This window comes from Micromonospora sp. MA102 (assembly GCF_025460765.1).
Taxonomy (GTDB): Bacteria; Actinomycetota; Actinomycetes; order Mycobacteriales; family Micromonosporaceae; genus Micromonospora; species Micromonospora halotolerans.
In genome coordinates this window covers 169056-225904 of the sequence record NZ_JAMWEG010000004.1, presented here as the reverse complement: position 1 = coordinate 225904, position 56849 = coordinate 169056, and the positions used below count along the sequence as shown (strand labels likewise).

At 73.0% G+C, this 56849-nt stretch carries 56 protein-coding genes (2 of these 56 cut by a window edge); 41 read left to right on the top strand and 15 right to left on the bottom strand.

What is annotated here, in order from left to right:
• Together NFX44_RS10860 and NFX44_RS10855 are read left to right on the top strand one after the other, a co-directional pair.
• Positions 1-836 carry the 3' portion of an iron ABC transporter permease gene (locus NFX44_RS10860; protein WP_262283374.1) on the top strand. Its footprint begins 352 nt before the window's first position, so 836 of the gene's 1188 nt are visible here — the last part of the coding sequence; its start codon lies beyond the left edge, outside the window; the stop codon is at positions 834-836.
• The gene (locus tag NFX44_RS10855; RefSeq protein WP_262283373.1) at positions 833-1612 is read left to right on the top strand and encodes an ABC transporter ATP-binding protein; all 780 of its coding nucleotides are present in this window, start codon (positions 833-835) and stop codon (positions 1610-1612) included. Before NFX44_RS10860 ends, NFX44_RS10855 begins: the two co-directional genes overlap by 4 nt.
• Before the next feature lie 25 nt (positions 1613-1637).
• Here the strand turns inward: NFX44_RS10855 and NFX44_RS10850 are convergent, their stop codons facing one another.
• The 3 genes from NFX44_RS10850 to NFX44_RS10840 all read right to left on the bottom strand — a co-directional run bounded on the left by NFX44_RS10850 (position 1638) and on the right by NFX44_RS10840 (position 4125).
• Complete coding sequence (locus tag NFX44_RS10850) at positions 1638-2396, bottom strand: VOC family protein (protein ID WP_262283372.1); 759 nt, start codon at positions 2394-2396, stop codon at positions 1638-1640.
• 94 nt (positions 2397-2490) lie between these two features.
• A complete protein-coding gene (locus tag NFX44_RS10845; protein WP_262283371.1) occupies positions 2491-3228 on the bottom strand; it encodes an ABC transporter permease in 738 nt (245 codons plus the stop codon).
• 9 nt (positions 3229-3237) lie between these two features.
• Complete coding sequence (locus tag NFX44_RS10840) at positions 3238-4125, bottom strand: ABC transporter ATP-binding protein (RefSeq protein ID WP_262283370.1); 888 nt, start codon at positions 4123-4125, stop codon at positions 3238-3240.
• A gap of 173 nt (positions 4126-4298) precedes the next feature.
• Here NFX44_RS10840 and NFX44_RS10835 point away from each other — a divergent pair, with 173 nt between their 5' ends.
• Genes NFX44_RS10835 through NFX44_RS10820 form a run of 4 tightly spaced genes read left to right on the top strand, consistent with a single transcriptional unit; the run spans position 4299 to position 6526 of the window.
• Entirely contained in the window at positions 4299-4619 is a 321-nt protein-coding gene (locus NFX44_RS10835) for a type VII secretion target (RefSeq protein WP_262283369.1), read from the top strand.
• Positions 4620-4629: 10 nt separating this feature from the next.
• On the top strand, positions 4630-5556 hold the full coding sequence (locus NFX44_RS10830; protein WP_262283368.1) for a WXG100 family type VII secretion target: 927 nt from the start codon (positions 4630-4632) through the stop codon (positions 5554-5556).
• 9 nt (positions 5557-5565) lie between these two features.
• Entirely contained in the window at positions 5566-5919 is a 354-nt protein-coding gene (locus NFX44_RS10825; protein ID WP_262283367.1) for a YbaB/EbfC family nucleoid-associated protein, read from the top strand.
• A 4-nt stretch (positions 5920-5923) separates the two neighbouring features.
• The gene (locus NFX44_RS10820; RefSeq protein ID WP_262283366.1) at positions 5924-6526 is read left to right on the top strand and encodes a hypothetical protein; all 603 of its coding nucleotides are present in this window, start codon (positions 5924-5926) and stop codon (positions 6524-6526) included.
• 25 nt (positions 6527-6551) lie between these two features.
• Here NFX44_RS10820 and NFX44_RS10815 read toward each other — a convergent pair whose 3' ends face one another.
• A complete protein-coding gene (locus tag NFX44_RS10815) occupies positions 6552-8591 on the bottom strand; it encodes an AAA family ATPase (protein WP_262283365.1) in 2040 nt (679 codons plus the stop codon).
• A 182-nt stretch (positions 8592-8773) separates the two neighbouring features.
• Between NFX44_RS10815 and NFX44_RS10810 the strand changes: the two genes are divergently transcribed.
• Genes NFX44_RS10810 through NFX44_RS10800 form a run of 3 tightly spaced genes read left to right on the top strand, consistent with a single transcriptional unit; the run spans position 8774 to position 11560 of the window.
• A complete protein-coding gene (locus NFX44_RS10810) occupies positions 8774-9355 on the top strand; it encodes a winged helix-turn-helix domain-containing protein (protein ID WP_262283364.1) in 582 nt (193 codons plus the stop codon).
• A gap of 42 nt (positions 9356-9397) precedes the next feature.
• The gene (locus NFX44_RS10805) at positions 9398-10675 is read left to right on the top strand and encodes an MFS transporter (protein WP_262283363.1); all 1278 of its coding nucleotides are present in this window, start codon (positions 9398-9400) and stop codon (positions 10673-10675) included.
• Between the two features lie 33 nt (positions 10676-10708).
• Entirely contained in the window at positions 10709-11560 is an 852-nt protein-coding gene (locus NFX44_RS10800) for a menaquinone biosynthetic enzyme MqnA/MqnD family protein (RefSeq protein WP_262283362.1), read from the top strand.
• Positions 11561-11629: 69 nt separating this feature from the next.
• On the opposite strand, the gene NFX44_RS10795 is transcribed toward NFX44_RS10800, so the two are convergent.
• Together NFX44_RS10795 and NFX44_RS10790 are read right to left on the bottom strand one after the other, a co-directional pair.
• Positions 11630-12568 carry a hypothetical protein gene (locus NFX44_RS10795; protein WP_262283361.1) on the bottom strand — a complete coding sequence of 313 codons (939 nt, stop codon included), beginning with the start codon at positions 12566-12568 and terminating at the stop codon, positions 11630-11632.
• Positions 12568-13524: a hypothetical protein gene (locus NFX44_RS10790; RefSeq protein WP_262283360.1), complete on the bottom strand. Its 957-nt coding sequence runs from the start codon at positions 13522-13524 to the stop codon at positions 12568-12570. The genes NFX44_RS10795 and NFX44_RS10790 overlap by 1 nt, the downstream gene beginning before the upstream one ends.
• Before the next feature lie 370 nt (positions 13525-13894).
• On the opposite strand from NFX44_RS10790, the gene paaA reads away from it, so the two are divergent.
• Genes paaA through paaE form a run of 5 tightly spaced genes read left to right on the top strand, consistent with a single transcriptional unit; the run spans position 13895 to position 17589 of the window.
• Positions 13895-14959, top strand: a complete 1065-nt coding sequence (gene paaA, locus NFX44_RS10785) for a 1,2-phenylacetyl-CoA epoxidase subunit PaaA (RefSeq protein ID WP_262283359.1) — start codon at positions 13895-13897, stop codon at positions 14957-14959.
• Positions 14956-15276, top strand: coding sequence for a 1,2-phenylacetyl-CoA epoxidase subunit PaaB (paaB, locus tag NFX44_RS10780; RefSeq protein WP_262283358.1), 321 nt, complete (start codon positions 14956-14958; stop codon positions 15274-15276). Before paaA ends, paaB begins: the two co-directional genes overlap by 4 nt.
• The gene (gene paaC / locus NFX44_RS10775) at positions 15273-16007 is read left to right on the top strand and encodes a 1,2-phenylacetyl-CoA epoxidase subunit PaaC (RefSeq protein ID WP_262283357.1); all 735 of its coding nucleotides are present in this window, start codon (positions 15273-15275) and stop codon (positions 16005-16007) included. Before paaB ends, paaC begins: the two co-directional genes overlap by 4 nt.
• On the top strand, positions 16004-16483 hold the full coding sequence (gene paaD, locus NFX44_RS10770; RefSeq protein ID WP_262283356.1) for a 1,2-phenylacetyl-CoA epoxidase subunit PaaD: 480 nt from the start codon (positions 16004-16006) through the stop codon (positions 16481-16483). Before paaC ends, paaD begins: the two co-directional genes overlap by 4 nt.
• Complete coding sequence (paaE, locus tag NFX44_RS10765) at positions 16480-17589, top strand: 1,2-phenylacetyl-CoA epoxidase subunit PaaE (RefSeq protein WP_262283355.1); 1110 nt, start codon at positions 16480-16482, stop codon at positions 17587-17589. Before paaD ends, paaE begins: the two co-directional genes overlap by 4 nt.
• A gap of 57 nt (positions 17590-17646) precedes the next feature.
• On the opposite strand, the gene NFX44_RS10760 is transcribed toward paaE, so the two are convergent.
• Positions 17647-18324, bottom strand: a complete 678-nt coding sequence (locus tag NFX44_RS10760) for a hypothetical protein (protein ID WP_262283354.1) — start codon at positions 18322-18324, stop codon at positions 17647-17649.
• Between the two features lie 246 nt (positions 18325-18570).
• Between NFX44_RS10760 and mqnC the strand changes: the two genes are divergently transcribed.
• From mqnC to NFX44_RS10660, 20 genes are all read left to right on the top strand, one after another.
• Positions 18571-19761, top strand: a complete 1191-nt coding sequence (gene mqnC / locus NFX44_RS10755) for a cyclic dehypoxanthinyl futalosine synthase (protein WP_262283353.1) — start codon at positions 18571-18573, stop codon at positions 19759-19761.
• 321 nt (positions 19762-20082) lie between these two features.
• A complete protein-coding gene (locus NFX44_RS10750; protein WP_262283352.1) occupies positions 20083-21327 on the top strand; it encodes a cell wall anchor protein in 1245 nt (414 codons plus the stop codon).
• Positions 21328-21422: 95 nt separating this feature from the next.
• Complete coding sequence (locus NFX44_RS10745) at positions 21423-22133, top strand: demethylmenaquinone methyltransferase (protein ID WP_262283351.1); 711 nt, start codon at positions 21423-21425, stop codon at positions 22131-22133.
• A 76-nt stretch (positions 22134-22209) separates the two neighbouring features.
• Positions 22210-22428: a hypothetical protein gene (locus tag NFX44_RS10740; protein WP_262283350.1), complete on the top strand. Its 219-nt coding sequence runs from the start codon at positions 22210-22212 to the stop codon at positions 22426-22428.
• 133 nt (positions 22429-22561) lie between these two features.
• A complete protein-coding gene (locus tag NFX44_RS10735; RefSeq protein WP_262283349.1) occupies positions 22562-23836 on the top strand; it encodes a geranylgeranyl reductase family protein in 1275 nt (424 codons plus the stop codon).
• Positions 23837-23958: 122 nt separating this feature from the next.
• Positions 23959-24324 carry an NADH-quinone oxidoreductase subunit A gene (locus NFX44_RS10730; protein ID WP_073834101.1) on the top strand — a complete coding sequence of 122 codons (366 nt, stop codon included), beginning with the start codon at positions 23959-23961 and terminating at the stop codon, positions 24322-24324.
• Between the two features lie 14 nt (positions 24325-24338).
• Positions 24339-25016: an NADH-quinone oxidoreductase subunit B family protein gene (locus NFX44_RS10725; protein ID WP_091261240.1), complete on the top strand. Its 678-nt coding sequence runs from the start codon at positions 24339-24341 to the stop codon at positions 25014-25016.
• 55 nt (positions 25017-25071) lie between these two features.
• Positions 25072-25809, top strand: a complete 738-nt coding sequence (locus NFX44_RS10720; RefSeq protein ID WP_262283348.1) for an NADH-quinone oxidoreductase subunit C — start codon at positions 25072-25074, stop codon at positions 25807-25809.
• Positions 25806-27131 carry an NADH-quinone oxidoreductase subunit D gene (locus tag NFX44_RS10715; protein WP_262283347.1) on the top strand — a complete coding sequence of 442 codons (1326 nt, stop codon included), beginning with the start codon at positions 25806-25808 and terminating at the stop codon, positions 27129-27131. Before NFX44_RS10720 ends, NFX44_RS10715 begins: the two co-directional genes overlap by 4 nt.
• Positions 27128-28240: an NADH-quinone oxidoreductase subunit NuoE gene (gene nuoE, locus NFX44_RS10710; protein WP_262283346.1), complete on the top strand. Its 1113-nt coding sequence runs from the start codon at positions 27128-27130 to the stop codon at positions 28238-28240. Before NFX44_RS10715 ends, nuoE begins: the two co-directional genes overlap by 4 nt.
• Positions 28237-29553: an NADH-quinone oxidoreductase subunit NuoF gene (nuoF, locus tag NFX44_RS10705; protein ID WP_262283345.1), complete on the top strand. Its 1317-nt coding sequence runs from the start codon at positions 28237-28239 to the stop codon at positions 29551-29553. The genes nuoE and nuoF overlap by 4 nt, the downstream gene beginning before the upstream one ends.
• Positions 29553-32033, top strand: coding sequence for an NADH-quinone oxidoreductase subunit G (locus tag NFX44_RS10700; protein WP_262283344.1), 2481 nt, complete (start codon positions 29553-29555; stop codon positions 32031-32033). The genes nuoF and NFX44_RS10700 overlap by 1 nt, the downstream gene beginning before the upstream one ends.
• Positions 32030-33382, top strand: a complete 1353-nt coding sequence (gene nuoH, locus NFX44_RS10695) for an NADH-quinone oxidoreductase subunit NuoH (protein ID WP_262283343.1) — start codon at positions 32030-32032, stop codon at positions 33380-33382. The genes NFX44_RS10700 and nuoH overlap by 4 nt, the downstream gene beginning before the upstream one ends.
• 1 nt (position 33383) lies before the next feature.
• Complete coding sequence (nuoI, locus tag NFX44_RS10690) at positions 33384-34025, top strand: NADH-quinone oxidoreductase subunit NuoI (RefSeq protein ID WP_151461335.1); 642 nt, start codon at positions 33384-33386, stop codon at positions 34023-34025.
• Positions 34022-34792 carry an NADH-quinone oxidoreductase subunit J gene (locus tag NFX44_RS10685; protein WP_262283342.1) on the top strand — a complete coding sequence of 257 codons (771 nt, stop codon included), beginning with the start codon at positions 34022-34024 and terminating at the stop codon, positions 34790-34792. The genes nuoI and NFX44_RS10685 overlap by 4 nt, the downstream gene beginning before the upstream one ends.
• Complete coding sequence (gene nuoK, locus NFX44_RS10680) at positions 34789-35088, top strand: NADH-quinone oxidoreductase subunit NuoK (protein WP_088959269.1); 300 nt, start codon at positions 34789-34791, stop codon at positions 35086-35088. The genes NFX44_RS10685 and nuoK overlap by 4 nt, the downstream gene beginning before the upstream one ends.
• 10 nt (positions 35089-35098) lie before the next feature.
• A complete protein-coding gene (gene nuoL / locus NFX44_RS10675; RefSeq protein ID WP_262283341.1) occupies positions 35099-37024 on the top strand; it encodes an NADH-quinone oxidoreductase subunit L in 1926 nt (641 codons plus the stop codon).
• 64 nt (positions 37025-37088) lie between these two features.
• Positions 37089-38621: an NADH-quinone oxidoreductase subunit M gene (locus tag NFX44_RS10670; RefSeq protein WP_262283340.1), complete on the top strand. Its 1533-nt coding sequence runs from the start codon at positions 37089-37091 to the stop codon at positions 38619-38621.
• Positions 38618-40171, top strand: coding sequence for an NADH-quinone oxidoreductase subunit NuoN (nuoN, locus tag NFX44_RS10665; RefSeq protein ID WP_262283339.1), 1554 nt, complete (start codon positions 38618-38620; stop codon positions 40169-40171). Before NFX44_RS10670 ends, nuoN begins: the two co-directional genes overlap by 4 nt.
• A gap of 88 nt (positions 40172-40259) precedes the next feature.
• Complete coding sequence (locus NFX44_RS10660; RefSeq protein WP_262283338.1) at positions 40260-41342, top strand: polyprenyl synthetase family protein; 1083 nt, start codon at positions 40260-40262, stop codon at positions 41340-41342.
• A 108-nt stretch (positions 41343-41450) separates the two neighbouring features.
• On the opposite strand, the gene NFX44_RS10655 is transcribed toward NFX44_RS10660, so the two are convergent.
• Complete coding sequence (locus NFX44_RS10655; protein WP_262283337.1) at positions 41451-42644, bottom strand: MFS transporter; 1194 nt, start codon at positions 42642-42644, stop codon at positions 41451-41453.
• Between the two features lie 154 nt (positions 42645-42798).
• On the opposite strand from NFX44_RS10655, the gene NFX44_RS10650 reads away from it, so the two are divergent.
• From NFX44_RS10650 to NFX44_RS10640, 3 genes are all read left to right on the top strand, one after another.
• Complete coding sequence (locus tag NFX44_RS10650; RefSeq protein ID WP_262283336.1) at positions 42799-43581, top strand: IclR family transcriptional regulator; 783 nt, start codon at positions 42799-42801, stop codon at positions 43579-43581.
• Between the two features lie 163 nt (positions 43582-43744).
• Positions 43745-44260 carry a sigma-70 family RNA polymerase sigma factor gene (locus NFX44_RS10645; protein ID WP_151461344.1) on the top strand — a complete coding sequence of 172 codons (516 nt, stop codon included), beginning with the start codon at positions 43745-43747 and terminating at the stop codon, positions 44258-44260.
• On the top strand, positions 44257-44967 hold the full coding sequence (locus tag NFX44_RS10640) for an anti-sigma factor (RefSeq protein ID WP_262283335.1): 711 nt from the start codon (positions 44257-44259) through the stop codon (positions 44965-44967). The genes NFX44_RS10645 and NFX44_RS10640 overlap by 4 nt, the downstream gene beginning before the upstream one ends.
• A 7-nt stretch (positions 44968-44974) precedes the next feature.
• Here the strand turns inward: NFX44_RS10640 and rarD are convergent, their stop codons facing one another.
• From rarD to eccE, 4 genes are all read right to left on the bottom strand, one after another.
• Positions 44975-45898, bottom strand: a complete 924-nt coding sequence (gene rarD, locus NFX44_RS10635; RefSeq protein ID WP_262283334.1) for an EamA family transporter RarD — start codon at positions 45896-45898, stop codon at positions 44975-44977.
• Positions 45895-46383, bottom strand: coding sequence for a GNAT family N-acetyltransferase (locus tag NFX44_RS10630; RefSeq protein WP_262283333.1), 489 nt, complete (start codon positions 46381-46383; stop codon positions 45895-45897). Before NFX44_RS10630 ends, rarD begins: the two co-directional genes overlap by 4 nt.
• A 95-nt stretch (positions 46384-46478) precedes the next feature.
• Complete coding sequence (locus tag NFX44_RS10625; RefSeq protein WP_151461348.1) at positions 46479-46865, bottom strand: phage holin family protein; 387 nt, start codon at positions 46863-46865, stop codon at positions 46479-46481.
• 47 nt (positions 46866-46912) lie between these two features.
• Positions 46913-48631, bottom strand: a complete 1719-nt coding sequence (eccE, locus tag NFX44_RS10620) for a type VII secretion protein EccE (RefSeq protein ID WP_262283567.1) — start codon at positions 48629-48631, stop codon at positions 46913-46915.
• Between the two features lie 321 nt (positions 48632-48952).
• Between eccE and NFX44_RS10615 the strand changes: the two genes are divergently transcribed.
• Positions 48953-49270 carry a WXG100 family type VII secretion target gene (locus NFX44_RS10615; RefSeq protein WP_262283332.1) on the top strand — a complete coding sequence of 106 codons (318 nt, stop codon included), beginning with the start codon at positions 48953-48955 and terminating at the stop codon, positions 49268-49270.
• Positions 49271-49286: 16 nt separating this feature from the next.
• Positions 49287-49580 carry a WXG100 family type VII secretion target gene (locus NFX44_RS10610; protein ID WP_262283331.1) on the top strand — a complete coding sequence of 98 codons (294 nt, stop codon included), beginning with the start codon at positions 49287-49289 and terminating at the stop codon, positions 49578-49580.
• Positions 49581-49692: 112 nt separating this feature from the next.
• On the opposite strand, the gene mycP is transcribed toward NFX44_RS10610, so the two are convergent.
• Complete coding sequence (gene mycP, locus NFX44_RS10605) at positions 49693-50898, bottom strand: type VII secretion-associated serine protease mycosin (protein WP_262283330.1); 1206 nt, start codon at positions 50896-50898, stop codon at positions 49693-49695.
• A gap of 153 nt (positions 50899-51051) precedes the next feature.
• Here mycP and NFX44_RS10600 point away from each other — a divergent pair, with 153 nt between their 5' ends.
• Positions 51052-54213 carry an SseB family protein gene (locus NFX44_RS10600; protein WP_262283329.1) on the top strand — a complete coding sequence of 1054 codons (3162 nt, stop codon included), beginning with the start codon at positions 51052-51054 and terminating at the stop codon, positions 54211-54213.
• Positions 54210-54575, top strand: coding sequence for a hypothetical protein (locus NFX44_RS10595; protein WP_262283328.1), 366 nt, complete (start codon positions 54210-54212; stop codon positions 54573-54575). The genes NFX44_RS10600 and NFX44_RS10595 overlap by 4 nt, the downstream gene beginning before the upstream one ends.
• 1 nt (position 54576) lies before the next feature.
• Here NFX44_RS10595 and NFX44_RS10590 read toward each other — a convergent pair whose 3' ends face one another.
• Together NFX44_RS10590 and NFX44_RS10585 are read right to left on the bottom strand one after the other, a co-directional pair.
• Complete coding sequence (locus NFX44_RS10590) at positions 54577-55509, bottom strand: alpha/beta fold hydrolase (RefSeq protein ID WP_262283327.1); 933 nt, start codon at positions 55507-55509, stop codon at positions 54577-54579.
• Positions 55510-55678: 169 nt separating this feature from the next.
• Positions 55679-56849: the 3' end of an immune inhibitor A gene (locus NFX44_RS10585; RefSeq protein ID WP_262283566.1), read on the bottom strand. Its footprint extends 1250 nt past the window's final position; only the last 1171 of its 2421 coding nucleotides appear in the window; its start codon lies off the right edge, out of view — the gene reads right to left on this strand; the stop codon is at positions 55679-55681.

Here is a 56849-nt window from a genome sequence, read left to right as displayed (position 1 = left end):
TCGTGCTCGGCCTGCTCGTCGGGGCCCTGCTCGCCCTGGCCGGCGGCTGCTACCAGGGCGTCTTCCGCAATCCCCTCGCCGACCCGTACCTGCTGGGCGTGGCGGCCGGCGCCGGGCTCGCGGTGACCGCGGTCATCACCCTGGGCGCCGGAGCGGGTGGGGCGATCACCGGGCTGCCGGTCACCATCCCGCTCGCCGCGTTCGTCGGGTCGCTCGGCGCGGTCGCCATGACGTACGGGCTCGGCGCGGCCGGCGGCCGGAACCGGTCACCGGCCACGCTGATCCTGGCCGGGGTGGCGGTCTCGGCGTTCCTCTCCGCCGGGCAGACGTACCTGCTGCAACGGCACTCCGACAGCATCCAGCAGGTCTACTCCTGGCTGCTCGGCCGGCTGGCCACCGCCGGCTGGCACGACGTCCGGCTGGTCCTGCCGTACTTCGTGCTCACCGCCGTCGTGGTGCTGCTGCACCGCCGCGAGCTGGACGTGCTCTCCGTCGGCGACGACGAGGCGGCCAGCCTCGGGCTGCACCCGCAGCGCTCCCGCTACCTGCTGATCGCCGCCGCCTCGCTGGGCACCGCCGCCGCGGTGTCCGCCTCCGGCCTGATCGGCTTCGTCGGCATCATCGTGCCGCACACCGTACGGCTGCTCGCCGGGTCGAGCTACCGGGTCATCCTGCCGCTGTCGATGCTGTTCGGCGGGGCGTTCCTGGCGCTGACCGACGTGGTCGCCCGCACCGCCGCCGCGCCCGCCGAGGTCCCGATCGGCGTGGTCACCGCGCTGCTCGGCGGACCGTTCTTCGTGCTCGTCCTGCGCACCGCCCGCCGGGTGCTGACATGAGCGCACCCGCCGTGGAGCTGCGCGACCTGCGGATCGACCTGGGGGGCACGCCGATCCTGGCCGGCGTCGAACTCACGGTCGCGGTGGGCGAGTGGGTCACCGTGATCGGCCCGAACGGCGCCGGGAAGTCGACACTGCTGCGCGCCGTCGGCGGCCTGCTGCCCGCGCCGGGCGCGGTCTCCCTCTTCGGTACGCCGATCAACTCCCTCCGCCGCCGCGACCGGGCCCGGGTGGTGGCCACCGTGGCGCAGTCCCCGGTGGTGCCGGCCGGCATGTCGGTCCTCGACTACGTGCTGTTGGGGCGCACCCCGTACATCCCGGCGCTGGGCCGGGAGTCCGCCGCCGACCTGGCGGCCGTGCACGAGGTGCTGGACCGGCTCGACCTGGGCGCGTTCGGGCGCCGCGAGCTGGCCACCCTCTCCGGCGGCGAGCGGCAGCGGGTCTTCCTGGCCCGGGCGCTGGCCCAGGGCGCCACCCTGCTGCTGCTCGACGAGCCGACCAGCGCGTTGGACATCGGCCACCAGCAGGAGGTGCTGGAGCTGGTCGACCAGCTCCGCCGCGAGCACAGGCTGACCGTGCTCGCCACCATGCACGACCTCTCCATCGCGGGCGAGTACGCCGACCGCCTGGTCCTGCTCGCCGACGGCCGGGTCGCCGCGGCCGGTCCGCCGCAGGAGGTCCTCACCGAGGCCCTGTTGGCCCGCCACTACCGCGCCAACATCCGCGTCATCCCCGGCGAGCACGGCCCCCTGGTGGTCCCCGTCCGCCCCCGCTGAACGGAGGGCCCCTCCTGACACCGGGTCAGCGCAGGGCCGTGACCGAGAAGAGCGCCCCCTGGGGGTCGCGGAGCGCGGCGCCGCGGCCGGCCGGGTTGTCCCGGGGCGGGACGAGGATGGTGCCGCCCAGCTCGGCGGCGCGGGCCGCGGTGGCGTCCGCGTCCTGGACCGCGAAGTAGACCGTCCAGTACGCCGGCAGGTCGTCGGGCAGCGGCTCCAGCTGCGGCATCATGCCGGCGACGATCCGGGCGCCGCACCGCCACCCCGTGTAGGTGACCGGGCCGGACGCCTGCTCCTCGGGGTGCCAGCCGAAGACCAGCGCGTAGAACTCCTTCGCCCGTTCGGGATCGGGCGTGACCAGCTCGTTCCAGCACAGCGAGCCGGGGGCGTTGAACAACTCCGCCCCGCGCATCGCCATGGGCTGCCAGACGCTGAACACCGCACCGGCGGGGTCGGCGAGGACCGCCATCCGGCCCAGCCCGAAGACGTCGAACGGGGAGACCACCACCTGGCCGCCGGCCGCCTCCACCCGGGTGGCGACCAGGTCCGCGTCGTCGGTGGCCACGTACGTCGACCAGACCGGCACCTGGTCCGGTGCGGCGGGCGGCCCGGCCCCGGCGACGGCCCGGCCGTCCTTCAGGAACGTGGTGTAGCCGCCGGCGCCCGGCTCCGTCGACACCCGGCCGGTCCAGCCGAACAGCTCCGGGTAGAACCGCTTCGCGTCGTCCAACCCGGGGGTGGCCAGGTCGGCCCAGCAGGGCGTGCCGGGCTCCACGCCGTCCACGCTGACCCCTCTCGCCGGGAGCGGCCCCGCTGGCACGCCCTGCCGGCATCGTGGCACCGTCCCACCGGCCACCGGGCCGGATTGGGACAAAAGGTCAGGTGAAGCGGCGTCCCTCGTCCCGCCGGTAGGCCCACCCGGCGACCGCCGCGAGCACGACGATCCAGACGCCGAGCATGATCATGGAGATCGGGTTCAGCTGCCAGTCGGTCACGGCCGCCCACATCAGCTCCAGCGCACCGCGCGTGGGCAGGTAGGGCGCGATCGCGTCGACGAAGCCGGGCGCGTTGTCCGGACCGAAGAGCAGCCCGCCACCGAAGGCGAGCGGGAAGAAGATGAGCTGGGCGACCACGATCGCCGCCTTGCTCGGCAGCGAGTAGCCGATGGCCAGCCCGAGCAGCGTGAACGGCACCGAGATCAGGGCGACCCCGACCGCGCCGAGCAGGAACTGCGCCGGGGTGACCCGGGCCGCGGTGGCCACCGCCGCGATCACCACCACCGGGAGCATGGACAAATAGGTGATGGTCAGACCGGCCAGGATCCGGCCGGCGAAGCGCGGGCCGGGGCCGGCGGGCAGGGTCCGGCTGTACGAGCTCCACGGCTGGTCGCGGTCCTCGGCGACGCCGATCCCGTACTGGAAGATGTTGGCGCTCATCACGGCGAAGGTGACCATCGCTGCGGTGGCGTAGGTGGCGGCGGTGGCATCGTCGCCCGCGAACGGCACGACGAAGAAGAGCATCGTGGCAGCCGGAAAGAACGCGCTGCCGAAGATCGCGACCGGGATCCGGATGATCTCCAGGAGCTGGTAGCGGGCGTGGACCAGGGCGAGCGGCACGGAGGTCTCCTAGGCGGGGGTGGGTGCGGGCCGGTCGCCGGCGGTCAGGGTGAGGAACGCCTCCTCCAGCGAGGTGGGCCGGACCTCCAGGTCGCGGAACGCCACCCCGGCGGTGACCAGGTCCCGGACGAGCTGGTCGGCGTCGGTGGTGAGCAGGTGGGTGCGCCCCTCGGCATGCTCGGCGGCCACCACGCCGGGCAGCGGCGGCAGGTCGTCGGCGATCAGGCTGACCCGTCGTACGCCGACGATGCCGCGGATCGCCGCCACCGAGTCGTCGGCGAGGACGCGCCCGTGCCCGATCACCACCACCCGCTCCGCCAGCGCCTCCACCTCCTCCAGGTAGTGGCTGCTCAGCAGGACCGTGCCGCCCTCGGCGTGGAAGGCCCGGACGGCCTCCCACAGGGTGCGCCGGGCCTCCACGTCCAGCCCGGTGGTGGGCTCGTCGAGGACCACGAGGCGGGGCCGGCCGACGAAGGCGAGCGCCACGGCCAGCCGGCGGCGCTGTCCGCCGGAGAGGCCGCCGGTCTGCCGGCGCACCTGGTCGCTGAGGCCGAACCGGTCGAGCAGCTCGCCCCGGGGCACCGGGTCGGGGAAGTGCGCGGAGACGAAGTCGACCACCTCGCCGACCCGCAGCGTGCCGGGCAGCCCGGTCTCCTGCGGGGTCACCCCGAGCTGCCGCCGGCTGGCCGGGTCGCGCGGGTCGCCGCCGAGCAGCTCGACCCGGCCGGAGGTGGGGCGGCGCAGCCCGACCAGCAGGTTGAGCAGGGTGCTCTTGCCGGCGCCGTTCGGCCCGAGCAGGCCCACCAGCTCCCCGGCGCGGACGGTCAGGTCGACCCGGTCCAGTGCCAGCACCGCGCCGTAGCGGCGGCTGACCTGGTCGGCGCGGGCCAGGATCATCTCGTGCTCCTCAAGGGTTGCGGTCCCGGGCGGAGGCGTGCCTACATCTGTGTACCGTGTCGGCGCGAGTCGCACTGCCCCACGCGAAGGGGCGCTGATCGCCTACTGTGGTAATCCCGTTGCCCGGCCGTGCCGGCGACGGGTGACTGTCGACTGGACACTGGGGAGGGTCCGTGACGAGTCCGAGCAGGAACCTCGAGGTCCAGCCGGAGGCGCTGACCGCCTTCGCCGCCGCGTCCCGGGACCGGGCCGGCCGCTTCCGCGAGCTGCGCCGGATCTTCCACGACGGGCACGTGCCCCGGCACGCCTTCGGCATCATGCCCGCGTCGTTCGGCCTCGCCGCCGCGTACGCCGAGCAGTTCGAGGCGTGCCTGCAGGGTCTGGAGGACGGCGCCGAGGTGATGGCTGACATCGCCGAGGGGATCAGCGACACCGCCGAGGCCTACACCGGCACCGACGTGGCGACCACCGACATGTTCACCCCGGGCACGTGAGGGCCGACCGATGAGCACCGAGGCGTTGCAGCGCAACAAGACCTACTTCGAGCAGATCGTCTCGGGCACGCCCGACCCGTTCAAGCCGCTCTCCAACGCGGTGCTCTGGCCGTTCGAGCAGCTGCTGGAGCTGGTCGCCGGCGAGCCCGACGACCTCATGAAGGCGGCCCAGCTCGCCCTCACCACCGGCGAGGCGGTGCGGCAGATCGCCGGCGACCAGATCGCCGACCGGGCCCGGCTGCGCGGCGCCTGGGACGGCGACGCGGCGGAGAAGTTCCACGCCTCGATGGAGTCCGTCGAGGAGGCGATCGAGGAGCTGGCCAAGGGGCTGGACGGCACCAAGGAGGTGCTGGTCGACGCCGCGAACGCGGCCGTCGACGCGTTCAACCTGCTGGTCGAGCTGATCCTGGAGTTCCTGCTCTGGTTCCTGACCGAGGTGATCATCGCCGCGGTGGCCGCCGTGCTCAGCGCGGGCGTGACGCTGGCCGCCACGGTCGTGCGGGTGCTGGCCCGGCTGGCCACCACGGTCGGCCGCATGGTCAAGATCGTGGCCCGGTTCGCGGAGATCCTCACGAAGCTGGTCACCAAGCTGGAGCGGGTCGCCGAGCTGCTCATGGAGTACCGCCGAGTGGTGCTGGAGTTGAAGAAGGCCAAGAAGGCGTACCGGCTCTGGAACAAGTCCGGCTACGGCAAAGAGGCGTTCTCGTTCATGGCGAAGCGGACGGCCATCCTCTTCCCCGGCAAGTTCGCGATCAACCAGGCCTCGCCGGTGAACGTGAACGGCATCGGCGGTGCCCTGCTCGACACGGGGGTCGGCCTGCACGACGTCTCCGACGGCCACAAGGACCGCAACTACCTGGTGGACGGCACCTACTCGGAGGACCTGGGGCCGTACACCAAGGGCGTGCAGAACGTCTTCGACTCGATCGTGAACTGAGAGGCAGCCATGACCTTCCCCGCCCTGGACCGGATCGAGGCGCTGGCCCGCAACCTGGACGGGTGGCAGCGCGAACTCGGCGCGCGGATGGCCGAGCTGGAGCAGAGCAGCGCCGAGGGGGTGAGCGACTCCGGCCTGGTCACCGTCACCGCGGCCGCCGACGGCAAAATCCTCTCCACCGAGATCAACGCGCGGGCCATGCGCCTCGACTCCTACACCCTCGCCGAGGAGTTCACCGCCGCGGCGAACCGGGCCCAGGAGGCCGCCGCCGCCCGGGTCCGGGAGATCGTCGGCGAGGTGATGGGCAACGCGCCGGCCGCGGAGCGCCGCACCGACGACGGCTACGGCCACGACCGATACTGAGCCGATGGATCAGACCGCATACCGGGACCGGATCGGCCAGCTCGTCGAGCCGGGCGAGCGGGTGCTGGCGTACGCGGAGGCCGAGGCGGCGAACGGCGCGCCTCCGCCTCCGCCGCCCGAGGCGGCGAAGCCGGAGGCGCCCGCCGGCCGGGTGAGCATCGGGGCCGTGCTGCTCAACGTGATCTCGCCGCTGGTCAGTTGGGCATGGGGCGATCGGCTCGTGGACCGGGTGGTCTGGGGCATCGCCGGGCGCGGCGCGCCCGGTTCGGCGGCCTCCCGCCTGCGCCACGCGCTGCAACCGCCCGGCCCGGACCTGGCGGTGCGGGACACCCTGCTGGTGGCCACCGACCGGCGGCTGCTGGTCTGTGTGAGCGGGCCGAGGAAGTTGCTGTCCAGCCGGGCGGACGACGAGCGGTCCGTGGCGGAGACCGGGATCGCCTGGTCGGCGTCGCGGGCGGAGGTGGCGTCGGCCCGGGTGGGCTGGCACCGGTTGAACCCGAAGCGCCTGCGCCTCGACTTCGCCGACGGCTCCTGGCTCGCCTTCACCGTGCCGATCGCCGAGTCCGGCCGCCCGCTGCGGGACGTCGCGGCCGCCCTGTCCGCCTGAGCCGCCGCGTGCGCCCGGCCGTCGGTCAGCCGGCCAGCGGGGCGGGCAGCGGCTCGCGGTGCAGCACCGCCAGGCGGGACACCGCCCGGGTCAGCACCACGTAGAGGCGGTGCAGGCCGCGCGGCTCGGCGGCCACGATCGCGGCCGGCTCGACGACCACCACGTGGTCGTACTCCAGGCCCTTGACCAGGGTCGCCGGGACGACGGTGACCCGCGCCGCGGCCTCCACGTCGTCGGCGGTCGCGGTCTCGACGCCCGCGTCGGCGAGGGCCGCGCGGAGCCGGTCCACCGTCTCGTCGGCGGCGATCACGCCGACCGAGCCGTCGTGCGCCAGCGCCGCCCGCACCTCGGCCACCGTCGCGGCCGTCAGGTCCTCGACGGTACGCACGTCGAGCGACCCGTCGCGGCGCAGCGACTCCGCCGGGGGCACGTCGACGGCGAGCGCCGGCAGCAGCCGGTTGGCGAAGGCGACCACGGCGGCCGGCACCCGGAAACCGATGCTCAGCGGCACCACGGCCGCGTCCGGCTTGCCCAGGTGGGCCAGGGACTCCCGCCAGTCGGTGGCCGCCCACGGCGCGGTGCCCTGGGCCAGGTCGCCGAGGAGCGTGATGGAGCCGTGCTCGCTGCGCCGGGCGATGGCCCGGCACTGCATCGGCGAGAGGTCCTGCGCCTCGTCGACCACCACGTGCCCGAAGCCGGCGGGCCGTTCCAGCAGCCCGGCGGCCTCGTCGATGAGCACCGCGTCGGCGGCGGTCCACCGGGTCGCCTTCGGGGTGCGACCGACCGGGCCCGACCGGAACAGCTCCTGCTCCTCGGCCGTGAGCAGGCCGTCGGCGGCGGCGGCGAGCGCGTCGGGGTCGGTCCGCAGCCGGTGCAGCAACCCGTCGGGGGTGAGCGCCGGCCAGACCGCGTCGAGGAACTCGGTGACCGGCTTCGCCTTGCTCATCCGGCGCAACCAGGCGTCGCTGGGCGACTCGGCCCGGCGGGCCTCGGACTGGCGTTGCAGCAGCCCGACCACGCGGGCGCGTACCCGGTCCCGGCCGGTCGCGTACGGCAGGTCCTCGCGGCGGGTCTCCTCGACCAGCCGGTGCAGCGGGTCGAGGCCGATCCGCCAGCGGAACGAGCCGTCCGAGACCATGATCGGCTCGGTAGGCGTGCCGATGTGCGCGTCGACCGCGCGGCGCAGCACCTCGGCCATCCGGACGTCGTGCTTGAGGGCGGCCACGGCGGGGTCGTCGACCGCGCGGACCGGCACCCGGGCGACCAGGTCCTCCACCGTGGCCTGCTCGACCTCAACCTCGCCGAGCGCCGGCAGCACCGCCGCGATGTAGGACAGGAACGCCCGGTTCGGCCCGACGATCAGCACGCCCGAGCGGCGCAGCCGTTCGCGGTGCACATAGAGCAGGTACGCGGCGCGGTGCAGCCCGACCGCCGTCTTGCCGGTGCCCGGCGCGCCCTGGACGCAGATCGAGTCGGCGAGGTCGGCCCGGACCAGTTCGTCCTGTTCGGGCTGGATGGTGGCGACGATGTCCCGCATCGGGCCGACGCGGGGGCGCTCGATCTCGGCGGTGAGGATGCGGCTGGCGGTGCCCAGCTCCTCGCCGCGGTCGAGGCGCTCGTCCTCGAAGCTGGTCAGCACCCCGGAGCTGAACCCGAACCGGCGCCGGATCGCGACGCCCTGCGGGTCGCGGGCGCTGGCCCGGTAGAACGACCGGGAGACGGGCGCCCGCCAGTCCAGCACGAGCGGCTCGCCCAGCTCGTCGGTGACGTGCCGGCGCCCGACGTGGTATTCGCGGCCGGCATGATCCGGATCGACGTCACCGAAGTCGAGCCGGCCGAAGAAGAGCGGAGTGGTCGGGTCGTCGGCGAGTTCCTTGACCCGTCGGGCCATGTGCCGGCCGAGCTGCTCGGCGGTGTACGCGTCCCCGGCCACCTTGTCGCCGGTGGCGAAGAGGGACTCGGCGCGCTCGCGCATCCGGCGCAGCGCCGCGCGGGAGGTGTCCAGGTGGGCGCGCTCGGCGACGAGCTCGTCGTCCAGGGTCTGTTCTTGGGCGTGCAGGGTCATCCACGTACTCCTCGTCACGGGGAACAACGCTGCCGCTCGCGTTTCCGACCTCCGGTCGGCGCGGGGACGTCCTGTGCGGTGCTACTCACCACGGCCGTCAGGCGGGACAGAAAAGCCTACTCCGCCCGGATCGCCGGGCAACCGAATTTCCCGGGCACCGGCCGAGGCGGGATCATGGGTGCATGACCGAGGCGCGGCCGGAGCAGCGGCGGATGACGATCAGCGACCCGCAGGTGATGCGGGCCCTGGCCCACCCGGCCCGTATGGCGATCATGGAGCATCTCAGCACGGTCGAGGGCGGTGCGACCGCCACCGAGTGTGCCGAGATCGCCGGGCTGTCGCCGAGCGCGACGAGCTACCACCTGCGGGAGCTGGCGAAGTTCGGCCTGATCGAGGAGGCCCCGAGCCGGGGGGACGCCCGGGAGCGGGTCTGGCAGGCGTTCAGCCCCTCCTACTACGTGGAGTCCGGGCAGGACGCCGACTCCGAGGCCCGCGCCGCCGAGCTGGCCCTGGTCGACGCGCACCTGGCCCGCGACAGCCAGCGCGCCCGGGACTGGATCCGGCGCGCCCCCGACGAGCCGAGCGACTGGTACCGGGCAGCCTGGTTCAGCGACAGCCTGCTCCAGGTCACGGCCGAGGAACTGGCCGAGCTGAATCAGGCGATCCAGGCGCTGCTGGACCCCTACCGGCGCCGGCTGCGGAAGGAACCGCCGGAGGGCTCCCGTACGGTCGCCGTGCAGTACCGGGCGCTGCCCATCGACTGACCCGGGGTTGCGCCGACAGGTGTGAAGGATTACTTTCGAAATATGTCCTTCGCATCTGGCCCGTCCCGCTGGCCCGACGTCTGGCTCGCCACCGCCGCGCGGGGCGTTTCCAGCTGCGGGGACTTCCTCGCCGCGAGCGCACTGACGCTGGCGCTCCAGTCGGCCGGGGCCGGCGGTCTCGCCGTCTCCGGGCTGCTGCTCGCCGCCACGGTGCCGCTGGTCGCGCTCGCCCCGCTGACCGGCCGGCTCGCCGACCGGGTGGACAGCCGGGTGCTGCTGGTGGTCGCCGGGCTCGCCCAGGCCGCGATCTGCCTGGCGCTCGCGTACGCCGGGCACCCCGCCCTGGTCATCGCGCTGGTGGCGCTGCTCGCGGCCGGGCTCGCGGTCACCCAGCCGGTGCTCGCCGCGCTGGTGCCGGTCATGGTCCGGGCCGAGGACCTGCCCCGGGCCGGTGCGCTGAACCAGACGGCCGGCACGCTGGGCGCGCTGGCCGGTCCGGCGCTTGCCGGACTGCTCGTCGGCCAGTTCGGCACCCGGGTGCCGCTGCTCGTCGACGCCGTCAGCTACCTCGCGCTGGTGGCGGCCGGCCTGCTCATCCGTACCCGGCGGGGTGGCCGGCGGTCGACGGCGCCGGCGGCCGGCGGCGTGACCCGACCCCCCGCGTGGCGGCTCCGGGCCGATCCCCTGCTGATGGTGATGGTGGGCAGCCTCGCCGCGGTGATCGCCGCGGTCGGCGCCATCAACGTCATCGAGGTCTTCTTCATCCGGGAGACCCTGCACAGCACCACCACGGTCTACGGCCTGGTCACCGGCGCCTGGCCGCTGGGCATCGTCCTCGGCGGCTGGCTGTTCGCCCGGCTCGCCCGCCGGCTCACCGACGACGGGGCGCTGCTCGGCGCCGGGCTGGTCCTGCTCGGCGGCTGCTGCCTGGCGGTGCTGGCCTCGGCCGCGGTGCCGTCGGCCTGGCTGCTCGTGCCGATCTGGCTGGTCGGCGGGGTGGGCAACGGTGGCGACAACGTCTTCAACAACCTGTTGCTGGCCCGGCGGGTGCCCGAGGCGGCCCGGGGCCGGGCCTACGCGGTCTTCGGCGCCGCGGGCCAGGGAGCGGGGATGGCCGGCTACCTGATCGGCGGCCTCCTGCTGGAGGTGGCCGCACCCCGGCCGCTGGTCGCCGGCTGCGGGGTGGCCGGGGTGCTGGTGGTCGTCGCGGCGGCCTGGCCGGTGTGGCGGGCGGTCCGCGCCGAGCGCTCGGCCCGGCCCGTCGCCGGGTCCGGGAGCGAGCCGCGTGGGGAGTTGGCCACTTCCTTCCCCTCCCGCTGAGCCGGCCCGACCGGGCAGGGATACGGTCGGGTCATGGCCGACCGAATCGCCCGCCCCCGGGTGGGGCACATCCAGTTCCTGAACTGCCTGCCGATCTACTGGGGGCTCATGCGGTCCGGCGCGCTGATCGACGTCGACCTGCACAAGGACTCGCCGGATCGGTTGAACGCCGGGTTGGTCGCCGGTGACCTGGACATCGGCCCGATCTCGCTCGTGGAGTACCTGCGGCACGCCGACGAGCTGCTGCTCCTGCCGGACCTGGCGGTCGGCAGCGACGGCCCGGTGCTCTCGGTCAACGTGGTCTCCACCCGGCCCCTCACCGAGCTGGACGGCGCCCGGGTGGCGCTCGGCTCCACCTCGCGTACCGGGGTGCTCCTGGCCCAGCTGCTGCTCGGCGAGCGCTACGGGGTGCGGCCCGAGTACTTCCGCTGCCCGCCCGACCTGACCCAGATGCTGCTGGAGGCCGACGCCGGCGTGCTCATCGGCGACGTGGCGCTGCGCGCGCTCTACGAGGCCCCGCGCAAGGGCCTCGCGGTGACCGACCTCGGGCAGGCCTGGCGCGAGTGGACCGGCCTGCCGATGGTCTTCGCCGTCTGGGCGGTCCGCCGCGACTTCGCCGCCGCCCACCCCGGCCTGGTCAAGGAGGTGCACGAGGCGTTCCTGCGCTCGCGCGACCTGAGCCTGGCCGAGCTGGACCAGGTGGCCGAGGCCGGGGCCCGCTGGGAGCCGTTCGACGCGGCGACCCTGGCGACCTACTTCCGTACCCTCGACTTCTCACTGGGCGAGCGGCAGGTGGCCGGCCTGCGGGAGTTCGCGCGTCGCGCGGCCGCCATCGGCGAGGCCCCGGCCCTGCCGGCGGGCGGGCCGGAGTTCTTCCAGGGCTGACGCCCTTGCACGGCGAAGCGGCGGTGCCCCGGGCGACCGGGACACCGCCGCTTCGCGCAGCGGGTGGGATCAGGTGGCGTCGACGCGCAGCGCCTCGGTGATCTTCTCGCAGGCGTCCATGCCGTACTGCCAGGAGCTCGCGGCGCTGAACGGGGTCTGGACCATCACGCCCATCGTCCAGGTGTCGCCGATGGCAAGGCAGTTGACGTGATACTCCCGCTCCTTCTGCCGGTCGATCCACCCGTTCTTGATGGCGATCTGCTTCTGTTCGGCGGCCGAGAAAGCCTTGCGGATGCCGAAGTCGCCGTCACCGCGGACCAGCCGCATCTCGTTCAGCAGCCACTTGGTCCACTTCGGCCCGGCGGCGCGGCCGTCGTCGATGCAGAGGCCGAGCCGCGCGGTGTCCCGAGGCGACAGCATCGTCCGGCTCCAGCCGCCGTCGCTGGCGACCTTGCTGTCGGTCAGCTTGCAGATCGAGATCAGCCGCTTGATCGAGGCCGAACCGCCCACGCTCTCGTAGAACTCCTGCGCCCTGGTGTTGTCGCTGTCCCGGATGATCTGCGTGGCGTCGTCCAGCTTCGCGTCGCTCGGGGTCTTGCCCGCCTCGGCGCTCCGGCGCAGGTAGTCGGCGACAACCCAGGACTTGATCATTGATGCGGTGGTGCTGGTCTCGTTCATGTTCGCCGAGCCGATGATCTTCCCGGTCCGCTTGTCCAGCACGGCCCAGGAGTACCAGCCCTTGATGCCGAGGCCGTCGAGGTCCTGGGCCTTGAACGGCAGCGGCTCCAGCGACGGCGAGGGTGACGGCTCGGCCCGGATGCTCCGGTCGGTGGGCGCACCGGCGGACCGGCCGCTCGCCGTGCCGGTGTGCGAGGCGGCGGTGGGGCGGAACGGTGAGCCCGGCACGAACCGGAGCGAGACGAGCACCAGGCCCACCAGGATCACGGCGATGGCGCTGTACGTCAGCGTGCGGTGGTCGCCGCCCGGCCGGCGCCGGCTGCCCGCCATCAGAGCTTCCCGACCGGCTGCTGCGGCACCTTGAGGGCGGCGCCCGGCTGCGGGGTCACCAGCTGGGTGGCGACGCTGGCGCAGACCTTCGCACCGTACGAGGGGGTCTTCGGGTCGCCGGCGCCGGGATAGCGCATCATCACCGCCAGGGTCCAGTCGTCGGCCACCGCGAGGCAGTTGACATGCCACTGGCCGTCGGCCCAGAGCATGGTGAAGCCGTTCTTGATGCTGACCGGCCCCTGGGACGTGATCGATTCGGGCAGGCCGTCGACGATGCCCCAGTGACCGCCCTGGACGGCCTCGGACTTCTGGTCCTTGACGCCGCCGCGCACGTGAGCCATCTCGTTCAACACCCACTTCGTCCACTTGGGCCCGGCGGCGGTGCCGTCGCCGATGCAGTCGCCCATGCGCACCGCGTCGCGCGGCGACATCTGGGTGTACGCCCACTTGGCCTTGGTGGGTTCAATCTTCGTGTCGGTCAGCTTGCACATCTTGATCAGCCGGATCAGCACCGGCTTGCGGCCACCGGCGTTGTAGAGCGCCTCGGCCGAGATGTCGTTGCTGTCCCGGATGGCGGTCTCGGCCTGCTTCTTGCGCGCCGCGCTGGGCGCCTTGTCGCGGAGCTGGCGCAGGTAGTCGGAGACGATCCACGCCTTGATCATCGACTCGGTCGAGTTGGTCGAGGTCATGTTCGGCGCACCGCTGATCTTGCCGGTCTTCCGGTCCATCAGCGCCCAGGAGAAGAACTTGCCCTTGAAATTCACCGAGACCGGCCCGGCGGCCAGCGTCGGCTCCGGAGGCGCGGTCGGCGCGGGCGCGGGAACCTGCGCCACACCACCGCCGATGCCGCCCAGGCTTTCGCCGCCGGAGAGCTTGGCGTACGCGGCGGGGACCAGCATGCCGCCGCCGATGAGGACCGCCACGATGGCGAGCACCATGGTCACGCGAGGTCGCATGAGTGGGTGAACTCCAGGTTGTCTGGCCGGGGGGACCGGCGCTTCCGAAGGTGTTTCGGCCTGATCGCCGAGGCCGGGGGAGAGGGCCTGGAGCCGTGGCGATCGTCAGCAGCCGATCGGTGTGCCGGGCGAAGTCTACTTCCGGACAGGCCGGATGCCAGATCCCCAGGCCCGGCAACTCGCCGTGAAGGCGGGACATTGGACCGCTATGCCGCTCTTGTGGGGATTCATCTTCGGCACGTGGCCGAGGTCACAACGTTTGCGCAGGTCAAGCGCTGTCACTCGAAGCGGTCGGTCGGTGACAGAAGGTGGGGCGGGAAACCTATTACACCCTCTGGTGTCATTGGGCGCGAGCTGTAACACTGGCCTCATGTATGGCAACGACTTCGCCCCGCCCGAGGACGGCCCGGGCGGCGGCCTGCTCGGCGAGGTGGAGGCGGCGGAGGCCGCGCTGCGCGAGGCGGCGGCACGCGCCCGGCGCGGCGGACCGGCGCCCGACGAGGACTTCGCGGCGTACTTCACGGACGTGATCGACGCGGACCAGAAGATCGAGCCGCGCGACTGGATGCCGGAGGCGTACCGGAAGACGCTGATCCGGCAGATCGCCCAGCACGCGCACTCCGAGATCATCGGCATGCAGCCGGAGGGGAACTGGATCAGCCGCGCCCCCTCGCTCAAGCGCAAGGCGATCCTGCTGGCCAAGGTGCAGGACGAGGCCGGGCACGGTCTCTACCTCTACGCCGCGGCGGAGACGCTCGGCGTCAGCCGGGACGAGCTGGTCGAGCTGCTGATCGACGGCCGGCAGAAGTACAGCTCGATCTTCAACTACCCGACCCTGACCTGGGCCGACGTGGGCGCGATCGGCTGGCTCGTGGACGGCGCGGCGATCGTCAACCAGGTGCCGCTGTGCCGCTGCTCCTACGGCCCCTACGCCCGGGCGATGATCCGGGTCTGCAAGGAGGAGTCGTTCCACCAGCGCCAGGGCTACGAGATCCTGCACACCATGGCCCACGGCACCCCCGAGCAGAAGGCCATGGCCCAGGACGCGGTGGACCGCTGGTGGTACCCGTCACTGGCCATGTTCGGCCCGCCGGACGGAGACTCGACGCACAGCGCCCAGTCGATGGCCTGGAAGATCAAGCGCTTCTCCAACGACGAGCTGCGCCAGCGCTTCGTCGACATGTGCGTGCAGCAGGCGGAGATCCTCGGTCTCGCCATCCCCGACCCGGACCTGCGCTGGAACGAGCAGCGGCAGTCCTACGACTACACCCAGCCCGACTACGACGAGCTGATGCAGGTGATCAAGGGCAACGGGCCGTGCAACCGGCAGCGGATGGAGCACCGGCGGCGGGCCCACTCCGACGGCGCCTGGGTGCGGGAGGCCGCCGCGGCGTACGCGGCGAAGCAGCGGAACAAGGAGAAGGTGGCGGCGTGAGCGAGCGCAGCGAGCGAACCGGTCAGCCGGGCGCAAAGGATCACTCACCGCTGTGGGAGGTCTTCGTGCGCGCGCGGCGCGGGCTGTCACACACCCACGTCGGCAGCCTGCACGCCCCCGACGCGGAGTTGGCCCTGCGCAACGCCCGCGACCTCTACACCCGGCGTCAGGAGGGCGTCTCGATCTGGGTGGTGCCGGCGAGCGCGATCACCGCGTCCAGCCCGGACGAGAAGGACGCCTTCTTCGACCCGGCGGCCGACAAGGTCTACCGCCACCCCACCTTCTACGAGGTGCCGGACGGGGTGGCGCACCTGTGAGCGAGCCGAGCGAGCTGTTCGACTTCACCCTCGGCCTGGGCGACGACGCGCTGATCGCGGCGCAGCGGCTCGGCGAGTGGACCTCCCGCGCACCGGAGATGGAGGAGGACGTCGCGCTGGCCAACATCGCCCTGGACCAGCTCGGCGCGGCCCGCCTCCTGCTCACCTACGCGGGCGAGCTGGAGGGCGCCGGCCGGGACGAGGACGCGCTGGCCTACCTGCGCGGCGACCGGGAGTTCCGCAACCGCCTCCTGGTCGAGCTGCCCAACGGCGACTTCGGCGTGACCATGGCGAAGCTGTTCTTCCTGGCCGCCTACCAGCTCCCGCTCTACACCGCGCTGAGCGGGTGCGCCGACGAGCGGCTGGCCGCGATCGGGGCGAAGGCGCGCAAGGAGTCGGCGTACCACCTGGACCACGCCTCGCTCTGGGTGAAGCGGCTCGGCGACGGCACCGAGGAGTCGCACCGGCGCATGCAGGACGCGGTCGACCAGGTCTGGCCGTACACCCACGAGCTGTTCACCGCGGACCCGGCGGCGCCGGTCGACCCGGCCACCCTGCGCGCCGACTTCGACGCCGTCGTGTCCGCGGTGCTCGACGAGGCGACGCTGACCCGGCCCGCCGGCGGCTGGGCGCCGGGCGGCGGCCGGGACGGCGTCCACACCGAACACCTCTCCTACCTGCTGGCCGAGATGCAGGTGCTGCACCGCGCCCACCCGGGGGCACGCTGGTGAGCAGCCCGAGGGAGGCCGTGGCGGCGGTGGTGGACCCGGAGATCCGGGTCGTCACCATCGACGAGCTGGGCATCCTGCGGTCGGTCGACGAGGATCCCGGCACGGGCCGGGTGGTCGTCACGATCACCCCCACTTACACCGGCTGCCCGGCCATGGACGTCATCCGGGCCGACATCCGCCGCGCGCTCGCCGCCGCCGGTCACCCGGAGGCCGAGGTCCGCACCGTCTACGCCCCGGCGTGGAGCACCGACTGGATCTCCGAGGGCGGCCGGGCCAAGCTGGCCGCCGCCGGCATCGCCCCGCCCGCGCCGGCGGCCCGGGGCGGTGGCGTCGTCCCGCTGACCCTGGCCGTCCGCTGCCCGCGCTGCGGCTCCCCGGAGACCGAGCAGGTCAGCCGGTTCGGGTCCACCGCGTGCAAGGCCCTGTGGCGCTGCCGCTCCTGCTCCGAACCCTTCGACCACCTGAAGGCGCTGTGACTGTCACGATCACCCGACCGGTCCGTCGCCGGCCGGCCTTCCACCCGCTGCCCGTCGCCGCCGTCGACCGGCTCACCGACGATGCCGTGGCGATCACCTTCGCCGTGCCCGAGGAGCTGCGGGAGACGTTCGCGTTCTCCGCCGGGCAGCACCTCACGGTCCGGCGGGTCGGGGCGGACGGCACGGACGTGCGGCGGTCGTACTCGATCTGCTCGACCCCCGACGAGCTGTCCCGGCACGGCCGGCTGCGGATCGGGGTGCGCGAGGTTCCCGGCGGCGCCTTCTCCGCGTACGCCTGCGGCGCCCTGCGCGGCGGCGACACCGTCGAGGTGCTGCCCCCGCTCGGCCACTTCACCTCGGCGTTCGCCCCGGACCGCGTCCGCCACTACGGCGCGGTGGTCGCCGGTTCCGGCATCACCCCGGTGCTCTCGCTGGTCGCGACCGCGCTGTCCATCGAACCGGCCAGCACCTTCACCCTGGTGTACGGGAACCGCACGGCGAACACGGTGATGTTCGCCGAGGAACTGGCCGACCTGAAGGACCGGTGGCCGACCCGGCTGCACCTCGTGCACGTGCTCTCCCGGGAGATGGGCGAGTCGGCGCTGCTCTCCGGGCGGATCGACGCCGACCGGCTGACCCGGCTGCTCGACACGGTCGTCCCCGGCGAGGCGATCGAGGAGTGGTTCCTCTGCGGCCCCTACGGGATGGTGGTGGACGCCAAGGCGGTGTTCGCCGACCGGGACGTGCCCGACTCGGCCGTGCACGCCGAGCTGTTCCACGTCGACGCGCCGCCGGAGCCGATCCGCCGCCCGACGGACGAGCCCGGCGCCGGCGCCGAGGTGACCATCGTGCTGGACGGGCGCTCGTCGAACTTCACCATGGGCCGCGACGAGCGGGTGCTGGACGCCGCGCTCAAGGTCCGCGGCGAACTCCCGTACGCCTGCAAGGGCGGGGTCTGCTCGACCTGCAAGGCCAAGCTGGTCGCCGGCGAGGTGATCATGGCTCGCAACTACGCGCTGGAGCCGGACGAGGTGGCCGCGGGCTACGTCCTCACCTGCCAGTCCAGCCCGGTCACCGACAAGCTCACGGTCGACTACGACGCCTGACCGACACGCGCGTGCCGGTTCCGGCCCGGAAGCGGGACCGGCACGCGGCGGTGACCGTCAGCGGTTCGCGCCGAGGCAGAGCAGGAGTTCCTCCGACCCGTCCCGTTCGGTGTAGGCCGCGACCGCATTGGAGAACCGCTCGCACTGGGCGTCGTCGGTGGTGTCCTCGACCTTGCCGACGATGACGTAGGTGGCCGACTGGTCGCCGCAGTCGACGACGTTGACGAACGGGTCGGTGCTCAGGCCGGAGGCGCTGACGCAGGAACCGACGTCGGCGTAGGACGGGTCACTGGAGATCGACCAGCCGACGGCGAAGGCGATCGCCACGGGGATGCCGAGACCGAACACCGCCGCCCGGCGGAACACGGGCCGGCCCGGCGTCGCGGGCGTGCCTGGAGCGCCCGGCACCGGCTCGCCGAGGCGGCCGAGCCGAACCCGGGTGACCAGGTTCCCGATGAGGACCAGCGGCGTGATGATCATCGAGATGGGCCCCCACCAGCCCTGCCAGAGCGTCTTCGCGCTCAGGTCCCGGCAGAGGGCGATGCCGCACGACCGGCAGAACGGGCCGCGCTGGGTGAGCGTACGCATGAAGAGGAGGAAGCCCTGGTGCCCGTGGAGCGTCCCCTTGATCGCGGGGACCGAGCCGCAGCAGCGGCAGGCGAGGGCGGCGCCGGGCCAGGCCGCCGGCTGGGGCACGGGCGGGACCTGCGGGGGATTGGCGAAGGGTGCGGTCACGACTCTTCCTTGATCGAAGTCTGAGAGCACCGCACGATAGGCCAGGATCAGCGGCTCTGTTGTCCCGTTCGGTGGACGTCGCGGACCGGCGCCGACTTCGTCGCGTTCGTCACCTACGACCGGCCGATTGTTGGACGTCGCGAAGGCTCGGTCTCGCGGTGGCCAGCCCTTGAGGCGGGCGGAGGGCCGTCACACCGTCGAGCACCCCTGGCCGGGTCGGCGTCACAGCGGCGTACCCTCGGGTACGTGACGGTGAGCCGGGAGATCGACGACATCCTGCAGCGCGGCGCGGACGGCGGGCGGATCACGCCCGAGGAGGCCCTGCTGCTCTACACCGAGGCGCCCTTCCACGGGCTGGGCGAGGCGGCGGACGCGGTGCGCCGGCGGCGCTACCCGGACAACATCGTCACCTACCTGATCGACCGCAACATCAACTACACGAACGTCTGCGTGACGGCGTGCAAGTTCTGCGCCTTCTACCGGGCCCCCAAGCACCAGGACGGCTGGACCCACCCGACCGAGGAGATCCTGCGCCGCTGCGGCGAGGCGGTCGAGCTGGGCGCCACCCAGGTGATGCTCCAGGGCGGCCACCACCCGGACTACGGCGTGGAGTACTACGAGGAGCTGTTCTCCGCGGTCAAGCAGGCGTACCCGCAGCTCGTCATCCACTCGATCGGCCCGAGCGAGATCCTGCACATGGCCAAGGTCTCCGGGGTGAGCCTGGACGAGGCCATCGCCCGGATCAAGGCCGCCGGGCTGGACTCGATCGCGGGCGCGGGCGCCGAGATGCTGCCGGACCGGCCGCGCCGCGCCATCGCGCCGCTCAAGGAGTCGGGTGCGCGCTGGCTGGAGGTCATGGAGCTGGCGCACCGGCAGGGCCTCGAGTCGACCGCGACCATGATGATGGGCACCGGCGAGACCCACGCCGAGCGGATCGAGCACCTGCGGATGATCCGCGACGTGCAGGACCGCACCGGCGGCTTCCGCGCGTTCATCCCGTGGACGTACCAGCCGGAGAACAACCACCTGAAGGGCCGCACCCAGGCGACCACGCTGGAGTACCTGCGGCTGGTCGCGGTGGCCCGGCTCTTCTTCGAGACGGTGCCGCACCTGCAGGCGTCGTGGCTGACCACCGGCAAGGACGTCGGCCAGCTCGCCCTGCACATGGGGGTGGACGACCTCGGCTCGATCATGCTGGAGGAGAACGTCATCTCCTCGGCCGGCGCCCGGCACCGCTCGAACCTGCACGAGCTGATCTCGATGATCCGCACCGCGGACCGCATCCCCGCGCAGCGGGACACCCTCTACAACCGGCTCGCGGTGCACCGCACCCCGGCCGACGACCCGAGCGACGACCGCGTGGTCTCGCACTTCTCCTCCATCGCCCTGCCGGGCGGCGGTGTCGGGAAGTCCCTCCCGCTGGTCGAGGCCAACTGACGCCGGTTCCATCGGCCGGACGACCGGGTCGCCGGCCTCGGAGATAACAGGACGGCGGCGACCAGCGCGACCTCGGCCCGCGCGACGAGGCTGCCGGTTACGCTGTCGTCGTCCGCCTGACGGCGTCCTCCATCGGCCCGCGAGGGTCGTTCACATAACGCACAGCAGCAGGGGCGGGATGGGTCACCATCCCGCCCCTGCTGTCTCCGTCTCCGCACAGGACGGACGAATTCATCGATCAGGTTCTGGCGTGTCCCGACGTCGCTCCGGTAGCGTCCGTTCGTTCCGCAACCATCGGTATGTCCCGTCCCCGGGGGATCCATGACTTTCCTGCACCGATCGACGCTGACCCGTGCCGGCGTCGTCACCCTCCTGGCCGCCGGCGGTCTCGGTGTCGTCGCCGATCCGGCGCACGCCGCCGACCAGGCCGACCTGCAGCTCATTCCACTCAGCTACCAGCTGGCCAAGGGCGTCGAGGAGGCCAAGGCCAAGCCGTTCAAGTTCCAGGTGGACAACACCGGCGGCGCCGTCGACGCCAAGGGCGTCCGGGTCACGGTGGAGACCAAGGGCCTCAAGCCCCGGAAGGTCGGCGTGGTGGTCCCGGAGGGCTGCGAGGTCGACGGCACCCGCTTCTCCTGCCTGCTCGGCGACCTGGCCGCCGGCACCACCGAGGACTTCGGCATCCCGCTCTTCTCCACCGGCGGCAAGGGCGACGCGGGCACCCTGCGGGTCACCATCAGCGCGGCCACCGCCGACCCCGACCTGAAGAACAACACCGTCAAGCACGACATCACCGTCACCGAGCCCGGCTACGACCTCACGACGTGGGTGCAGGACGTGTACGCGGACGTGCAGGTCGACGGCGACGAGGCCGGTGAGTCCGGCCTGAAGCCGGTGCGGCCGGGTGAGACCGCCCCGCTGGACTGGGCCGTCTTCAACGACGGCAGCCGCCGCGCCACGGGCGTCGCGTACGGCATCACGCTGCCGGCCGGCGTCACCTTCGCCGAGCTGCCCGAGGGCTGCGAGGAGCAGGAGCTGGGCGGCCTGGCCACGGCGTACTGCGAGGACGGTGGCGCGGTGCTGGCGCCGGGCGAGTACTACAGCGCCGGCGTCCGGGTGAAGGTCGGCGCGGACGTCACCGAGCAGGTGCTCCGCCCCGGCTTCGTCTACGCCGCCGGGCTCGACGCCGCCTCCGGCGAGCCGGAGGAGGAGCCCCGGGTGGCCACCTCGACGCAGCGCCGCAGCTTCACCGAGACCGACGACGGCGACAACACCGCCCAGTTCGACGTGTTCGTCGACCAGGCCACGCAGCCCACGCCGACCCCGACTCCGACGGTCGAGCCGACGCCGACCGCCGAGCCGACCCCGACCGGCGGCGCGACGGCGAGTCCCGCGCCGACCGAGGGTGGCGGTGCCGGCGGCGGCCTGCCGGTGACCGGTGTGCAGGTCGGGCTCATCGCTGGGGTGGGCGTGGCCATCCTGCTGGCCGGCGGGGTGCTGCTGATGCTCTCCCGCCGCCGGAAGGTGGTCCTCGTCACGCCGACCGACGAGCGGGCCGAGGACTGACCAACCCGGACACCGAAGGGGCGGGGTGGGTGACCACCCCGCCCCTTCGCGTACCCGGGAGGAGTCGGGCGCGGGCCGGCTGGCAGAGTGGAGGCGTGAGCCGTACCCCCCAGGGCCAGCGCGCCAGCCTGGACAAGCAGCCGCACGAGGTCGCCGCCATGTTCGACGGCGTGGCCGCCCGCTACGACCTGACCAACACGGTGCTCTCCTTCGGGCAGGACCGGTTCTGGCGGCGGGCCACCCGGGCGGCGCTGGGGCTGCGCCCCGGCGAGCGGGTGCTGGACGTGGGTGCCGGCACTGGCGTCTCGACCGAGGAGCTGGCGCACTCCGGGGCGTACGCGGTGGGCGCGGACCTGTCGCTCGGCATGCTGCACGCCGGCAAGCGCACCCGGCCGGCGGTGCCGTTGCTGGCCGGGGACGCCCTGCGGCTGCCCTTCGCCGACGCCAGCTTCGACGCGGTCACCATCTCCTTCGCGCTGCGCAACGTCAACGACACCGACGCCGCGCTGCGTGAGCTGGCCCGGGTCACCCGGCCGGGCGGCCGGCTGGTGGTCTGCGAGTTCAGCACGCCGGTCAACCCGGCGTTCCGCACCGTCTACCTGTCGTACCTGATGCGGTCGCTGCCGGCGGTGGCGCGCACGGTGTCGAGCAACCCGGACGCCTACGTCTACCTGGCCGAGTCCATCCGGGCGTGGCCGGACCAGGCGGCGCTGGCCGCGCGGGTCGGCGCGGCCGGCTGGGGCCGGGTGGCCTGGCGCAACCTGACCGGCGGCGTCGTGGCACTGCACCGCGCGACCCGGGAGTGATGTCGGGGCCGGCGGCAAGCCGGTCCTTTTCGTGAATATCCGTTTTAGGTCTACTTTGTCCCGTAAGCTCGCCCCCATGACGGGACCCGACCGAGCGACCACCGACGACGACGCGGCGGAACTGATCGCGCAGCTCCGGGATCTGGCCGGCGCGGATCCCGCCGACGTCCGTCAGGTGGTCGCCGAGGTGCTGGCCGCACTCGACCGCGCGGCCGGCGGCGCGCTGCGCGATCACCTGCCGGAGGCGATCCGGCTCGACGCCGGCCTGGGGCCGGCCACCGCCACCCGCTCCTGACCTCCGGACGCACCCGCGCCGACCTGTTTCCGCGAGTTAGGCCCCCCTCAGCGCATACAGGTGTAACGCCGGTCATAGACTCCAACCCGATCGGCTTGTGAAGCATTTCACGAGCATGCGGGAGGAGGCGCGGATGACCGCGGTGGAGAACGACGCCGACGTCATCGTCGTGGGCGCCGGTCCCGGAGGATCGGCGACGGCGTACCACCTGGCGCGGCACGGCGTACGCGTGCTGCTGCTGGAGAAGACCGAATTTCCCCGGGAGAAGGTCTGCGGCGACGGGCTCACGCCCCGGGCCGTGCGGCAGCTCATCCGGATGGGCGTGGACACCTCGCCCGAGGCCGGCTGGCTGCACAACAAGGGCCTGCGGGTGATCGGCGGCGGGGTACGCCTGGAACTGGACTGGCCCGACCTGGCCAGCTTCCCCAACTACGGCCTGGTCCGGACCCGGCTCGACTTCGACGACCTGCTCGCGCAGCGGGCCGTCGCCGCCGGGGCGAAGCTGCGCACCAGCGTCAACGTGCTGACCCCGGTGCTCGACGCGGACGACCGCGTGATCGGGGTGCAGGCCGAGGTGGGCCCGGACAAGGAGCCGGCCACCTTCCACGCGCCGCTGGTGGTCGCCGCCGACGGCGTCTCCGGCCGCTTCCCCCTCGCCCTCGGGCTGGCCAAGCGGGAGGACCGGCCGATCGGCGTGGCGGTCCGCCGCTACTACCGCTCGGCGGCGAAGCACGACGACGACTACCTGGAGTCCTGGCTGGAGCTGCGGGCCAAGGGCAACGACGCGCTGCTGCCCGGCTACGGCTGGATCTTCGGCCTCGGCGACGGCCGGGTCAACGTCGGCCTGGGCGTGCTCAACTCCTCCTCGGCGTTCGGCAAGACGAACTACCGGCGGCTGCTCACCGACTGGCTGGCCAACACCCCCGAGGACTGGGGGATGACCGACGAGGCCAACGCGGAGGGGCCGATCCTCGGCGCCGCGCTGCCCATGGGCTTCAACCGGGTCCCGCACTACACCCGCGGGGTCCTGCTGGTCGGCGACTCCGGCGGCATGGTCAACCCGTTCAACGGCGAGGGCATCGCGTACGCCATGGAGTCCGGCGAGCTGGCCGCCGAGGTGGCGGTGCAGGCGCTGGCCCGTCCGGCCGGCGCGGAGCGGGAGCGGGCGCTGCTGGCCTACCCGCAGGAGCTGAAGGCCCGCTTCGGCGGCTACTACCGGCTCGGCGGGATCTTCGTGAAGCTCATCGGCCGTCCCGAGGTCATGCGGATGGCCACCAAGCACGGCATGCCGCACCCGATGCTCATGCGCTTCGTGCTCAAGCTGCTGGCCAACCTCACCGATCCGCGCGGCGGCGACGCCATGGACCGGGTCATCAACGCGATGACGAGGGTGGCACCCGCCGTGTAGACCACCGGTCCCGGCCCCCGGGACCGACAAAGATCGACCCCCGCCGTCGAGGTCGTGAGGGACGTGAATAGTGTGATTTTCGCCAACGACCGAGGTCAGGGAAGGATGAGCAGGGGACAACGATGACGCTCTCTCCTTACGCACCGATCATCGGGCTGTTCGCCCTCGCCGCGGGGTTCGCGCTGTTCTCCGTGGCCGCCGCCCGATTCGCCGGCCCCCGGCGTCTGAACAAGGCCAAGCTCGAGGCGTACGAGTGCGGCATCGAACCGAGCCCGCAGCCGGTCGGCGGCGGCCGGTTCCCGATCAAGTTCTACCTGACGGCGATGCTCTTCATCGTCTTCGACATCGAGATCATCTTCCTCTATCCCTGGGCGGTCTCCTTCGACGCCCTGCCGATCTTCGGCTTCGTGGAGATGGTCCTGTTCATCGTCGCGGTCTTCGTCGCCTACGCCTACGTCTGGCGGCGCGGCGGCCTGGACTGGGACTGAGGGAGGTACGTCAGATGGGCATCGAGGAGAAGCTCCCGGCCGGCGTCCTGCTCACCTCCGTGGAGAAGCTGGTCAACTGGTCGCGGAAGTCGTCCGTCTGGGGCGCCACCTTCGGCCTGGCCTGCTGTGCCATCGAGATGATGGCCGCCGGTGGTCCGCACTACGACATGGGCCGCTGGGGCATGGAGGTCTTCCGGGCCTCGCCGCGGCAGGCGGACCTGATGATCGTGGCCGGCCGGGTGAGCCAGAAGATGGCCCCGGTGCTGCGGCAGATCTACGACCAGATGGCCGAGCCCCGCTGGGTCATCTCGATGGGCGTCTGCGCCAGCAGCGGCGGCATGTTCAACAACTACGCCATCGTGCAGGGCGTCGACCACATCGTGCCGGTCGACATGTACCTCCCGGGCTGCCCGCCCCGGCCCGAGATGCTCATCGACGCGGTGCTCAAGCTCCGCGAGAAGATCATGTACGAGCCGCTGGGCGCGAACGGCCGCAAGATGCTGGAGGCCCGCAAGGAGCGCGGTGACGTGCCCGTCGTGCCCTACGGCTCGATGCCGTCGTCGTACCGCAACGACAAGGCCCGGCGCGCCGAGTGGACGAAGGCGGTCCGCGAGGGGCGCGAGGAGCAGCTGCGGATCGAGAACTGGATGAAGGCGCAGAACCACCTCCAGTCGCAGGGGGGCCCCAAGTGAGCGCGAGGAGTGCAGCGGAGCGGAGCCCCGCAGTCGCGAACGGAGGGCAGGCGCAGTGACGGCACCGAACGACAAGAACAACGACGGCGGCGTACCGGTCCCGACGACCCCGGCCGGCGCCAGCGGCACCGCCCCGGCGGAGTACCCGCCGGCCAGCCCGGCCGGGCGCGGCATGTTCGGCAACCAGGGCACCGGCGACGTCTCCGGCTACGGCGGCCTGGTCCGCCAGCGCAAGCCGATCGAGGAGGCCGCCCGCCCGTACGGGAGCTACTTCGACGAGGTCCGCGACGCGCTGGAGGAGGCGTACCCCCAGTTCGGCGAGGCGATCGAGAAGGTCGTGGTCGACCGGGGCGAGCTGACCCTGCACGTCCGCCCGGAGCGGATCGCCGAGGTCTGCCAGGTGATGCGCGACGACCTGGCGCTCCGCTTCGAGCTCTGCTCCTCGGTGTCCGGCGTGGACTACCTGGGCGCGGACGGGCGCCGGCTGCACGTCGTCTACCAGCTCACCTCGATGACCTACCGGCGCCGGGTCCGGCTGGAGGCCGCGGTCTCCGCCGAGGACCCGCACCTGCCGAGCGTCACCGCCGTCTACCCGACGGCCGACTGGCAGGAGCGGGAGACGTACGACATGTTCGGCATCGTCTTCGACGGCCACCCCAACCTGACCCGGATCCTCATGCCGGACGACTGGGAGGGGCACCCGCAGCGCAAGGACTACCCGCTGGGTGGCGTCCCGGTGGAGTACAAGGGCGCCGAGATCCCGCCGCCGGACCGGAGGAGGTCCTACCAGTGACCACGTCGAACTACGCGACCGAGCGTGAGACCACCGAGGGCAAGGTCTTCACCGTCACCGGTGGGGACTGGGACCAGGTCGTCTCCGGCACGGACCCGATCAACGACGAGCGGATCGTCGTCAACATGGGTCCGCAGCACCCGTCCACGCACGGCGTGCTCCGGCTGATCCTGGAGCTGGAGGGCGAGACGGTCCGCGAGGCCCGCTCGGTCATCGGCTACCTGCACACCGGCATCGAGAAGAACCTCGAATACCGCAACTGGGTCCAGGGCTCGACCTTCGTGACCCGGATGGACTACCTCTCCCCGCTGTTCAACGAGACGGCGTACGCGCTCGCGGTGGAGAAGCTGCTCGGCATCACCGACGAGGTGACCGAGCGGGCCACCACCATCCGGGTGCTGATGATGGAACTCAACCGGATCTCGTCGCACCTGGTCTGGCTGGCCACCACCGGCATGGAGCTGGGCGCGATCAACATGATGTTGTACGGCTTCCGCGAGCGGGAGTACATCCTCGACATCTTCGAGACCATCACCGGCCTGCGCATGAACCACGCGTACGTGCGGCCGGGCGGGGTGGCGCAGGACGTGCCGGACGACGCGATCGTCAAGATCCGGGACTTCCTCAAGATGATGCCGAAGAAGCTCAAGGAGTACGAGGACCTCCTCTCCGGCCAGCCGATCTGGATCGAGCGGACGAAGAACGTCGCGGTGCTCGACGTGACCGGCTGCCTCGCGCTCGGCGTCACCGGCCCGGTGCTGCGCTCCGCCGGTCTCGCCTGGGACCTGCGCAAGACCATGCCGTACTGCGGTTACGAGACGTACGAGTTCGACGTGCCGACGCACACCGACGGCGACGTCTGGGGCCGCTACCTGGTCCGGCTGGCCGAGATCCGGGAGTCGCTGAAGCTCGTCGAGCAGGCCCTCGACCGGCTCAAGCCCGGCCCGGTCATGGTGGCCGACCGCAAGATCGCCTGGCCGGCGCAGCTCGCCATCGGCGTCGACGGCATGGGCAACTCGCTGGAGCACGTCGCCAAGATCATGGGTCAGTCGATGGAGTCGCTGATCCACCATTTCAAGCTCGTCACCGAGGGCTTCCGGGTCCCGCCGGGCCAGGTGTACGTCGCCGTCGAGTCGCCCCGCGGCGAACTCGGCGTGCACGCGGTCTCGGACGGCGGCACCCGGCCCTACCGGGTGCACTACCGGGAGCCGAGCTTCGTGAACCTCCAGGCCCTCCCGGCGATGGCCGAGGGCGGCCTGATCGCCGACGTGATCGCCGGTGGCGCCTCGCTGGACCCCGTGATGGGTGGTTGTGACCGATGACGACTTTCACTGAAGAGACCCGGGAGCGGGCGCGGGAGATCATCGCCCGGTACCCGGCCGACCGGTCCCGCTCGGCGCTGCTGCCGCTGCTGCACCTGGTCCAGTCCGAGGAGGGGTACGTCTCCCCGGCCGGGGTCGAGTTCTGCGCCGAGGTGCTCGGCCTGAACAAGGCCCAGGTCGGCGCGGTCGCCACCTTCTACACGATGTACAAGCGCAAGCCGACCGGTGACTACCTGGTCAGCGTCTGCACCAACACGATGTGCAACGTGCTCGGCGGCCAGGAGGTCTACGACACCCTCGCCGAGCACCTGGGCGTCGGGCACGACGAGACCACCGCGGACGGCACGATCACGCTGGAGCACGCCGAGTGCCTGGCGGCGTGCGACTACGGCCCGGTCATGACGGTCAACTACGACTTCTTCGACAACGTCGACCCGCAGGGCGCGCTCGGCGTGGTGGAGGAGCTGCGGGCCGGCGGGCGGCCGATGCCGACCCGGGGCGCCCGGCTGTGCACCCTCAAGGAGATGGCCGTCCAGCTCGCCGGTTTCGCCGACGAGCGGGACGCCGCGGTGGCTGACGGCGGGCCGGGTGAGCCCACCCTGCGCGGCCTGCGCCTGGCCGAGCAGCACGGCATCTCGGTGCCGGGCTTCGACCCGAACACCCCGATCCGCAGCAAGGCCGAGGCCGACAAGGCCGCCGCCGAGGCGAAGGCGAAGGCGGAGGCCGCCAAGCCGGCCCCGGCCGAGGCCGCCGCCGCTCCGGTCAAGGGTGGCGACGGGGCATCCGCCCCCACCGGCAGCACCGCGCCGGACGTCAAGGCGCCGGACGACAAGTCGCCGCAGGTGCGTACCGCCGAGACCCGGCAGCCGGACGCGGGCACCGCCGTGCCGGACGCACCCGGCACCAAGGTCCCGACGGACACCACCGCGCCGGCGTCCCGCGACGCGCAGGCGGCGGAGGCCGCCGGGGCGGCGGCCAACCCGCCGGCCGGTGACGGCAAGCCCGCCGGCGACGAGGCCGGGGCGCAGCAGCGCAACCTCAACGAAGCGTCCTCGGGCGGCAACGGCACGACCCCGGCGGACGCGAGCGGAACGGGGGTCCAGAAGTGACCGCTCCTCGGCCGGAGACGCTGGCCAAGCTGACGCCGGTGCTCACCAAGCGCTGGCTGTCGCCGGACGCCTGGCGGATCGGCACCTACGAGAAGCTGGACGGCTACGCCGCCCTGCGCAAGGCGCTCAAGGCGCACCCGGACGACCTGATCCAGCTGATCAAGGACTCCGGGCTGCGTGGCCGCGGTGGCGCCGGCTTCCCGACCGGTCTCAAGTGGGGCTTCATCCCGCAGGGCGACGGCAAGCCGCACTACCTGGTGGTGAACGCCGACGAGGGCGAGCCGGGCACCTGCAAGGACCTGCCGCTGATGACCCACGACCCGCACTCGCTGGTCGAGGGCGTCATCATCGCCTCGTACGCGATCCGCGCCAACCGGGCGTACATCTACATCCGCGGCGAGGCCGTGCACGCCGCCCGCCGGCTGCGCAACGCCGTGCGGGAGGCGTACGCCAAGGGCTACCTCGGCCGGAACATCCAGGGCAGCGGCTTCGACCTCGACCTGGTGGTGCACTCCGGCGCCGGGGCGTACATCTGCGGTGAGGAAACCGCGCTGCTGGACTCGCTGGAGGGCTTCCGGGGCCAGCCCCGGCTGCGGCCGCCGTTCCCGGCGACCCACGGCCTGTACGCCAGCCCGACCGTGGTGAACAACGTCGGCACCATCGCCAGCGTGCCGTACATCGTGCTGGGCGGCGCCGACTGGTGGAAGACCATGGGCACGGAGAAGTCGTCCGGCCCGATGATCTACTCGCTCTCCGGCCGCATCGCCAACCCGGGCCAGTTCGAGTGCTCGATGGGCATCACGCTGCGCGAGCTGATCGAGCTGGCCGGCGGCATGCAGCCCGGGCACAACCTGAAGTTCTGGACCCCGGGCGGCTCGTCGACGCCGCTGCTCACCGCCGAGCACCTGGACGTGCCGCTGGACTTCGAGGGGGTGGCGGCGGCCGGCTCGATCCTGGGCACCACGGCCACGCAGATCTTCTCCGACCAGGACTGCCCGGTGTACGCGACCTACCGGTGGCTGGAGTTCTACCACCACGAGTCGTGCGGCAAGTGCACCCCGTGCCGCGAGGGCAACTACTGGATGGTCCGGGTCTACCGGCGGATCCTCGCCGGCCAGGGCACCCACGAGGACCTGGACACCCTGCTCGACACCTGCGACAACATCCTCGGCCGTTCGTTCTGCGGCCTGGGTGACGGTGCGACCAGTCCGGTGACCTCGTCGCTGAAGTACTTCAAGCAGGACTACCTCGACTACATCGAGGGACGTACCGCGCCGAAGCTCTCCGAGAAGCAGCTGGTGGGAGCCCACTGATGACCGACGTAGCCAAGCAGACCGAGACCGTCACCCTGACCATCGACGGCGTCCAGGTCACCGCCCCCAAGGGGGCGCTGCTGATCCGGGTCGCCGAACAGCTGGGCACCGAGATCCCGCGGTTCTGCGACCACCCGCTGCTGGCCCCGGCCGGCGCCTGCCGGCAGTGCCTGGTGGAGGTGGAGGGCCAGCGCAAGCCGGTCGCCTCCTGCACCCAGACCGTGGCCGACGGCATGGTGGTGCGGACCCAGCTCACCTCCCCGGTCGCCAAGAAGGCCCAGGAGGGGGTGATGGAGCTGCTGCTCCTCAACCACCCTCTCGACTGCCCGATGTGCGACAAGGGCGGCGAGTGCCCGCTGCAGAACCAGGCCATGTCCACCGGCCGCACCGACTCGCGGTTCCACGAGCACAAGCGGGAGTACCCGAAGCCGCTGCCGATCAGCACCCAGGTGCTGCTCGACCGCGAGCGCTGCGTGCTCTGCCAGCGCTGCACCCGGTTCTCCGAGGAGATCGCCGGCGACAAGTTCATCGACCTGATGGGCCGGTCGTCCGCCGAGGAGATCAACATCTACCGGGACGACGCGTACGGCGAGGAGGGCGACACGGGCGATGTCCCGTTCAACTCCTACTTCTCCGGCAACACCGTGCAGATCTGCCCGGTGGGCGCGCTGACCGGCGCGCAGTACCGGTTCCGGGCCCGCCCGTTCGACCTGGTCTCCACCCCCAGCGCCTGCGAGCACTGCGCGGCCGGCTGCGCCCAGCGCACCGACTGGCGGCGTGGCAAGGTGCTGCGCCGGCTGGCCGGTGACGACCCGGCGGTGAACGAGGAGTGGAACTGCGACAAGGGTCGCTGGGGCTTCCAGTACGCCCGCGCGTTCGACCGGCTCACCACCCCGCTGGTGCGGGACGAGAAGACCGGTGAGCTGCGCGAGGCGTCCTGGAGCGAGGCGCTGACCCGGGCCGCCGAGGGGCTGCGCGCCGCCCGGGACGGCGAGCGGGGCACGGCGGTGCTGACCGGCGGCCGGCTCACCGTCGAGGACGCCTACGCGTACGCGAAGTTCGCGCGGGTCGCGCTGCACACCAACGACATCGACTTCCGGGCCCGCCCGGTCTCCCGCGAGGAGGCCGACTTCCTGGCCAGCAGCGTCGCCGGGGTCACCGACGTGACCTACGCCGACGTGGAGAACGCGCCCGCCGTGGTGCTGGTCGGCCTGGAGCCGGAGGAGGAGTGCCCCATCCTCTTCCTGCGGCTGCGCAAGGCGTACCTGAAGAAGAAGCTCACCGTGTACGCGCTCGCGCCGTTCGCGACCCGCGGCCTGGAGAAGCTCGGGGCCAAGCTGGCCCGGGTGGTGCCGGGCGAGGAGGCCAGCGTGCTGGCCGAGCACGCCACGGTGGCCGAGGCGCTGAGCCAGCCGGGCGCGATCCTGATCGTCGGAGAGCGGCTGGGCGCGGTGCCCGGCGGCCTCTCCGCCGCGGCGGACGTGGCCCGGCGTACCGGGGCCAAGCTGGCCTGGGTGCCGCGGCGCGCGGGTGACCGCGGCGCGGTCGACGCGGGCTGCCTGCCCAACCTGCTCCCCGGCGGCCGCGTGGTCACCGAGCCGGCCGCCCGCGCCGAGCTGGGCGAGGCGTGGGACATCCCGGCCGGGGTGATCCCGAGCCAGGCCGGCCGGGACACCGACGGCATCCTCACGGCCACGGTCAACGGCCAGATCGGCGCCCTCGTGGTGGCCGGCGTCGACCCGGCCGACCTGGCCGACCCGCGCCTGGCCGAGCAGGCCCTGGACGCGGTGCCGTTCCTGGTCAGCCTGGAGCTGCGGATGAGCGCGGTGGCCCGCCGGGCCGACGTGGTCCTGCCGGTCGCCCCGGTGGTCGAGAAGGCCGGCAGCTTCCTGGACTGGGAAGGCCGGCTGCGTCCCTTCGAGAAGGTGCTGGACACCGGGGCGATGACCGACGGCCGGCTGCTCGACGCGATCGCCGCGCAGCTCGACGTGCGGCTCGGCACCGGCGACGTGCAGAGCGTCCGCCGGGAGCTGGGCGCGCTGCCGCCGACCCGGGTGGACCGGCCGTCCGCCCCGTCCGCCGAGCCGGTCGCCGTGCCGCAGCCCGGCGCCGGCGAGGCCGTGCTGGCCACCTGGCACCAGCTGCTCGACCTGGGCAGCCTCATCGACGGCGACGAGCACCTCGCCGGCACGGCCCGCCCGCCGGTGGTCCGGCTGGGCAAGGGCACCGCCGAGGCGCTCGGCGTCGCGGACGGCGACCCGGTGACCGTCGGCACCGACCGCGGCGCGGTCACCCTGCCGGCGGCGATCACCGAGATGCCGGACGGGGTCGTCTGGCTGCCGACCAACTCACCCGGCTCGACCGTCCGGCGCAGCCTCGGCGCGACGTCCGGTGAGGTCGTCAAGGTCTCGGCCGCGGCGGTCGCCGCCGACGTGGCCGGCCGTCCGGGTCCGCTCCTCAACACCGGGAGTGTCCAGTGAACCTCTACCTCGCGGCGCAGGACCCGACGCTTGCCGACTTCGGCAAGGACCCGTGGTGGCTGGTCCTCGGGAAGATCGTCTTCGCGTTCGTCTTCGGCCTGCTGGCCACGCTGCTCGGCGTCTGGTTCGAGCGCCGGGTGGTCGGCCGCATGGCGGTCCGGCCCGGCCCGAACCAGGTCGGCCCGTTCGGCCTCCTTCAGACCCTCGCCGACGGTCTGAAGATGGCCTTCAAGGAGGACATCCTCCCGCGGACGGCCGACAAGGTGGTCTTCTTCTTCGCGCCGACCATCTCGGTGATCTGCGCCGTCACCTCGCTGTCGGTGGTGCCGTTCGGCCCGATGGTGAGCATCTTCGGCCACCACACGCCGCTGCAGGTCACCGATGTGTCGGTGGCGGTGCTGGTGATCCTGGCCTGCTCCTCGATGGGCATCTACGGCATCGTGCTCGGCGGTTGGGCCTCCGGCTCGACGTACCCGCTGCTCGGCGGTCTCCGGTCCAGCGCCCAGATGATCTCGTACGAGGTCGCCATGGGCCTGAGCATCGTGGCGGTGTTCATGACCGCCGGCACGATGTCGACGAGCGGGATCGTCGCCGCGCAGGGGGACGCCACCGAGCTGACCATCGCCGGCCAGCAGATCCCGGCCCCGGGCTGGTACGCGATCCTGCTGCTGCCCAGCTTCATCATCTTCTTCATCGCCATGGTCGGTGAGACCAACCGGGCGCCGTTCGACCTGCCCGAGGCGGAGTCGGAGCTGGTCGCGGGCTTCATGACCGAGTACAGCTCGCTCAAGTTCGCGCTGTTCATGCTCTCCGAGTACGTCTCGATGGTGACCATGTCCGCGGTCACCACCACGCTCTTCCTCGGCGGCTGGCGGGCACCCTGGCCGATCACGCTCTGGGCGGGCGCCAACTCGGGTTGGTGGCCGATGCTCTGGTTCTTCGGCAAGGTCATCGCCCTGGTCTTCGTCTTCGTCTGGCTGCGGGGCACCCTGCCCCGGCTCCGCTACGACCAGTTCATGCGCTTCGGCTGGAAGGTCCTGCTGCCGATCAACCTGGTCTGGATCCTGGTGCTGAGCGGCCTCCGCTCGATCGAGGACTGGCAGACCAAGGACCGGCTGCTCGCCACCGGCATCGGCGCGGGCGTGCTGCTGCTGGCCACGCTCTTCTGGCCGAGCCGGAAGAAGGCGCCGAAGCCGCCGCTCCAGGAGCAGGTGAACAGCCGTCCGCACGGCAGCTTCCCGCTGCCGCCGATGGATCTTCAGGTTCCGCCGAGCCCGCGTACCAAGCGCGTGGTCGCCGAGCGGGAGCCGGCCAACGTGGTCGCCGGCTCGGAGTCAGGGGAGGTGTGACGTGGGCGCGATCACCGGAACGTTCAAGGGCTTCGGGGTCACCTTCTCGCACATGTTCAAGAAGGTCGTCACCACCGACTACCCGTTCAAGCCGCCGGTCTCGGCGCCGCGCTACCACGGGCGGCACATCCTCAACCGGCACCCGGACGGGCTGGAGAAGTGCATCGGCTGCGAGCTGTGCGCCTGGGCCTGCCCGGCGGACGCGATCTACGTGGAGGGTGGCGACAACTCCGAGGAGCAGCGCTTCTCCCCGGGTGAGCGGTACGCCAGCGTCTACCAGATCAACTACGCCCGGTGCATCTTCTGCGGGCTCTGCATCGAGGCCTGCCCGACCCGTTCGCTCACCATGAGCAACGAGTACGAGCTGGCCCGGGACAACCGGCAGGACCTGATCTTCACGAAGGAGCAGCTGCTCGCGCCGCTGCTGCCGGGCATGGAGCAGCCGCCGCACCCGATGCGGCTGGGCGACAGCGAGAAGGACTACTACGTCGGCGGGCTGACCAACCCGGGCACCTCGGCCGGCGCCGAGCACTCGCCGATGGGCCCGGGCCGGTACCAGGTGGAGGAGCACCCCGGCGTGACCTTCCCCGGCGCCGAGCAGGCCGCTCAGCGGGCCGAGGCGGGCAAGGGAGCAGGAGCATGACCAGTCAGACGGTGCTCGCCGCGGCGGGCCAGGTGTCCGGGGGTGAGGAGGTCACCTTCTGGATCCTCGCCCCGCTGGCCCTCCTGGGGGCCATCGGCATGGTCTGGGCGCGCAACGCGGTGCACTCGGCGCTCTGGCTGGTGCTGACCATGCTCTGCCTGGGCGTGTTCTACGTGCTCCAGGCCGGGCCGTTCATCGGCATGGTGCAGATCATCGTCTACACCGGCGCGATCATGATGCTGTTCCTGTTCGTGCTGATGCTGGTCGGCCGGGACGCCTCCGACTCGCTGATCGAGACGCTGCGCGGCCAGCGGGTCGCCGCGGTGGTGCTCGGGCTCGGCTTCGCCGGCCTGATCGGCTCCGGGCTCTACCGGGCGCTGGAGGGCGTGCAGGCCGTCGGCCTGGACCGGGCGAACGCCGAGGGCAACGTGCAGGGCATCGCCCGGCTGCTCTTCACCAAGTACGTCTTCGCCTTCGAGCTGACCTCCGCGCTGCTCATCACGGCGGCGGTGGGCGCGATGGTGCTGGCGCACGTGGAGCGGCGCAAGGAGGACCGGATGGACCAGGTCGCCACCATGAAGGCCCGGTTCCGCCCCGGCAACTACCCCGGCCCGAAGCCCGGACCGGGCGTCTTCGCCACGTCGTCCTCGGTGGCCACCCCGGCCCGCCTGCCCGACGGCCGGCTGACCGACCGCAGCATCCCGGAGATCCTGCCGGTGCGGGAGCTGACCGCCGAGGAGACCACGCTGAAGGGGACCGACAAATGACCCCGGACTACTACCTGATCCTCGCGGCGGTGCTGTTCACCATCGGCGCCGTCGGCGTGCTGGTCCGGCGCAACGCGATCGTGCTGTTCATGTGCGTCGAGCTGATGCTCAACGCGGCCAACCTGACGCTTGTCACGTTCAGCCGCATCAACGGCGACCTGAACGGCCAGATCATGGCGTTCTTCGTGATGGTGGTGGCCGCGGCCGAGGTCGTGGTCGGGCTCGCCATCATCATGTCGATCTTCCGGACCCGGCGCTCGGCGAGCGTCGACGACGCCAACCTGCTGAAGTACTGAGGGGCTCGTGGTGGAAGAGACTGTGGAATTCGCCCAGGCCAGCGGGCTTCTGGGCAGTGTCTGGCTGCTGGTGGCCATCCCGCTGGTGAGCGCGGCGATCCTGCTGCTGCTCGGCAAGCGGGCGGACCGCTGGGGTCACTGGCTGGGCGTGGCGGCCATCGGCGCCGCCTTCGTGCTCGGCCTGACCTACTTCTTCCAGCTCCGTGGCCTGGAGAACAAGCAGGTCGAGCAGAGCCTCTGGCAGTTCATCACGGTCGGCGACCTCAAGGTGGACTTCGGTCTGCTCTTCGACCCGCTGGCCGCCGTCTTCGTCCTGCTGATCACCGGGGTGGGTTTCCTGATCCACCTCTACGCGGTCGAATACATGGCGCACGACGAGGGCCGCCGGCGGTTCTTCGGGTACTTCAACCTGTTCGTCGCCGCCATGCTGCTGCTCGTGCTCGGCAACAACTACGTGATGCTCTACTTCGGCTGGGAGGGCGTCGGTCTGGCGTCGTACCTGCTGATCTCCTTCTGGTACGGCCGGCCGAGCGCGGCCACCGCCGGCAAGAAGGCGTTCCTCATGAACCGGGTCGGCGACGCCGGCCTGGCCATCGGCATCTTCGTCATGTTCGCCATGCTGGGCACCACCCAGTACGACGAGGTCTTCAACGGCGTCGGCGCGCTGAGCAGCACCACCGTGCTGGTGCTCGGCCTGCTGCTCCTGCTCGGCGCGACGGGCAAGTCCGGCCAGTTCCCGCTCCAGGCGTGGCTGCCGGACGCCATGGAGGGGCCGACCCCGGTCTCCGCGCTCATCCACGCGGCGACCATGGTCACCGCGGGCGTCTACCTGATCGCCCGCTCCAACCCGATCTTCTCGGCCGACCACACCCTCCAGCTCGTGGTGGTCAGCGTCGGCGCGGTCACCCTGCTGATGGGCTGCGTCATCGGCGCGGCCAAGGACGACATCAAGCGGGTGCTGGCCTGGTCCACGGTGAGCCAGATCGGCTACATGTTCCTCGGCGTCGGCCTGGGCGGCGCGGCGTACGCGCTGGCCATCGTGCACCTGCTGGCGCACGGCTTCTTCAAGGCCAACATGTTCCTCGGGGCCGGCTCGGTCATGCACGGCATGAACGACCAGGTGGACATCCGGCGCTTCGGCAACCTGTCGAAGTACATGAAGGTCACCTGGCTGACCTTCATGATGGGCTGGCTGGCCATCATCGGCATGTTCCCGTTCTCCGGCTTCTTCTCCAAGGAGCCGATCATCGTGGCCGCGTTCGAGCGGGAGGGCTGGACGGCGTGGCTCTTCGGCCTGGCCGCGCTGCTCGGCGCCGGGCTCACCGCGTTCTACATGACCCGGCTGTTCGTGCTCACCTTCCACGGCCCGGCGCGCTGGACCGAGGACATCGAGCACCCGCACGAGTCGCCGAAGCTGATGACCATCCCGCTGGTCCTGCTGGCCATCGGCTCGGTCGGGGCGGGCTTCCTGCTCGCCACGTCGGTGCCGGACTGGCTGGAGGCGACCGCCGGCCTGGGCGGCCAGGAGGAGGGCCACGAGGCCGTCCTCGCGCACTGGCTGATCACCGCGCTCTCCCTGCTGGTGACCGTGCTCGGCGCCGGGCTGGCCTGGTTCCTGTTCCGCACCGGCACGGCCACCGAGCCGCAGCCGGCCGGCGTGCTGGTCACCGCCGCCCGCCGGAACCTCTACACGGACGCCGTCAACGAGGCGGTCTTCGAGAAGCCGGGCATCTTCCTCACCCGGGCGCTGGTCTTCCTCGACAACCGGGGCGTCGACGGGCTGGTCAACGGCCTCGCCGCCGCGGTGGGCGGGGGCTCGGGCCGGCTCCGGCGGCTGCAGACCGGTTTCGTGCGGTCGTACGCGACCTCGATCCTGACCGGCGCGCTGCTCGTGGTGGCGGCCTTCCTGGCGGTGCAGGCGGGGTGGCTGGCGTGATCGACCTCAACGCGGCCGCCCCCGCCGGCGGGCCACGCAGTCACGACGGAGGTAAGGCCGAATAATGTCCAACTTCCCGTTCCTCTCGGTGCTGACCGTGGCACCGCTGGTCGGTGCCCTGATTGTGGCCCTGCTGCCGCGGCGCAACCCGGACCTGGCCAAGCTGGTGGCGTTCGGCTGGTCGCTGCTGGTGCTGGTCCTCTCGGTGGCCATGTGGATCGCCTTCCAGGCCGACGGTGACCGGTTCCAGTTCCGCGAGTCGTACGCGTGGATCCCGAACTGGGGCGTCAACTTCACCTTCGAGGTGGACGGCATCGCGCTGGTCATGCTGATGCTCATCGCGATCCTGGTGCCGCTGGTGATCCTGGCGTCGTGGCACGACGCCGAGTCGTCCAGGCGCTCGGTGCCGGTCTACTTCGCGCTGCTGCTCATCCTCGAGTGCACGATGATCGGCGTCTTCGCCGCCGCCGACGTCTTCCTGTTCTACGTGTTCTTCGAGGTCATGCTGGTGCCGATGTACTTCCTCATCGGCAGCTACGGCGGCCACCAGCGGCAGTACGCGGCGGTCAAGTTCTTCCTCTACTCCCTGGTCGGCGGCCTGTTCATGCTGGCCGCGGTGATCGGCCTCTGGGTGGTCGGCGGGAAGACCTTCGACTGGCAGGCGCTCAGCCAGGCGGAGTTCGCCACCGACACGGCCCGCTGGCTGTTCCTCGGCTTCTTCCTCGCGTTCGCGATCAAGGCGCCGTTCTTCCCGTTCCACACCTGGCTGCCGGACGCCGGTGGCGCGGCCCCGGCCGGCGCGGCCGCACTGCTCGTCGGCGTGCTGGACAAGGTCGGCACCTTCGGGATCCTGCGGTACTGCCTGCCGCTCTTCCCCGAGGCGTCGAGGTGGTTCGCCCCGTGGGCGCTGGCGCTCGGCGTGATCGGCATCATCTACGCCGCGCTGCTGGCGGTCGGGCAGAACGACCTCAAGCGGCTGGTGTCGTACACCTCGATCGCGCACTTCGGGTTCATCGGCGTCGGCATCTTCGCCTTCACCACCCAGGCCGGCACCGGCGCGGTGCTCTACATGCTGAACCACGGCCTGGCCACCGGCCTGCTCTTCCTCGTGGTGGGCATGCTGATCGCCCGCCGGGGCTCGGCGCTGATCAGCGACTTCGGCGGCGCCGGCAAGCTCGTGCCGCTGCTCGCCGGGGTGCTCTTCTTCGCCGGTCTCGCCTCGCTGGCGCTGCCCGGCACCGCGCCGTTCGTCTCCGAGTTCCTGGTGCTGATCGGCACGTTCACCACGAACAAGCCGGTCGCGGTGATCGCCACGCTCGGCATCATCCTGGCCGCGGCCTACGTGCTGTGGATGGTGCAGCGCACCACCCAGGGCACCCTCAACCCGGCCCTGACCGAGGTCGACGGCATGCGCCGGGACCTCAGCCTGCGCGAGAAGGTCGTGGTCGCCCCGCTGATCGCGCTGATCGTGCTGCTCGGCTTCTACCCCAAGCCGGTCACCGATGTCATCAACCCCGCCGTCCAGGCGACCATGCAGGACGTCGGCAAGACCGATCCCGCCCCTGAGATCGGCAGTGTCCAGGAGGCTGCGAAGTGAGTGAACTGAAGCTGCCGTCGATCGACTACGCGGCGCTCGCTCCCATCCTGATCATGCTGGGCGCCGCCCTGGTCGGCGTCCTGGTCGAGGCGTTCGTGCCGCGCCGCCTGCGTAACGCGGTGCAGCTCACGCTCGCCCTGCTGGCGGTGCTCGCCGCGCTGACCATGGTGATCCTGAACGCCGACGACCGGCTGATCACCGCCGGTCAGGCCATCGCCGTGGACGGGCCGACGCTCTTCCTCCAGGGCGCCATCCTGATCCTGGCCGCCATGGCGCTGCTGCTCGTCGGGGAGCGCGCGGTGGAGCGGGGCGGGGCCTTCGTGGCCCATGCCGCGGTCACCGCCGAGTCCGACGACGACCGGCGGCAGGCCGAGGGGACGGGTGGCACCACCGAGGTGTACCCGCTGGTCACCTTCGCGATCGGCGGCATGCTGATCTTCGTGGCGGCGAACGACCTGCTGACCATGTTCATCGCGCTCGAGGTCTTCTCGCTGCCGCTGTACCTGCTCTGCGCGCTGGCCCGCCGCCGGCGGCTGCTGAGCCAGGAGGCCGCGCTGAAGTACTTCATGCTCGGCGCGTACGCCTCGGCGTTCTTCCTCTTCGGCGTGGCCCTCATCTACGGCTTCACCTCCGGGATCCCGAACCGCGGCGCCGGCGTCGACTTCGCCACCGTGCACGCCGCGGTGGGCGAGTCCACGTCCAGCCCGGTGCTGCTCTTCGCCGGCATGGCGCTGCTCGCCATCGGCCTGCTCTTCAAGGCCGCCGCCGCCCCGTTCCACGTCTGGACCCCGGACGTCTACCAGGGCGCCCCGACGCCGGTGACCGGCTTCATGGCCGCCTGCACCAAGGTCGCCGCGTTCGGCGCCCTGCTGCGGGTCTTCCACGTGGCCTTCGCCGGCGCCTCCTGGGACTTCACCCCGGTGCTCGGCGCGGTGGCCGTGCTGACCATGCTGGTCGGCGCGGTGCTGGCGGTCACCCAGACGGACATCAAGCGGCTGCTGGCGTACTCGTCGATCGCGAACGCCGGCTACCTGCTGGTGGGCGTGCTGGCGCCCAGCAAGGACGGGCTCTCCGGCACGATGTTCTACCTGGTCGCGTACGGCTTCTCGGTGCTCGCCGCGTTCGCCGTCGTGACCCTGGTCCGGGACGCCGACGGGGAGGCCACCCACCTGTCCCGCTGGGCCGGGCTGGGCCGCCGGTCGCCGTTCTTCGCGGCCATCTTCACGTTCATCCTGCTGGCCTTCGCCGGTATCCCGCTCACCAGCGGGTTCACCAGCAAGTTCGCCGTCTTCGCCCCGGCGCTGGACGCGAACCAGGCCTGGCTGGTCATCGCCGGCGTGCTGACCAGCATGGTGCTGGCCTTCCCGTACCTGCGGGTCGTGGTGATGATGTGGCTCTCCGAGCCGGGCGACGCCACCCCGACGGTCACCGTGCCGGGCGCGCTCACGTCGGCCGCCCTGGTCATCGGCGTGCTCGCCACGCTGGTCCTGGGTGTCGCTCCGGCGCCCCTGCTCGACCTGGCCAACGGCGCCGCCGAATTCGTGCGATGACCCAGGATCTCCCCGGGGGGCCGGTACGCCGTGGCGTACCGGCCCCCGGTCCGTATCCCCCTCGCTGGGCAGGTCGAACGGGTGTGGCATGGTTGATGGCGTGGTGATTCCGGCTGGCGAGCGTTCAGGTGCCACCGGGCCGGGCGGTCGTCCGGGCCCGGAGAGCACGGGTCAGTTCGGCGCGCTCGGACTGCACCTCGCCGATCCACGCGTCGAGGCGTCCGTGCTGGGCCTCCTGGATCGGGTCGAAACCCACCTGCGCGCCAGCGTGGCCAGCGCCGACCCGCTCGTCACCGAGGCGGCCCGGCACCTGGTCGAGGCCGGCGGCAAGCGGTTCCGCCCGCTGCTCGTGGCGCTCGGCGCCCAGTTCGGCGATCCGGACGCCGCGAACGTCGTCCCCGCCGCCGTGGTGATGGAGCTCACCCACCTGGCGACGCTCTACCACGACGACGTCATGGACGAGGCGGTCGTGCGCCGGGGTGCCCCGAGCGCCAACTCCCGCTGGACCAACTCGGTCGCCATCCTGGTGGGCGACTACCTCTTCGCCCGGGCCGCGGACATCTCGGCCGACCTGGGCCCGGAGGCTGTCCGCCTCCAGGCGCGCACCTTCGCCCGGCTGGTGCACGGGCAGATCGCCGAGACGGTCGGCCCGCGCGGCACCGACCCGGTCGCGCACTACCTGCACGTGATCGCCGAGAAGACCGGCTCGCTGATCGCCACCTCGACCCGCTTCGGCGGCATGTTCGGCGGGGCGTCCGCCGAGCACGTCGAGGCGCTGGCCGGCTACGGCGAGGTCATCGGGGTGGCCTTCCAGCTCTCCGACGACCTGCTGGACATCGCCAGCGAGTCGATGCAGTCGGGCAAGACGCCCGGCACCGACCTGCGCGAGGGCGTGCCGACCCTGCCGGTGCTCTACGCGCTCGCCTCCGACGACTCCGACGCGGCCAGCGTCCGCCTGCGGGAGATCCTGGCCACCGGGCCGCTGGTCGACGACGCGCTGCACGCCGAGGCCCTCGGCCTGCTCCGCGAGTCCCCGGCGCTCAAGCGCGCCCGGGAGACCGTCCGCAGCTACGCCGAGGACGCCCGCGCCCACCTCGCCCCGCTCCCCGAGGGCCCGGCCCGCCGCGCCCTCGAATCCCTCTGCGACTACATCGCCGACCGCACCAGCTGACGACCCCGACCCCAGGACCACCCCCTGGGCGCCCGCCCGCCGCCCCCGAGGCGTTGATCATGAAGTTGTCGCCACGACACGCCGTGTCCGATGGCAACAACTTCATGATCAACGGGAGGCGGCCGGGGAGCGGGACAGGAGGCGGGCACCCGCCAGCATGAAGGCGGCGGCCAGGAGCATGGCGGCCGCCGCGGTGCCCCACATCGCCGGGTAGCCGAGGGTGTCGGCGATCGTGCCGAGGCCGAGCGGGCCGAGGCAGCCGCCCGCGTACACCCCGGTCTGGGTGATCGAGGTGGCGGCGGCCGGGGCCTGCGGGTGGAGCCGGACCACCGCGAAGTTCATCAGCCCGGGCCAGGCCCAGCCGAGGCCGAAGGCGAGCACCACGCCGGCGACCAGCGGCACCGGGCCGGCCACCGCGAGCAGGACCAGCCCCACGGCGCCCACCACGAGCATCCCGGCGATCAGCGCGACGTGCCCGGTCTCCCGGCGGTCGGCCAGCCAGCCGGCGCCCACCCGGGCCGCCACGCAGACCGCGCTGCCCAGGGTGAGGGTGAGCCCGGCCAGCGCCGGGGACAGCCCCCGACCGGCCGCCGAGTCGACCACGAAGGTGCCCAGCGCGTTCGCCGCGGCGGCCGCCAGGGTCGCCGCCACGCCGACCACCACGAGCGCCGTCGTGGCCCGGGCCGCCGGGCCGGCGGCGGCGGGCCGGACCCGGTCCCGCTCGGCCGGGGGTACGGCCGGCAGCGCGGCCAGCGCCGCGACGGCGGCCACCACGAACGCCCAGCGCCAACCGGCGGTCAGCGCGACGGTCGGCACCGCCGCGCCGGCCAGCAGGGTGGAGACCGGGATGGCGGCCTGCTTCACCCCGAAGGAGAGCCCCTGCCGGTGGGCGGGCACGTGGCGGGCCAGCGCGGCGTTGCTGGCGAGCTGGCCGAGGGCGTTGGCGGCGGCGCTGAGCGCGAGCAGCGCCACCAGCACCGGGTACGAGCGGGCCAGCCCCGCCACGGCCAGCAGCGAGCCGGCGGAGAGCAGGATGCCGGCGCGGGCCACCACGGCCGGCCCGTACCGCTCGACCAGCGCCCCGGAGGGCACCGAGGCGAGGGCGCTGACGCCGAAGTAGACCGAGACGGCCAGGCCCAGCCCGGCGGGGGTGAAGCCGAGGTCGTCGCCCATCTGCACGGCGAGGCCACCGACCAGGAAGACGGGCAGGACGCAGGCGATCGTGGTGGCGATCGCGCCCGCGTTGACCCGGAGGGTACGCCGGGACGCGGGCGGAGCGGGATGCAGCTTTGTTTCGGTCATGGTCCGGCAAACCTACGCCGGCCACGTTTCGGCAGCTGATCGTGTCTGTCGGTGCACTGTCTGTGCCCGGTGATCTGGCATCCTCGATCCGAACAGGCATTTCGCACTCGGCCTGATTTTCATATGGTGTAAGTCCCCGGCGGCGGAGGTGGTTGTGCGTGACCCCTTGGCGGAACCTTCGGACCTGATCCGAAGTGTCTCCCGCGCGCTACGAGTGCTCGAGTCGGTCGGCCGTGCGCCGAAGGGGCTCACCGTCAAGCAGATCGCCCGCCGCTGCGAGCTGACCGTCGCCACCACCTACCACCTGGTGCGCACGCTGGCGTACGAGGGTTACGTGATCCGCCGGGAGGACGGCACGTACATCGTGGGGCTGGAGGTCGCCGACCGCTACCGGGAGCTGGTCACCGCGTTCCGCGGGCCGCCGCCGGTCGGGGAGGCGCTGCGGCGGGCCGCCGCCGACACCGGCTGGAGTCACTACCTGGGCCGGTTCGTGGGCGGCCAGGTGGCGATCACGGCGGTGTCCGAGGGGCCGCGCTCGCCGTACCTGGAGGACCTGGTGCCGGGCTTCGACGAGGGGGCGCACGCCACGGCGCTCGGCAAGAGCCTGCTCGCCACCCTCACGGCCGAACAGCGCTTCCGCTACCTGCGCGAATACGGCATGCGCCCGTTCACCAGCGCCACCCTCACCACCGTTGAGGCGTTCGAGGCCGACCTGGCGGCCGGCGACCGGCGTGGCATGCAGTTGGAGCTGGGGCAGTTCCGGCAGGGAGTGGCCTGCGCGGCGGTGCTGGTCACCCCCGACAAGGACATCGAGCGCCGGGTCGTGCTGGCCTGCGCGCTGCCGGCCAGCGAGATGATGACCTCCGCCCGGGTGGTCCGGGCCAAGCTGCTCACGGTCGCCCGCGCGGTCGCCGACGGCATCGCCGCGGACACCTGAGATCCGGCGCGGCCTGAGGGTCCCTTCCCGACCGGGCGGGGACCGTTGCGGCCGCACGTGCACACGTGCGGCGTGAGCTGGGGCTGAACCGTTCGGCGTCACGGCACGTATCAAGGGGCGAACGCATCGCCGGTTTCCCCGCCGCCGGAAGCGAGGTACCGCCATCAGTGACCACGACGCCCAACTGCTGCGCGCGCTGCACGACGAGCATGCCGACGCGCTCTTCGCGCACGCCCTCCGGCTGGTCAACGGCGACCGGTCGCGCGCCGAGGACCTGGTGCAGGAGACGCTGCTCCGGGCCTGGCGGCACCCCGAGTCGCTGGACCCGCGGCGTGGCTCCGTCCGCGCCTGGCTCTTCACCACCGCCCGGAACCTGGCCATCGACGCCTGGCGCCGGCGGTCCACCCGGGTCGGCGAGGTCTACACCGACGAGCTGCCCGAACCCGCCGAGACGGTCGACGAGACGGAGCGCGCGGTGGAGGCGTGGACCGTGGCAGAGGCGCTGAACCGGCTGAGCACCACCCATCGCGAGGTGCTGGTGGAGTGCTTCTACCAGGGGCGGTCGGTGGCGGAGGCGGCCGCCCGGCTCGGGGTGCCGCCGGGCACGGTGAAGTCGCGGACCCACTACGCGCTGCGCTCACTACGGTTGGTGCTGGCCGAAATGGGGGTGACCGGATGACCCGCTGCGAGTTCGAGCACGACGACGGCGCGTACGTCCTGGGCGCCCTCGCCCCCGCCGACCGGGCCGCCTACGAGCGGCACCTCGGCGGTTGCGCGTCCTGCCGGGAGGCGGTGGCCGAGATCGCGGTGCTGCCCGGCCTGCTGGGCCGGCTCGACCCGGCGGGGCTGGAGCAGTTCCTGCCGTCCGCCACCGAGACGTCCCGGGTGCCCGCGCTGCTCGACGCCGCGCGGGACCGCCGGCGTCGAGAGCGGTCCCGGTCCCGCCGCCGGTACGCGCTGACCGCGCTCGCCGCGGCCGCGCTCGCGGTGCTGGCCGGCGTCGGGGTGTCCCTGGTCCGCCCGCCGGCCGCCCCGCCGCCGACGGCCACGGCCACCGCCCCGGCGCCGGTGACCATGACGGCCATGCGGCCGGTCGCCGGTGCGGTGCCGCTGCACGCCGAGGTCGGCCTGACCGACAAGAGGTGGGGCACCGAGGTCACCATGCGCTGCGGGTACGACCAGCGCGCCGGTCACCGGGAGGCGTACACCTTCCGGCTGGTGGCGCACGGCCCGGACGGTGCGACGGAGCAGGTCGGCACCTGGCTGGCCGCGCCCGGCGACAACGTCCGGGTGGTGGGCGCCACCCACTTCACCCACGGAGAGCTGGTGCGGCTCGAACTGGTGCGCGCCGACGGCACCCCGGTCCTCGCCTTCGACGCCCGCTGAGGCGCGGTCAGCCGGCCTCGGCGGGCACCAGGGCGGCGGCCCGCGCCCGCGCGCGGGTCCGGCGGGTGTGGCGGACGGCATCCACGGTGAACACCACGAGGGCGACCCAGACCAGGCCGAACCCGGCCAGCCGGGCCGGCGGCATGGGCTCGTGGAAGACCAGCACGCCGCAGCCGAGCTGGAGGATCGGCGCCAGGTACTGCAACATGCCCAGCCCGGTCAGCGGCAGGCGGTTGGCCGCCCCGGCGAAGAGCAGCAGCGGGATCGCGGTGGCCGCGCCGGCCAGCACCAGCAGCGCGGTGTGCCCGGCCGAGCCGTGCCCGAAGGTCGCCTCGCCCTGCCGGCCCAGCCAGCCGAGGTACGCCAGCGCGGGCAGGGCCAGCACCGCCGACTCGACGAACAGCCCCTCCGCGGCGGGCAGCCCGAGCCGCTTCTTGACCAGCCCGTACCCGGCGAAGCTGAAGGCCAGCACGAGGGCCAGCCACGGCAGCCGGCCGTAGTCGACGGTCAGCACCGCCACCGCGAGGCCACCCACGCCGAGCGCCGCCCACTGCGCCGGGCGCAGCCGCTCGCGCAGCACGAAGACCCCGATCAGCACCACGACCAGGGGGTTGATGAAGTAGCCGAGGGCCGTCTCCACCACCCGGTCGGAGTTCACCCCGTAGATGTAGGTGCCCCAGTTGACCGCGATGAGCGCGGCGGCGGCCGCGATGGCGGCCAGCGCGCGGGGCCGGCGGGCCAGCGCCCGCAGGAAACCGATGTTGCGCATCACGGCCAGCAGCAGCGCCACGAAGACCACCGACCAGACGATCCGGTGCGCGAGGATCTCCACCGGGCCGGCCGGGCGGAGCAGCTTCAGGTAGATCGGGAAGAAACCCCAGATCAGGTACGCGCCAAAGCCGTAGAGGTAGCCGAGACGGGTCTGGTTCACGCCTCCACCGTAAGTGGTGAAGCGGCGCTTTGCTCCTTTCCGGTGAGCCGGGTCACGCGCTGGTCGTACTTCATCCAGCGGTCCGGCTCGACCGGCGTGAAGCCGACCTTCGCGTAGACCCCGTGCGCGTCGGCGGTGGCCAGCACGATCCGGCGTACGCCCCACTCGGCGAGGTGGTCGCGGGCCGCGCCGGCCAGCCAGGTGCCCAGCCCTCGGCCGCGCTCGGCCCGGTCGACGTAGACGTCGCAGAGCCAGGCGAAGGTCGCCCGGTCGGTGACCACCCGGGCCACCGCCACCTGGCGCCCGTCCCCGGGCCGGTAGACGCCGAAGCCGATCGACCCGGCGAAGGCCCGCGCGACGGTGTCCCGGTCCCGCCCGAGCGCCCAGTACGCGTCGGTGGAGAGCCAGTGGTGCACCCGGTCCAGGTCGAGCCGGTCCGGATCGGTGGTGAGCAGGTAGCCGTCGGGGTGGGTCAGAGTGAACACCCCTCCGACCCTAGCTGCGGCCCCGGCGGCCCTCACCAGCCAATTCCCGCCCACTGGACCGGGCCGGCGGGCGGGAATCGACGGGTGGTGCGGGCTCAGTCGCGGTCGAGGACGGCGCCCAGGATCCAGGTCACGATGCCGACGAAGAGCGCGCCCAGCACCGCGGCCGGCCAGAAGCCGTCCACATGGAACGGCAGCCCGGCCTCACCGGCGATCCAGCTGGTGAGCAGGAACAGCAGACCGTTGACCACCAGCGCGATCAGACCGAGGGTCAGCAGGTAGAAACCGCAGCCGACGGTCTTGATGATCGGCTGGAGCACCGCGTTGACCACACCGAAGATCACCGCGACGAGCACCAGCGTGGTCACCGTCTCGGTGGCCGAATCCGAGTCCAGCGTGATGCCCGGAATGAGCAGCGTGGCCAACCAGAACGCCACGGCCGTCGTGCCCAGCCGGATCAGAAGACCCTTCAGAAAATCCATGGCCGGGATCGTGCCACGCCGCGTCGACTCGCGGAACCCGTGCCGGCTCAGTGGCGGGCCGGGCGACCGACCAGTTGCGACTCGATCGGCGTCGGCGAGAGCAGCGCCCACCGCAGCGCCCGCCGGTTCACCACCGCCACCATGTCGTCCCGGATCCGGGTCAGCCACTCCGCCGAGCCGCCCAGGCCGAGCGCCGCGCCGGCCAGCGCCGCCTCGCCGACGTCGAGCGGTTGCAGGATCGCCAGGTCCGCGCGGGCCAGCGCGGCGGTGTCGGCCGGGGTCAGCTCGTCGCGGACCACGAGGACGGACTGCCAGGGCGCCGCCGGGCCGACCTCCGGCGGCACCGGGCCCGCGTCGACCACCAGCAGCAGGGGGCGCAGCGGGGAGCCGGGTGCGCCGCCGACCGGCCGCCCCGGCGGGACCAGCGGCACCGCGCCCCCGGGCGCGCCGACCCCGCGGACGAAGGGCTCCCAGACGCGGGGCCGCGCCGTCTGCACCGCCACCCGCGCGCCGAGCGCCAGCGCCCGCAGGGTCAGCAGCTGGGCCGCGCGCACCCCACCCACCAGCACCAGCCGCGTCGTCGTGGGGCGGAACAGGCGTACGGTCACCGCGCCGCCGTGCCGGTTGGCCCCCACCATCAACCCGGACCCGCCGAGGGCGAACTCCATTGCGGCCAGCTCGGGCCCGACCGGCGGTGCGTCCGGCCGGGCCACCGCCAGCGGCAGGGTGGCGGCCAGCCCGCTCAGGTGCTCGCCGTCCAGCCGGCGCAGCTCGGCACCGAGGTCCCCGGCGAGCCGGCGCAGCGCCCGTTCGGCCACCGACAGCTCCGCGGTGGTGTGGGCGGCGAGGCGTACGGTCAGCTCGGCCGGTGTCGGAGCCGGGTCGGCGCCGGACCGCGGGCCCACGCAGAGCGAGACGGTGGTGGCGGTCGCCGGCAGCGCCAGCAGCCGGGGCACCAGCCGCCGTGCCGCGTCGGTGCGCGGGTCCGGCCAGCGGTGCAGCCGCCAGGTGGTCTGCGACAGCCCGCCCACGGTCACGGCCGGCCAGCTCTCCCGGACCGGCGCCCCGGCGTCGTGGTGTGCCAGTTCGGCCACCACGCGCAGCGCGGCGGGCCCACCGAGGGGGCGACCGGTGAGCGGGCCGAGCCGGCGCACGATCCGCCGGACCGTGCCGGAGAGCGCCCGGCGCAGCTCGTCGTCGGACCAACCGTCGGCCCGGAGCGCCCGGACGGCCAGCACCACCCGGGCCCGGGCCGCCAGCCGCCCGTCGGTGAGCTGCCGGTACGAGGTGCCGGCCGTGCCCGTCCCGGCGGCGGGCGCCGGCGCGGGCGACGCGGAGAACAGCAGCTGGATCCGGACCGGCGGGCTCTCCGGCCCCGCCGGGGGCAGCAGGCCGAGCGGCGGCGGCAGCTCCCGCGCGCCGTCGCCGAGCAGGTCGTCCGGGTCGCCGATCTCCAGCAGCGCGGTCATCCCGGCGGCGTCCTCCAGCACCGCCGCCGGGCCGCCGGCCAGCTCGGCCGCGTGCACCACCGCGCCGGGGCGGGCCAGCTCCAGCAGCGCCGCCGGCCCGGCGGTGGCCGGGAGGGCGCGCCGCCGGGTCAGGTGGGCCGCGCCGACGGCGAGCCACTCGAACAGCCAGCGGCCCCGGAGCCGCACCCAGGCGGCGGGCAGCAGCACCGCCGCCAGCAGCAGGGCGGCCGCGGTCGCCAGCACGCCCCGGCCCACGGCTGCGACCAGCGCGGCCACCGCCACCTGCGCCGTCACCACCTGCCCGGCCCGGACGGTCGAGGCCGGGCGGCGGGTCCGGTGTGGAGGGTCGGCGGACGCCGGCCGGACGGTGGTCGCGGTCACCGCACCTCCTCCGCCCGTTCGCCGGGTGACGCCGCCGTGGCTCATCGTAGAGCTTCGCCGTCCACAGGGGAGCCCGGAGGGGTAGCAGAACCGGAGTCGGACGGCTACCGTCAGCGACGAGTTCCGCCGAGCGCGCCGGCCGTCCCCTTCCCCCCTTCTCCGGTGGTGCGCTCCGGCGAGTCCACGGTGGTCGTTCCGGCGGCCAGCCACGACCGAGGAGACGAGGTGACGTCCGGGGTGTCCCAGACTCAGGCAGAAGCCGCGGTGATGCAGCACACCGCCGCGAAGTTCGAGCAGGTAGACCAGTCGTTGCAGACCATGCTCAGCGGCCTCATGGCCGAGCTGGAGGTGTTGCAGCAGGCCTGGCGGGGCGCCGGTGGGCGCTCCTTCGAGCAGGTCAAGCAGCAGTGGGCGCAGGACCAGAAGGCCCTGCAGCGGGCGCTGCGGGAGACCGCGACGGCGATCCGCACCGCCGGCCGGCACTACGACGTGTCCGACACCGAGGCCGCCGGCCGCGTGGCGGGCACCAACCGCGGCATCCAGCTGCCCCTCTGACCGGAAGGACCGATCGATGGACCACGGTGTGCTGGTCGTCAACTTCGCCGCCCTGCAACAGGCCGGCGCCGACATCCAGAGGGCGCTGACCACCCTCGAGAGCCAGCTCGGGCAGCTCGAACGCGACGCCGCCCCGCTGGTCGGGAGCTGGTCCGGTGAGGCGCGCGAGGCGTACGAGCAGCGGCAGGCCCGCTGGCGGGCCGCCTCGCAGGACCTCCAGGCCATGCTGCGCGACATCAAGCTGGCCGTGGAGGACTCCGCGGCCGACTACCTCGACACCGAGAAGCGCAACGTCAATCTGTTCCAGTGACCGCCGGGGGCGGCACGGGCTCCGGCCCGCGCCGCCCCTTCGCTGTCCGCCGGCAGGCCGCAGCGGCGGCGCGGGTCAGGCCGGGCCGGCCGGGTGCCCGCGGCGGCGCGGGTCAGGCCGGGCCGGCCGGGCGCCAGCGGCGGCGCGCCCCCCGGGGCAGCACCACGGCGAACAGCACCACCGCCAGGGCCGTGGCACCGGTCGCGGCGGCCGCCAGCAGCGCCCGGGTCCGGGCCGAGGTGCGGCGGGCCTCCCGGGCCAGCTCCGCCGGGTCCGGCCGGTCGACCGGCAACGCGGCCCCGGCCCGGGGGCGAGCCGCCGCGACGACCGGTGACTCGGTCACCGCACGGTACGGGTTCAGCACCCCGGCGCCGTAGCCGTCCTCCCGCCCCGGGGCCGGGTCGGCGCCGGCCACGATCCGCCGGGCGATCTCCGCCGCGCCCAGCTCGGGGTGATACTGCCGGAGCAGCGCCGCCGTGGCGGCCACGAAGGGCGCCGCGTAGCTCGTCCCCTCCGCCCGGTGGTGGCCCTGCCGGGGTGCCGCCATCAGCACGTCGCTGCCCGGGGCGACCAGGTCGACGTACGGGCCGGTCTGGGAGAAGGCGGCCCGGGTGCCGTCCACCCCGATCGCACCCACCCCGAGCACCCCGTCGTACGCGGCCGGGTACGGCCTGGGGTCACCGCTGTCGTGCAGGTTGCCGGCGGCGGCCACCACCACCACGTCCCGCCGCACCGCGTAGGCGACCGCCGCTCGGACGGCGGGACTGTCCGCGTACAGCACGACGGAGAGGTTGACCACGTCGGCGTCGTGGTCCACCGCCCACCGGATGGCCCGGGCGAAGTCGGCGGCCCCGACCGTACGCCCCGACTCCCGCCCGTCGACGACCTGCTGTTCGCTGACGCGTACGGGGAGGATGCGGGTACCCGGGGCGAGCCCCCGGAAGGCCACGCCCGGCCGGGGCGCGGCGGCGATCAGGCTCGCCACGCCGGTGCCGTGCCCGGCGCAGTCGCGGGTGCCGTCGCCGCCCGGGTCGAGGAAGTCGGCGCCGTCGAGGACCCGGCCGGTGAGCTGCGGGTGGGACCGGTCCACCCCCGAGTCGACCACCGCGACCACCACACCGGCGCCGGTGGCGAGCGGGGCGAGCCGGTCCGGCGCGTACCGTTGCTGCGGCCACGGTTGCTCCGCGACGGGACGGGCCGGCGCGGGCGGTGCGGCGCAGGCCGAGGGCGCGCGGGCCGAGGCCGGGGCGGCCGGCAACCCGACGACGAGGAAGGCGGCCAGGACGGCCAGGGCCGGGCGCGCGGTGGGCCGGGACATCGACGGCCTCCGTATCGTGTCGACTCCGGAACGGGATGTTAGCGCCTTGCCGGCGCCCCGGCCGACCGCCGCCAACCAGGCATTTGTGATCTTGTTACCACCTTGTAGGTTGTAGGCGATGCCTGTGGCCTGTTCGCGGAAGGAGAGGTGGCCGTGACCGGATGGGAACCGGCCACCGAGGCCGAGGTGGCGATGCGCGATGCGCTGCGCGCACAGGACCAGCAGCTCTACTTCCGCATTCTGACCCGCCTGGAGCTGTTCCTGCCGGTCGCCGCGGAGACGCTCCCCGGGCAGGGCCCGGCGGGCTGGGGCACCTGGACGACCGGCGGCCGCACGCACGTGCTGGCCTTCACGTCCGCCGCCGCGCTGCGCGCCTGCCTGGGCGACAACGCCGGCGCCACCCGCCGCCTCCCCTACGCCGACCTGGCCGCCGACTGGCCCAACCACGAGTGGTGGCTCGCGGTCAACCCCGGCCTGCCGATCGAGGGCTACCTGCCGGCCTGGTTCGTCGCGCAACTCGCCCGGGGTGACGTCCGGCTGCCGGGCCGGACCATGGGCGCCCGGGCCCGCCTGGAGCGGGTGGAGAGCGCCACCCGGGCCGCCCGCGGTGGCCCGTCCGCAGCGGGCCGGGACGTCCCGCCGCCGGCGCCCGGCGGGCGGACCCCGCCCGAGCCGGTCCGCGCCGGACGCGGTTCGGCCGTCCCCGAGCCGGCGACCGTCCCGATCCCCACCGTGCCCGCCCCGAGCACCCGGCCCGCCGTCCCCGAGCCGGCCACCCCGCCGCCGTCCCTCCACCCCGACCCGGCCACCCCGCCGCCGGCCCTCCGGCCCGAACCGGCGAACGGCCGGTCGACCCGCCCGTTCGGCCGCCGTACGCCCGACGACGCGCGGCCCGCGGGTCCGGCCGCCGCCGATCCGGGCCTGGACAACCTCGCCGGCTGGCTCACCGACCTGCGCCGGCGCCCCGACGAGTCCGACCCGTTCGCCGACACCGGCCGCTCCGGGCCGGCCAACGCTGGGCCGGCCGAGCCCGCGCCGCCACCCGCCCGGTCCTTCTTCGAGCCCACCCCGGGCCGCTCGCCCCGGCGGCCCTCGCCGCTCGACACACCGCGCCACGGCGGGGACCGGGCCGTACCGCCCTCCCGGTTCGCCGGCGGCGGCCAGCCTTTCCCGCGCCGGCGCCCGCTGAACGAGCCGGTGCCGGAGGAGCCGACCCAGGCGTTCCGGGTGGACTCCGCCGAACCGGCGCCGGCCCACCGGCCGGCGGAACCGGGCCGGCCGTTCCGCCCCGCCGCCCCGCCCGCCGAGACCACCCAGGCGCTGCCCCGCCGGCACGCGGTCGCCGGCGACGGACCGGGCCCGGACGAGCGCACCCCACCGATCCCCGGCCCGGGCGGCCTCGCGGAGGCCGAGGAGCTTCCGCCATCCATCGCCGAGCCGGTGTCCAGCCCGCCCGCGCCGCGTCGGGGCTTCACCCCGATCGTCATCGAGGGCACCGTCATCGAGTCCCGCGACCTGACCGTGCCGTCCCCGCCTCCCACCGTCGGTGCGCCGCCCGAGCCGTACACGGTGCCCGCGGCGGCGGCCGCGATGGCGGCTGCGGCGCCGGCCGCCTCCGGGACCGACGGTGGCCCCACGGTGCCCTGGGCCGGGCCCACCGACCCCACCCTGCCGCTGACGGTCGATCCGCCCGCCTCGCCCGCCCCCGGCCGTGTCGCCACCGCGCCCGCCGATCTGGGGGAGCGGCCGTTCGGAGCGCCGGGCGAGCCGACCGTGCCGATGTTCGGCCCGGCGGGGCCGAGCCCGGCGGACGACCCGCGCCCGTCACTGTTCACCCCCGCCGGCCCGGGCGACGATGCCGGCGCGCCGCCGGACGAGCGGACGGTGCCGCTGGAGGCGCCGTACGCTCCGGCGGCGTCCTCGCCGGACCGGGTCGCGCCGGCGGACGAGGCGACCACGTCGCTGTTCGCGCCGACCTCCCCGGCGCCCGAACCGACCACCACGCTGTTCGCGCCGACCTCCCCGGCGCCCGAGCCGACCACCACGCTGTTCGCGCCGACCTCACCCCCGGCTGAGCCGACCACGTCGGCGTTCCCGCCGGCCGAGCCGGCCGCCTCGCTGTTCGAGCCGACCGCGCCGGCCGCCACCGGCGAGCCGGCGCCGCCGGTGTTCGCGCCGACCACCGCCGACGACCCGATGACCTCGGTGTTCGCGCCGACCGCGGCGGAGGAGCCGACCACGTCGGTGTTCGCGCCGACGGCCGCCGCCGGGCCCGTGTCGACGGAGAAGGCGGCGGTTGGCATCCCGTCCCCGGCGGGCGACACGGGCCGCACCGCGGAGGCCGACTTCGTGCCGGCGAACGAGGTGGAGGAGGAACTGCTGACCGCGGCCGGCAGCGGCAGCACCGACGGCTTCCTCACCACGCTGCTGCTGGCCCGGGTGCTGCTGCCGGTCGCACCCGAATCGGCGGCGGGCAGCCGTCCGGGGGACGCCGGCTTCGTCTGGCGTACGGAGCAGATCGACGGCGGGACCTACGTGGTCGTCCACACCTCCGCCGAACGCCTGGCGGATCGGGCCGGCGGTCCGGTCGAGACGGTACGGGTCAAGTTCGTCCAGCTCATCCGCCGGTGGCCGGACGTGAGCTGGTCGTTCGCCGTGAACCCGGGCACGCCGGTCGGGGCGACGTATCCGGGGGAGCAGGTTCTCGCGCTCGCCAACTGGGCCGCCGAGGTGGGGTTGGGCGACGATCCCGAGACCGAGCCGGAGCCGCCTGCCACCGCACCGGCGCCGGCGGCCGAATCCCGGCCGGCCCCGCCGCCGGTGGACCCGACGCGGCCGGTGGCCATGCAGAAGGCGATCGCACCGAGCCAGCTGGCCTACTACCTGGAGCGGGGCTACGACCGGGTCTCCGGCTTCGTGCACCGGGCCAGCGAACTGGCCCACCTCGGCACCCCGGCCGAGCTGTACGACGCGCTCGGCCTCGGCCATCCCGGCTCGCCGTTCTCCCGGGACGCCGAGGAGATCTACGTGCTCCGCTGGCCGGCCTACCGGCCGAGCCTCTACCGCATCCCGTACGGCGGGCAGCACGAGGCCGCGATGCGAGCCATGGAGGGCTGGGTCATCGAGCGGCCGCCGTTCCGCGGCAACGGCTTCGCGCCGGGGGAGAGCAGCGACGTGGTCGCCGAGTTCAAGGTGGACAGCGCCCGGCTGCCGCACGGCGCCGAGCTGTGGCGGATCGACGCGGATCGCAGCGAGCGGGTGGTCGCCGTGCTCGACACCGACGCGCTGCTCTGGGTCAAGGCGGACGACGCGTGACCCGCGACGGCTACGTGGCCCGCTGGCGGGGCCGGGAGTACCAGGCCAGCCCGGACGGCGGTGACGTCCGCCTGTACCAGCCGGAACCGGGCGAGGGCTTCACCGAGGTGCGCCCCGGCCGGCACGTCCGGGTGGTGCCGGCGGCCGAGGTCGAGAACCTGGCGTACGTGCGGACCACCTGCACCTGGCAGGGGCAGCCGTTCATCGTGCTCGCCGAGCACGACGGGTGGCTGCGGGTGGAGTACACGGGCGGCCGCTGGCCGGTGGCCCAGAAGATGGGGCTGGAGGCCTTCGACTTCGGCGTCTACCAGGGCTGGGCGCCCGCCAGCGAGGTGACCGACCTGCGCGAGCAGCGGGTCTGAGTCAGGATTTCGTCCACCGCAGGATCTCGCCGAGCACCAGGTCCCGGGCCTCCACGTGGGGGAAGTGGCCCACGCCGTCGAGGAGCCGCCACTCGTAGGGGGCGGTGACGTAGCGGCCGGAGCCCTGGGCGGTGCGGGGCAGCGAGGCCCGGTCGAGCGCGCCGTGCAGCTGCAAGGTCGGGGTGACCAGCGGTTTCTGCATGAGCCGGACGAACCGGTAGCCGTGCAGGCGCAGCACCGACCGGAACGCCCAGCGGTAGCCCTCCATGGCGCAGAACGCCGCCTGCGGGATCTGCATGGCCACCCGGCAGCAGCGGGCGTACGCGTCGAAGTCGGGCCCGTTCACCCAGCGCGGCCCGCCCCAGCGGCGCAGCATCGCCTCCACCTCGGCGGCGTCGTCGCGGGTCAGCACGTGCTCGTAGCGGGGGAGCTGGAACTTCAGCGTGGGAGTGGACGCGGTGAACTGGCCGCGCGGGTCGGCGAAGAGGGCGGCCCGCAGCCGGAGTGGGTGCGGTGCGGCAAGCACCACGAGCCGCCGGACCAGGGTGGGGTGGAAGGAGGCGGCGGTCCAGGCGACGAGGCCGCCTGCGCCGCTGCCGACCAGAGTGGCCGACCGTTCACCGAGGGCGCGGATCAGCCCGGCCACGTCGGCGGCGAGGGTGTAGCCGTCGTACCCCCGGGGTGGCTTGTCGCTCGCGCCGTAGCCGCGCAGGTCGACCGCTACCGCACGGAAGCCGGCGTCGGCGACGGCCGGCAGCATCTCGCGCCAGGCGTACCAGTATTCGGGGAAGCCGTGCAGGAAGAGCACCACGGGGCCGGTGCCGGCCTCGACGACGTGGAACCGGCTGCCGTTGGCGCCCACGAACCGGTGCGTCCACGGCCCCTCGGGGAGCACGCAGGACTCGTCGGCGGGTCCGCCACGCTGGTCGGTCATGGGGCACAGCCTAGGGCCGGCACCGCGCAGGCAGCCCCGCAGGTGCGGAGGATCAGGGGATTCTCCGGGACATCGCCGGACCGGCCGTGGGCGGCCCGGGTGCCGGAAAGGGCGATGCCCGGGCAGGTGACCTGCCCGGGCATCGCGGGGTGTAGCGGTGATCAGCGGCTCAGGAGAAGCGGACCTTCATCGAGGTGCCGTCCTGCTTGAGAACCTTGATCTTGACGCCGGTGGCCGGGAGCTTGACGCCGTGGTTCGGCAGCTCCGGGTACCAGTACTGGTCGGTGTCGTCGAACAGCGGCTGCGCGGCCTGGCCACGGATGTACTGCGGCTGGCTGTTGATGTGCAGCGTGAACGAGTCGGCCTTCTTGAGGCTGAACGGCGCGTCGTAGACCTGGACGCGGGCCCGCCACGGGGCGCCGGTCAGGTTGTAGATCGGCCGCGGGTGGGCGTCGATGTAGAGGTTGCGACCCTCACCCGGGTGCTCGAAGGTGTCGTTGTCCGCGTACCGGAGGTTCCAGTACGAGATCAGCAGACCCTCCTGGTACGCGTAGTGGTCCACCCAGTCCGGGCGGGTGTTCGCGTAGCCGAAGTAGTACGGGCCGGTCTTCAGGTACTTGTCGTACGAGACGTACGACCGGTTGCCCGCGATGTAGTAGTTGTCGAAGAGCCGGGTGTAGCTCTCGCCGGTGATGCTCCAGCCGGCGAGCGCCCAGTCGCCGGCACCGGTCTCGGCGCCGTCGCTGAGCAGGGTCTGGCCGTCGGCGGTCACCGTGATGGCGTCACCGAAGAAGCCGCCCGAGGCCACGCCACCGTCGGTGACGTAGTGGAAGCGGAACTGCGCGACCTTGCCGGCCACCGCGTCCATCGGGATGTTGATGTCCACCCACTTGCCCGCGCTGCTGCCGGTGAGGCCCGGCGTCGGGTCGGTGTTGGACACCGGCGGGATCGGCTTGCCGTTGACCGTGCCGTTCAGCGCGGCCCAGGTCTTGCCGCCGTCCGTCGACGCCTCGAAGAAGAGGTAGTCGTAGCCGGTCTCGATGTTGAAGCGGCCCTTCATGGACAGCGACGCCGAGGTCTTCCCGGTGAAGTCCAACGTCCTGGTCATGGTGTTGTTCAGGTCGTCGTCGTTACCGGAGAAGTACTGCTTGGTGCCCTCGAACGGAGCGCCGTACTGGAAGGTGTACTCCCGCTGTGGCAGCACCACGACCGCGGCCTGCGCCTTCTTGGAGTTGTACTCCTCCGGGCCCAGGTCCAGGTCGCGCTTCTGCCCGGCCTTGATCACCTCGTAGTCGAGCCAGCCGAGCTGGAGCTTGTTCCAGGCGCCGAGGTCGCCACCG

Coding starts and splice junctions, on each gene's coding strand:
- NFX44_RS10855 (WP_262283373.1), top strand. CDS start 833: ATGAGCGCACCCGCCGTGGAGCTGCGCGACCTGCGGATCGACCTGGGG.
- NFX44_RS10840 (WP_262283370.1), bottom strand. CDS start 4,125: ATGATCCTGGCCCGCGCCGACCAGGTCAGCCGCCGCTACGGCGCGGTG.
- NFX44_RS10830 (WP_262283368.1), top strand. CDS start 4,630: ATGAGCACCGAGGCGTTGCAGCGCAACAAGACCTACTTCGAGCAGATC.
- NFX44_RS10825 (WP_262283367.1), top strand. CDS start 5,566: ATGACCTTCCCCGCCCTGGACCGGATCGAGGCGCTGGCCCGCAACCTG.
- NFX44_RS10820 (WP_262283366.1), top strand. CDS start 5,924: ATGGATCAGACCGCATACCGGGACCGGATCGGCCAGCTCGTCGAGCCG.
- NFX44_RS10815 (WP_262283365.1), bottom strand. CDS start 8,591: ATGACCCTGCACGCCCAAGAACAGACCCTGGACGACGAGCTCGTCGCC.
- NFX44_RS10810 (WP_262283364.1), top strand. CDS start 8,774: ATGACCGAGGCGCGGCCGGAGCAGCGGCGGATGACGATCAGCGACCCG.
- NFX44_RS10805 (WP_262283363.1), top strand. CDS start 9,398: ATGTCCTTCGCATCTGGCCCGTCCCGCTGGCCCGACGTCTGGCTCGCC.
- NFX44_RS10800 (WP_262283362.1), top strand. CDS start 10,709: ATGGCCGACCGAATCGCCCGCCCCCGGGTGGGGCACATCCAGTTCCTG.
- NFX44_RS10795 (WP_262283361.1), bottom strand. CDS start 12,568: ATGGCGGGCAGCCGGCGCCGGCCGGGCGGCGACCACCGCACGCTGACG.
- NFX44_RS10790 (WP_262283360.1), bottom strand. CDS start 13,524: ATGCGACCTCGCGTGACCATGGTGCTCGCCATCGTGGCGGTCCTCATC.
- paaA (WP_262283359.1), top strand. CDS start 13,895: ATGTATGGCAACGACTTCGCCCCGCCCGAGGACGGCCCGGGCGGCGGC.
- NFX44_RS10750 (WP_262283352.1), top strand. CDS start 20,083: ATGACTTTCCTGCACCGATCGACGCTGACCCGTGCCGGCGTCGTCACC.
- NFX44_RS10740 (WP_262283350.1), top strand. CDS start 22,210: ATGACGGGACCCGACCGAGCGACCACCGACGACGACGCGGCGGAACTG.
- NFX44_RS10735 (WP_262283349.1), top strand. CDS start 22,562: ATGACCGCGGTGGAGAACGACGCCGACGTCATCGTCGTGGGCGCCGGT.
- NFX44_RS10730 (WP_073834101.1), top strand. CDS start 23,959: ATGACGCTCTCTCCTTACGCACCGATCATCGGGCTGTTCGCCCTCGCC.
- NFX44_RS10725 (WP_091261240.1), top strand. CDS start 24,339: ATGGGCATCGAGGAGAAGCTCCCGGCCGGCGTCCTGCTCACCTCCGTG.
- nuoE (WP_262283346.1), top strand. CDS start 27,128: ATGACGACTTTCACTGAAGAGACCCGGGAGCGGGCGCGGGAGATCATC.
- NFX44_RS10700 (WP_262283344.1), top strand. CDS start 29,553: ATGACCGACGTAGCCAAGCAGACCGAGACCGTCACCCTGACCATCGAC.
- NFX44_RS10685 (WP_262283342.1), top strand. CDS start 34,022: ATGACCAGTCAGACGGTGCTCGCCGCGGCGGGCCAGGTGTCCGGGGGT.
- nuoK (WP_088959269.1), top strand. CDS start 34,789: ATGACCCCGGACTACTACCTGATCCTCGCGGCGGTGCTGTTCACCATC.
- NFX44_RS10670 (WP_262283340.1), top strand. CDS start 37,089: ATGTCCAACTTCCCGTTCCTCTCGGTGCTGACCGTGGCACCGCTGGTC.
- NFX44_RS10660 (WP_262283338.1), top strand. CDS start 40,260: ATGGTTGATGGCGTGGTGATTCCGGCTGGCGAGCGTTCAGGTGCCACC.
- NFX44_RS10655 (WP_262283337.1), bottom strand. CDS start 42,644: ATGACCGAAACAAAGCTGCATCCCGCTCCGCCCGCGTCCCGGCGTACC.
- NFX44_RS10640 (WP_262283335.1), top strand. CDS start 44,257: ATGACCCGCTGCGAGTTCGAGCACGACGACGGCGCGTACGTCCTGGGC.
- NFX44_RS10625 (WP_151461348.1), bottom strand. CDS start 46,865: ATGGATTTTCTGAAGGGTCTTCTGATCCGGCTGGGCACGACGGCCGTG.
- NFX44_RS10610 (WP_262283331.1), top strand. CDS start 49,287: ATGGACCACGGTGTGCTGGTCGTCAACTTCGCCGCCCTGCAACAGGCC.
- mycP (WP_262283330.1), bottom strand. CDS start 50,898: ATGTCCCGGCCCACCGCGCGCCCGGCCCTGGCCGTCCTGGCCGCCTTC.
- NFX44_RS10590 (WP_262283327.1), bottom strand. CDS start 55,509: ATGACCGACCAGCGTGGCGGACCCGCCGACGAGTCCTGCGTGCTCCCC.